53 protein-coding genes (2 of these 53 running past the window's edge) are annotated in these 55,489 nt (G+C 69.1%); 34 read left to right on the top strand and 19 right to left on the bottom strand.

Annotated elements, in window-relative coordinates:
* The 4 genes from AC1G9L_RS19125 to AC1G9L_RS19110 form a co-directional block, all read right to left on the bottom strand.
* On the bottom strand, window positions 1-39 hold the beginning of the coding sequence (locus AC1G9L_RS19125; RefSeq protein WP_481069727.1) for an AI-2E family transporter. The gene continues 1,074 nt to the left of window position 1, outside the view; the window shows 39 of its 1,113 coding nt (coding positions 1-39); the start codon lies at window positions 37-39; the stop codon falls past the left edge of the window.
* Window positions 40-289: 250 nt separating this feature from the next.
* Window positions 290-772: a hypothetical protein gene (locus AC1G9L_RS19120; protein WP_481069726.1), complete on the bottom strand. Its 483-nt coding sequence runs from the start codon at window positions 770-772 to the stop codon at window positions 290-292.
* Window positions 769-1,245, bottom strand: a complete 477-nt coding sequence (locus AC1G9L_RS19115; RefSeq protein ID WP_019801902.1) for a hypothetical protein — start codon at window positions 1,243-1,245, stop codon at window positions 769-771. The genes AC1G9L_RS19120 and AC1G9L_RS19115 overlap by 4 nt, the downstream gene beginning before the upstream one ends.
* A gap of 7 nt (window positions 1,246-1,252) precedes the next feature.
* Window positions 1,253-1,624, bottom strand: a complete 372-nt coding sequence (locus AC1G9L_RS19110; protein WP_019801903.1) for a hypothetical protein — start codon at window positions 1,622-1,624, stop codon at window positions 1,253-1,255.
* A gap of 174 nt (window positions 1,625-1,798) precedes the next feature.
* On the opposite strand from AC1G9L_RS19110, the gene AC1G9L_RS19105 reads away from it, so the two are divergent.
* Complete coding sequence (locus tag AC1G9L_RS19105; RefSeq protein ID WP_019801904.1) at window positions 1,799-2,026, top strand: hypothetical protein; 228 nt, start codon at window positions 1,799-1,801, stop codon at window positions 2,024-2,026.
* 10 nt (window positions 2,027-2,036) lie between these two features.
* Here the strand turns inward: AC1G9L_RS19105 and AC1G9L_RS19100 are convergent, their stop codons facing one another.
* Window positions 2,037-3,473, bottom strand: coding sequence for a Do family serine endopeptidase (locus AC1G9L_RS19100; protein WP_481069725.1), 1,437 nt, complete (start codon window positions 3,471-3,473; stop codon window positions 2,037-2,039).
* Window positions 3,474-3,966: 493 nt separating this feature from the next.
* Here AC1G9L_RS19100 and AC1G9L_RS19095 point away from each other — a divergent pair, with 493 nt between their 5' ends.
* The 3 genes from AC1G9L_RS19095 to AC1G9L_RS19085 all read left to right on the top strand — a co-directional run bounded on the left by AC1G9L_RS19095 (window position 3,967) and on the right by AC1G9L_RS19085 (window position 9,035).
* On the top strand, window positions 3,967-7,239 hold the full coding sequence (locus AC1G9L_RS19095) for an LAGLIDADG family homing endonuclease (protein ID WP_019800569.1): 3,273 nt from the start codon (window positions 3,967-3,969) through the stop codon (window positions 7,237-7,239).
* A gap of 191 nt (window positions 7,240-7,430) precedes the next feature.
* Window positions 7,431-8,108 carry a hypothetical protein gene (locus tag AC1G9L_RS19090; RefSeq protein ID WP_019800568.1) on the top strand — a complete coding sequence of 226 codons (678 nt, stop codon included), beginning with the start codon at window positions 7,431-7,433 and terminating at the stop codon, window positions 8,106-8,108.
* An 87-nt stretch (window positions 8,109-8,195) separates the two neighbouring features.
* Window positions 8,196-9,035, top strand: coding sequence for a TSCPD domain-containing protein (locus AC1G9L_RS19085; protein ID WP_019800567.1), 840 nt, complete (start codon window positions 8,196-8,198; stop codon window positions 9,033-9,035).
* A gap of 67 nt (window positions 9,036-9,102) precedes the next feature.
* Here AC1G9L_RS19085 and AC1G9L_RS19080 read toward each other — a convergent pair whose 3' ends face one another.
* Window positions 9,103-9,765 carry an SMI1/KNR4 family protein gene (locus AC1G9L_RS19080; RefSeq protein WP_481069724.1) on the bottom strand — a complete coding sequence of 221 codons (663 nt, stop codon included), beginning with the start codon at window positions 9,763-9,765 and terminating at the stop codon, window positions 9,103-9,105.
* A 111-nt stretch (window positions 9,766-9,876) separates the two neighbouring features.
* On the opposite strand from AC1G9L_RS19080, the gene AC1G9L_RS19075 reads away from it, so the two are divergent.
* From AC1G9L_RS19075 to AC1G9L_RS19065, 3 genes are all read left to right on the top strand, one after another.
* Window positions 9,877-11,208, top strand: coding sequence for a pyridoxamine 5'-phosphate oxidase family protein (locus AC1G9L_RS19075; protein ID WP_481069723.1), 1,332 nt, complete (start codon window positions 9,877-9,879; stop codon window positions 11,206-11,208).
* 223 nt (window positions 11,209-11,431) lie between these two features.
* Window positions 11,432-12,052, top strand: coding sequence for a CPBP family intramembrane glutamic endopeptidase (locus tag AC1G9L_RS19070; protein WP_481069722.1), 621 nt, complete (start codon window positions 11,432-11,434; stop codon window positions 12,050-12,052).
* A gap of 368 nt (window positions 12,053-12,420) precedes the next feature.
* Window positions 12,421-13,659, top strand: a complete 1,239-nt coding sequence (locus AC1G9L_RS19065) for a sensor domain-containing phosphodiesterase (protein WP_481069721.1) — start codon at window positions 12,421-12,423, stop codon at window positions 13,657-13,659.
* 41 nt (window positions 13,660-13,700) lie between these two features.
* Here the strand turns inward: AC1G9L_RS19065 and AC1G9L_RS19060 are convergent, their stop codons facing one another.
* Complete coding sequence (locus AC1G9L_RS19060) at window positions 13,701-14,405, bottom strand: SDR family NAD(P)-dependent oxidoreductase (RefSeq protein ID WP_019800562.1); 705 nt, start codon at window positions 14,403-14,405, stop codon at window positions 13,701-13,703.
* 156 nt (window positions 14,406-14,561) lie between these two features.
* Here AC1G9L_RS19060 and AC1G9L_RS19055 point away from each other — a divergent pair, with 156 nt between their 5' ends.
* The 3 genes from AC1G9L_RS19055 to AC1G9L_RS19045 all read left to right on the top strand — a co-directional run bounded on the left by AC1G9L_RS19055 (window position 14,562) and on the right by AC1G9L_RS19045 (window position 17,347).
* Window positions 14,562-15,482 carry a LysR family transcriptional regulator gene (locus AC1G9L_RS19055; protein WP_481069720.1) on the top strand — a complete coding sequence of 307 codons (921 nt, stop codon included), beginning with the start codon at window positions 14,562-14,564 and terminating at the stop codon, window positions 15,480-15,482.
* A 100-nt stretch (window positions 15,483-15,582) separates the two neighbouring features.
* Complete coding sequence (locus AC1G9L_RS19050; RefSeq protein WP_481069719.1) at window positions 15,583-16,317, top strand: hypothetical protein; 735 nt, start codon at window positions 15,583-15,585, stop codon at window positions 16,315-16,317.
* Between the two features lie 193 nt (window positions 16,318-16,510).
* Complete coding sequence (locus AC1G9L_RS19045; RefSeq protein ID WP_019800312.1) at window positions 16,511-17,347, top strand: DUF6348 family protein; 837 nt, start codon at window positions 16,511-16,513, stop codon at window positions 17,345-17,347.
* A gap of 45 nt (window positions 17,348-17,392) precedes the next feature.
* Here AC1G9L_RS19045 and AC1G9L_RS19040 read toward each other — a convergent pair whose 3' ends face one another.
* The 3 genes from AC1G9L_RS19040 to AC1G9L_RS19030 all read right to left on the bottom strand — a co-directional run bounded on the left by AC1G9L_RS19040 (window position 17,393) and on the right by AC1G9L_RS19030 (window position 19,359).
* Window positions 17,393-18,175, bottom strand: coding sequence for a 1-acyl-sn-glycerol-3-phosphate acyltransferase (locus AC1G9L_RS19040; RefSeq protein ID WP_019800313.1), 783 nt, complete (start codon window positions 18,173-18,175; stop codon window positions 17,393-17,395).
* 395 nt (window positions 18,176-18,570) lie between these two features.
* Window positions 18,571-18,999, bottom strand: a complete 429-nt coding sequence (locus tag AC1G9L_RS19035) for a hypothetical protein (protein WP_019800314.1) — start codon at window positions 18,997-18,999, stop codon at window positions 18,571-18,573.
* A gap of 153 nt (window positions 19,000-19,152) precedes the next feature.
* On the bottom strand, window positions 19,153-19,359 hold the full coding sequence (locus AC1G9L_RS19030) for a hypothetical protein (protein ID WP_019800315.1): 207 nt from the start codon (window positions 19,357-19,359) through the stop codon (window positions 19,153-19,155).
* A 74-nt stretch (window positions 19,360-19,433) separates the two neighbouring features.
* Between AC1G9L_RS19030 and AC1G9L_RS19025 the strand changes: the two genes are divergently transcribed.
* The gene (locus AC1G9L_RS19025; protein WP_019800316.1) at window positions 19,434-20,582 is read left to right on the top strand and encodes an exodeoxyribonuclease III; all 1,149 of its coding nucleotides are present in this window, start codon (window positions 19,434-19,436) and stop codon (window positions 20,580-20,582) included.
* Window positions 20,583-20,653: 71 nt separating this feature from the next.
* Here AC1G9L_RS19025 and AC1G9L_RS19020 read toward each other — a convergent pair whose 3' ends face one another.
* Entirely contained in the window at window positions 20,654-21,472 is an 819-nt protein-coding gene (locus AC1G9L_RS19020; protein WP_019800317.1) for an HDOD domain-containing protein, read from the bottom strand.
* Between the two features lie 157 nt (window positions 21,473-21,629).
* Complete coding sequence (locus AC1G9L_RS19015) at window positions 21,630-22,103, bottom strand: DUF1456 family protein (RefSeq protein WP_019800318.1); 474 nt, start codon at window positions 22,101-22,103, stop codon at window positions 21,630-21,632.
* 160 nt (window positions 22,104-22,263) lie between these two features.
* Here AC1G9L_RS19015 and AC1G9L_RS19010 point away from each other — a divergent pair, with 160 nt between their 5' ends.
* From AC1G9L_RS19010 to glpK, 4 genes are all read left to right on the top strand, one after another.
* Complete coding sequence (locus tag AC1G9L_RS19010; RefSeq protein WP_019800319.1) at window positions 22,264-23,106, top strand: DeoR family transcriptional regulator; 843 nt, start codon at window positions 22,264-22,266, stop codon at window positions 23,104-23,106.
* Between the two features lie 283 nt (window positions 23,107-23,389).
* Window positions 23,390-24,904 carry a glycerol-3-phosphate dehydrogenase gene (glpD, locus tag AC1G9L_RS19005; protein ID WP_481069718.1) on the top strand — a complete coding sequence of 505 codons (1,515 nt, stop codon included), beginning with the start codon at window positions 23,390-23,392 and terminating at the stop codon, window positions 24,902-24,904.
* Window positions 24,905-25,064: 160 nt separating this feature from the next.
* The gene (locus AC1G9L_RS19000) at window positions 25,065-25,886 is read left to right on the top strand and encodes an MIP/aquaporin family protein (protein WP_017916383.1); all 822 of its coding nucleotides are present in this window, start codon (window positions 25,065-25,067) and stop codon (window positions 25,884-25,886) included.
* Between the two features lie 103 nt (window positions 25,887-25,989).
* Complete coding sequence (gene glpK, locus AC1G9L_RS18995) at window positions 25,990-27,489, top strand: glycerol kinase GlpK (RefSeq protein WP_019800732.1); 1,500 nt, start codon at window positions 25,990-25,992, stop codon at window positions 27,487-27,489.
* A 112-nt stretch (window positions 27,490-27,601) separates the two neighbouring features.
* On the opposite strand, the gene AC1G9L_RS18990 is transcribed toward glpK, so the two are convergent.
* Entirely contained in the window at window positions 27,602-27,820 is a 219-nt protein-coding gene (locus AC1G9L_RS18990) for a hypothetical protein (RefSeq protein WP_010342416.1), read from the bottom strand.
* A gap of 165 nt (window positions 27,821-27,985) precedes the next feature.
* Between AC1G9L_RS18990 and AC1G9L_RS18985 the strand changes: the two genes are divergently transcribed.
* The 7 genes from AC1G9L_RS18985 to AC1G9L_RS18955 all read left to right on the top strand — a co-directional run bounded on the left by AC1G9L_RS18985 (window position 27,986) and on the right by AC1G9L_RS18955 (window position 34,715).
* The gene (locus tag AC1G9L_RS18985; protein ID WP_481069717.1) at window positions 27,986-28,693 is read left to right on the top strand and encodes an HAD hydrolase-like protein; all 708 of its coding nucleotides are present in this window, start codon (window positions 27,986-27,988) and stop codon (window positions 28,691-28,693) included.
* A complete protein-coding gene (locus AC1G9L_RS18980) occupies window positions 28,690-29,148 on the top strand; it encodes a hypothetical protein (RefSeq protein WP_019802001.1) in 459 nt (152 codons plus the stop codon). The genes AC1G9L_RS18985 and AC1G9L_RS18980 overlap by 4 nt, the downstream gene beginning before the upstream one ends.
* 412 nt (window positions 29,149-29,560) lie before the next feature.
* A complete protein-coding gene (locus AC1G9L_RS18975; protein ID WP_019802000.1) occupies window positions 29,561-30,595 on the top strand; it encodes an aldo/keto reductase in 1,035 nt (344 codons plus the stop codon).
* Window positions 30,592-31,473 (top strand): amidohydrolase family protein, encoded by an 882-nt coding sequence (locus AC1G9L_RS18970; RefSeq protein WP_481069716.1) that lies wholly within the window; start codon window positions 30,592-30,594, stop codon window positions 31,471-31,473. The genes AC1G9L_RS18975 and AC1G9L_RS18970 overlap by 4 nt, the downstream gene beginning before the upstream one ends.
* A gap of 31 nt (window positions 31,474-31,504) precedes the next feature.
* Window positions 31,505-32,251 carry an SDR family oxidoreductase gene (locus tag AC1G9L_RS18965; RefSeq protein ID WP_019801998.1) on the top strand — a complete coding sequence of 249 codons (747 nt, stop codon included), beginning with the start codon at window positions 31,505-31,507 and terminating at the stop codon, window positions 32,249-32,251.
* Between the two features lie 33 nt (window positions 32,252-32,284).
* A complete protein-coding gene (locus AC1G9L_RS18960) occupies window positions 32,285-33,142 on the top strand; it encodes a fumarylacetoacetate hydrolase family protein (protein WP_019801997.1) in 858 nt (285 codons plus the stop codon).
* Between the two features lie 253 nt (window positions 33,143-33,395).
* Entirely contained in the window at window positions 33,396-34,715 is a 1,320-nt protein-coding gene (locus AC1G9L_RS18955) for an enolase C-terminal domain-like protein (protein ID WP_019799573.1), read from the top strand.
* Window positions 34,716-34,909: 194 nt separating this feature from the next.
* Here AC1G9L_RS18955 and AC1G9L_RS18950 read toward each other — a convergent pair whose 3' ends face one another.
* Window positions 34,910-35,284, bottom strand: a complete 375-nt coding sequence (locus AC1G9L_RS18950; RefSeq protein WP_019799572.1) for an L-rhamnose mutarotase — start codon at window positions 35,282-35,284, stop codon at window positions 34,910-34,912.
* A gap of 3 nt (window positions 35,285-35,287) precedes the next feature.
* Window positions 35,288-36,595 carry an L-fucose:H+ symporter permease gene (fucP, locus tag AC1G9L_RS18945; RefSeq protein ID WP_481069715.1) on the bottom strand — a complete coding sequence of 436 codons (1,308 nt, stop codon included), beginning with the start codon at window positions 36,593-36,595 and terminating at the stop codon, window positions 35,288-35,290.
* A 211-nt stretch (window positions 36,596-36,806) separates the two neighbouring features.
* Between fucP and AC1G9L_RS18940 the strand changes: the two genes are divergently transcribed.
* The 6 genes from AC1G9L_RS18940 (at window position 36,807) to AC1G9L_RS18915 (ending at window position 41,092) form a co-directional block, all read left to right on the top strand.
* Window positions 36,807-37,559 (top strand): IclR family transcriptional regulator domain-containing protein, encoded by a 753-nt coding sequence (locus AC1G9L_RS18940; protein ID WP_019799570.1) that lies wholly within the window; start codon window positions 36,807-36,809, stop codon window positions 37,557-37,559.
* 157 nt (window positions 37,560-37,716) lie between these two features.
* Window positions 37,717-38,148, top strand: a complete 432-nt coding sequence (locus AC1G9L_RS18935) for a hypothetical protein (protein ID WP_019799569.1) — start codon at window positions 37,717-37,719, stop codon at window positions 38,146-38,148.
* 677 nt (window positions 38,149-38,825) lie between these two features.
* Window positions 38,826-39,038: a hypothetical protein gene (locus AC1G9L_RS18930; protein WP_481069714.1), complete on the top strand. Its 213-nt coding sequence runs from the start codon at window positions 38,826-38,828 to the stop codon at window positions 39,036-39,038.
* Between the two features lie 421 nt (window positions 39,039-39,459).
* Entirely contained in the window at window positions 39,460-40,020 is a 561-nt protein-coding gene (locus AC1G9L_RS18925; protein WP_019799568.1) for a redoxin family protein, read from the top strand.
* A 3-nt stretch (window positions 40,021-40,023) separates the two neighbouring features.
* Window positions 40,024-40,239, top strand: a complete 216-nt coding sequence (locus AC1G9L_RS18920) for a hypothetical protein (RefSeq protein ID WP_481069713.1) — start codon at window positions 40,024-40,026, stop codon at window positions 40,237-40,239.
* 250 nt (window positions 40,240-40,489) lie between these two features.
* Window positions 40,490-41,092, top strand: a complete 603-nt coding sequence (locus AC1G9L_RS18915; RefSeq protein WP_481069712.1) for a DUF305 domain-containing protein — start codon at window positions 40,490-40,492, stop codon at window positions 41,090-41,092.
* A gap of 196 nt (window positions 41,093-41,288) precedes the next feature.
* Here AC1G9L_RS18915 and AC1G9L_RS18910 read toward each other — a convergent pair whose 3' ends face one another.
* Entirely contained in the window at window positions 41,289-42,359 is a 1,071-nt protein-coding gene (locus AC1G9L_RS18910; RefSeq protein ID WP_481069711.1) for a pirin family protein, read from the bottom strand.
* A gap of 353 nt (window positions 42,360-42,712) precedes the next feature.
* Here AC1G9L_RS18910 and AC1G9L_RS18905 point away from each other — a divergent pair, with 353 nt between their 5' ends.
* From AC1G9L_RS18905 to AC1G9L_RS18890, 4 genes are all read left to right on the top strand, one after another.
* Entirely contained in the window at window positions 42,713-43,228 is a 516-nt protein-coding gene (locus AC1G9L_RS18905) for an RNA polymerase sigma factor (protein ID WP_010342400.1), read from the top strand.
* Window positions 43,221-44,303, top strand: a complete 1,083-nt coding sequence (locus tag AC1G9L_RS18900; protein ID WP_481069710.1) for a FecR family protein — start codon at window positions 43,221-43,223, stop codon at window positions 44,301-44,303. Before AC1G9L_RS18905 ends, AC1G9L_RS18900 begins: the two co-directional genes overlap by 8 nt.
* Before the next feature lie 114 nt (window positions 44,304-44,417).
* Window positions 44,418-46,919: a TonB-dependent receptor gene (locus tag AC1G9L_RS18895; RefSeq protein ID WP_481069709.1), complete on the top strand. Its 2,502-nt coding sequence runs from the start codon at window positions 44,418-44,420 to the stop codon at window positions 46,917-46,919.
* A gap of 8 nt (window positions 46,920-46,927) precedes the next feature.
* Complete coding sequence (locus AC1G9L_RS18890; protein WP_481069708.1) at window positions 46,928-48,238, top strand: histidine-type phosphatase; 1,311 nt, start codon at window positions 46,928-46,930, stop codon at window positions 48,236-48,238.
* Window positions 48,239-48,276: 38 nt separating this feature from the next.
* Here the strand turns inward: AC1G9L_RS18890 and AC1G9L_RS18885 are convergent, their stop codons facing one another.
* The gene (locus AC1G9L_RS18885; protein ID WP_481069707.1) at window positions 48,277-49,200 is read right to left on the bottom strand and encodes an IS110 family RNA-guided transposase; all 924 of its coding nucleotides are present in this window, start codon (window positions 49,198-49,200) and stop codon (window positions 48,277-48,279) included.
* Between the two features lie 401 nt (window positions 49,201-49,601).
* Here AC1G9L_RS18885 and AC1G9L_RS18880 point away from each other — a divergent pair, with 401 nt between their 5' ends.
* Both AC1G9L_RS18880 and AC1G9L_RS18875 read left to right on the top strand, forming a co-directional pair.
* Window positions 49,602-50,624 (top strand): NAD(P)H-quinone oxidoreductase, encoded by a 1,023-nt coding sequence (locus AC1G9L_RS18880; RefSeq protein WP_481069706.1) that lies wholly within the window; start codon window positions 49,602-49,604, stop codon window positions 50,622-50,624.
* A gap of 282 nt (window positions 50,625-50,906) precedes the next feature.
* The gene (locus AC1G9L_RS18875; protein WP_481069705.1) at window positions 50,907-53,321 is read left to right on the top strand and encodes a DUF3772 domain-containing protein; all 2,415 of its coding nucleotides are present in this window, start codon (window positions 50,907-50,909) and stop codon (window positions 53,319-53,321) included.
* 37 nt (window positions 53,322-53,358) lie between these two features.
* On the opposite strand, the gene AC1G9L_RS18870 is transcribed toward AC1G9L_RS18875, so the two are convergent.
* Both AC1G9L_RS18870 and AC1G9L_RS18865 read right to left on the bottom strand, forming a co-directional pair.
* Window positions 53,359-53,997, bottom strand: a complete 639-nt coding sequence (locus AC1G9L_RS18870) for a TIGR02466 family protein (RefSeq protein ID WP_481069704.1) — start codon at window positions 53,995-53,997, stop codon at window positions 53,359-53,361.
* Window positions 53,998-54,387: 390 nt separating this feature from the next.
* A protein-coding gene (locus tag AC1G9L_RS18865) for an ABC1 kinase family protein (RefSeq protein WP_010340957.1) crosses the window boundary here: on the bottom strand, window positions 54,388-55,489 show its 3' portion. 590 nt of this gene lie beyond the right edge of the window; only the last 1,102 of its 1,692 coding nucleotides appear in the window; its start codon lies beyond the right edge, outside the window — the gene reads right to left on this strand; the stop codon is at window positions 54,388-54,390.

Below are 55,489 nucleotides of genomic sequence, written 5' to 3'. Positions count from 1 at the left end.
GTCGTCGGCGACGGCCGCGGGATCGGGAACTGTGCTCATCGAACCTGCGATGCGGTGGCCGCGCCGCGCGCCGCAGTGCACGCGCCGAACGGCGTCGGAAAGGAAGCGAAGTGTAGGCCGATCGTGGCCGGCGCGGTATCAAGACCGCGTGGCCGTCGCGTGCGCGCGGCGTGGCGGCGCCGTCATCACAGCGGCTGCAGAGTCCGTCGTAGGAGCGGCTTCAGCCGCGACAGGCTTTACCGGGAACGCCCCGTCGCGGCTGAAGCCGCTCCTACACCGCGGGCTCGCCCTAGCGCTCGGACAGGTCGGTCGCCGCTTCCGCGGCGGCCGGGTGCCCGGGGCGCGAGGCCGTCGGCGGCCGCACCGGCTGCGGACGAGCAGGGGAGGGCGGAACCGGTGTGGCGGGCGGCGGCGTCTGGGTGGCGGCATCCACCGCCGCGTCCTGTGCCGTGTCCGCGGCCTCTTCCGCATCGTCGGAGGCGCGCTCGGCGTTATCGGACGCGCTCTTGGCGGTGGTGGCGTTGATCAGGCTCGACACCGCGCTGAGCATCTGCAGCCAGCGTGCACCGCCGAGCTTGCCGACCACCGCCGCCGGTTCGGCGCGCCCGACCAGGAAGCCGGTGCCGAGGCCGACGATCACGATCCGCCATGGCGTCCAACCTTCGCGCCAGACCTGCTGCAAGGTCGTCCAGTGCGTGCGCACCTGCTCCTGGCGTCCTTCCAGCACCGCTTCGGCGCGGGCGATACGGTGCTGCAATTGCCGCAGGCTCATGGCGTGGCCTCACCCTTGGCGACGTCTTTGTCGCCGTCCTCGTCGTCGCCGCCGATGCCCAGCTTGGCCAACTGGCGGCGGGTGGCGTCGAGCTTGCTCATGTCGAAATAGCGCAGCGCCTGCCAGGCACCGAGCGCAGTGACCACCAGGCTGAAGGCCGCGGTCGCCGAGATCGATGCCAGCCACGACCAGCCCATGCGCTGCAGCAAGGCGATCATCGCGCCCATCAGCAGCATCCAGGCCGAGGCGCCGAACGCCACCGCCACGGTCATCCACACGAAGGCCCGCGCCAGAGCGGCACGGGCCAGGGCGAAGTCCGCGGCCACCAGCTTGCGCAGGGCGCGGCCGGTGTCCAGGGTGGCGGTGAGTCCTTCGCGTCCGGCCGTGCCGAGCGCGCGGAAGGACTCCTCCAGCGACGGTGCGGCCGCGGCGTCTGCCGCGGCGCCGTCGGTGCGGGCCTGCTCCTCGCTCACGCGCGGCTTACTTGTCGCCGCCGCTGCGCGCCAGCTTGGCGATGATCCAGCCGGTGGCGAAGGCCACGCCGAACGAAGCCAGCGGGCGCTCGCGGATCAGTTCGGCAGCGCTGTCGATCAGGTCGCGGCCCTTGTCCAGCAGCACGTCCACCTGCTCCTTCGCTGCCGCGCCGCCGAACTCGGCCGCCGCCAACCCGGACAGGGCGCTGTCGGACAGCTCGGCCTTGACGTTGGCCTTGCCCAGCTTCAGTTCCTCGCCGGCGGCACCGGCAGCGCCCTTGATCGCTTCGCCGGCGTAGCTGGCCGCGGACTTCAGGTGCGCGCCGGCTTCGCTCAGGTTGTCCTTGAGGTTCTCGGTATTGGTCGGGCTGGCATTCATGGGCATGTCTCCTCTGGGGTTTGGGGGCCTGCCGTCCGCCGATGCGGACGCTGCGCAGAACGGGGCGACACCAATACCATCGGCGGGGTGTACGGGGTGTTAGCTCGTCGCCATAAGCGGTACGCCATAGTGTCGGCGCTCGCCGGCGAGCGGCCAAGTCCCGGAGGAACCGCAATGCATCGTTACGGCAACCGGAGCGGCCATGCCGGGGTGGTCGCCTACGACAGCGGCCCGGACTGGATCGTGCTGCGCTTCGCCGACGGCGCCAGCTATCGCTACGACCGCCAGCATCCCGGCCTGCTCCATGTCATGGAGATGCAACGCCTGGCCGCGGCCGGGCGCGGCCTCACCACCTACCTCAACCAGCACGTGCGCGACGACTACGCCGCGCGCCTGGACTGAGCGCGCCGGCTCACTGCATGACCAGGTCGGCCTGCGCGCCGCCGCGCACCACGCGCAGCACCAGTTGCGCCGGCTTGCGCGCGAAATTGGCGCGGTAGCTGGCCAGGTCGGCGAACTCGCCGACCGAGGCGGCCACCACGATGTCGCCGCTGGCCAGGCCGTTGCGCGCCGCACGGCTGCCGCGCGTCACGTTGCCGATCAGCACGCCGGAGATGCCGGACTGGCGCAGCGATTCGGGCAGGTCGGCGAAGGTGGCGCCGCTCAGCCGTGGATCCAGCGACTCGCCGCTGATCGCGCGCGGCTGTTCCTTGAGCGTGGCCTTGAGCTGCAGCGGCTTGCCGTCGCGGCGCACGTCCAGGGTCACGGTGCTGCCCACCGGCTGCAGGCCCTCGTAGTTGTGCAGCGCCTCGGCGCTGTCCAGGCGCTCGCCGTTGGCAGCGACCACCACGTCGCCCGGCTGCAGCCCGGCGGCCGCGGCCGACGAGCCGGCCAGCACCCGCGTCACCAGCGCCCCGCGCGGCGCCGACAGGCCCAGGCCCTGCGCCATCTGCGAGGTCAGGTTCTGCGTCTCGATGCCCAGAGTGCCGCGGATCATCACCCCGTTGTTCTTGATCAACTGGTCGACCACCGCGCGCGCCAGGTTCGACGGGATCGCCAGGCCCAGGCCGATGTTGCCGGCCATGCTGCCCTGCGGGTTGAAGCTGGCGGTGTTGATGCCGACCAGTTCGCCGCGCAGGTCCACCAGCGCGCCGCCGGAGTTGCCGGGGTTGATCGAGGCGTCGGTCTGGATGAAGTTCTGGTACCCCAGGCCGCGGATGCCGTTGCGGCCCATCGCCGAAACGATGCCGGAGGTGACGGTCTGGGTGAAGCCGAACGGGTTGCCGATGGCCGCGACGAAATCGCCCACGCGCAGCTTGTCGCTGTCGCCCAGGCGGATCTCGGTGAGGTTGTCGGCCGTGATCCGGATCAGCGCGATGTCGGTGTCCGCGTCCGAGCCCATGAACTCGGCCTTGAAGCTGCGCCCGTCGGCCAGGGTCACCTGCACGTCGTCGGCGTTCTCCACCACGTGGTGGTTGGTCAGCACGTAGCCGTTCTTCGCATCGATGATCACGCCCGAACCCAGCGACTCGTTGATGCGCTCCTGCGGGATGTCCGGGAACAGGCGGCGCAGGATCGGGTCGTTGAAGAACGGATTGCGCACCCGCACCACCTGCTTGGTGTTGATGCTCACCACCGCCGGCATCACCTTCTGCAGCATCGGCGCCAGCGACGGCAGCGGCTCGCCGGCCACCGAGGACGGCAGGCGCGCGGCCGCGGACAGGGGCGGCGGTGCCGCGGCGGGCGCGGCCTCGGCGCGGTTGTCCAGTTGCGCATTGATCGCGGTGGCGGCGAAACCGCCGAAGGCAGCGGCGGCGGTCAGGGTCAGCAGCGTAGGCAGCGGTCGCATGGGGTCGGTTTCCGGGGAACGCGGGAGACGTGGGGCAGATGGGCGCGCGTGCGCGTAAATCAAGATGAACGCGCCGCGTTTAACCGCCAGTGAAAGCGCTCCGGTGCCGCCTGCGCAAGGCCGAAATGGCGCCTTGCGTGCGCGGCGCAGCGACAGCGCCGGATCGCGTCGCGGCGACGTTGACAGTGGGCCTGCCCGGCGTTAGCGTTCACGCGTGTCGCAGCCACTACATGTAGCGGTATGGCTCCGGTGCGGCACTAGACATAGGGTTTTCTTCACCAGGACTTCACATCCAGGGGCGCGCTCGGCGGTGCATGACGGGACGGTGACAGGAAACGTCGCGGAATCAGGGAATTTTTGATCGGTCGAGGGCAGGCGCCGCGTGCGCTGCCGCGGCCGTCTCTGCCGTGCAGCGCAAGTGCGAGACACAAGACACATGGCGGGTGACCACCCATCCGCTTCATCGGGACAGGTTCGAGGAGAACACAGCAGAATGAGTACGGTGCGCCTGGAAGTCGTCCAGACCGGATCCAAGCACGACCCCATCCCGATGCAGCCGGCGTCGCAGGACATCTGGGACAAGAAGTATCGGCTCAAGACCAAGCAGGGCGAGCCGCTGGATGCCGACATCGACGGCACCTACCTGCGCGTGGCGCGGGCGCTGGCCGATGCCGAGTCCACCGACGAGTTGCGTGCCTACTGGTTCGAGCGCTTCACCTGGGCGCTGCGCCGCGGCGCGATCCCGGCCGGGCGCATCACCTCCAACGCCGGCGCGCAGGAACACAAGCCGGCCACCAGCACGATCAACTGCACCGTATCGGGCACCATCACCGACTCGATGGACGGCATCCTGGAGAAGGTTCACGAGGCCGGGCTGACCCTCAAGGCCGGCTGCGGCATCGGCTACGAGTTCAGCACGCTGCGCCCGCGCGGCGCGTTCGTGGCCGGCGCCGGCGCCTACACCTCCGGGCCGATGTCGTTCATGGATATCTTCGACAAGATGTGTTTCACCGTGTCCTCGGCCGGCGGCCGCCGCGGCGCGCAGATGGGCACCTTCGACGTGTCCCACCCGGACGTGAAGGATTTCATCCGCGCCAAGCGCGAGGACGGGCGCCTGCGCCAGTTCAACCTGTCGCTGCTGATCACCGACGGCTTCATGCAGGCGGTGGAGCAGGACGCCGACTGGCCGCTGGTGTTTCCGGTGAACCGCAAGGAAGAGGCCGACATCGATCTGGCCGACGCCAGCGCCGTGGTGTGGCGCGACTGGCCCACGCACCACGACTACATCGTGCGCGACGACGGCCTGGTCGCGTGCAAGGTGTACGGGCACATCCGCGCCCGCCACCTGTGGGACATGATCATGGTCTCCACCTACGACTACGCCGAGCCGGGTTTCATCCTGATCGACCGCGTCAACGAAATGAACAACAACTGGTGGTGCGAGAACATCCGCGCGACCAATCCGTGCGTGACCGCCGATACCTGGGTGCAGACTGCCGAGGGGCCGCGTCAGGTCGCCGATCTGCTGGGAACGCCGTTCCTGGCGCGGGTCGATGGTGGCGACCATGCCACCGGTGCGGAGGGTTTCTTCAAGACCGCGCACAAGCAGGTGGTCCGACTGCAGACGCAGGAAGGTTATGCGCTGCGCCTGACCGCGGACCACCGCGTGCGGCGCGTGGTGCGCCAGACCCGTTGGTCGCTGGACACCCAATGGTGCCAGGCGGACCAACTGGTCGCAGGCGACCGGGTGCTGCTCAACAATCACCGTGCCGGTGCGGAGTGGGGCGGCGCGCGCAGCTATGAGGAAGGTTTCCTCCTCGGCATGCTGGTGGGCGACGGCACGCTCAAGCAGGAAGCCGCCGTGTTGTCTGTCTGGCCTCAGGCCGCCGCCGTCAATGCGGCGCCGCTGGCACCGGTGGCGCTGATGGACGAAGCCCTGCGCTGCGCGCGCAGCCTGCCGCACCGTGCCGACTTCGCTGGCTGGAGCGAGGTGCGCGAGCGTGGCGAGTACCGCCTGAAGTCGGCCGCCTTACGCGATCTGGCGCTGGAGCTGGGCCTGCGTCCGGGCGACAAGGCGATCACCCCGGCCGTCGAGAAGACCTCCAGCGATTTCCATCGCGGCTTCCTGCGCGGCCTCTTCGACACCGACGGCTCGGTGCAGGGCAGCCAGGAGAAGGGCGTCAGCGTGCGCCTGGCACAGTCCGACCTGGTGCGGCTGGAGGCAGCGCAGCGCATGCTGTTGCGGCTGGGCATCGCCTCGCAGATCTACCGCGACCGGCGTCCCGCCGGCACCGCGTTGCTCCCCGACGGACACGGCGGCACGCGTGCCTACGCCACCAAGGCGCAGCACGAACTGGTCGTCAGCGGCGACAACCTCGATGCCTTCGCCCAGCGGGTGGGCTTTGCCGACACCGCCAAGGCCAACCGCCTCAAGGCGCTGCTGTCCGGCTACCGTCGCCAGTTGAACCGCGAGCGCTTCGTGGCGACCGTGCAGTCGGTGGCCGCCGATGGCGTCGAAGACGTCTACGACGTGCAGGTCCCCGGCATCAACACCTTCGACGGCAACGGCCTGCACGCCCACAATTGCGGCGAGCAGCCGCTGCCGCCCTACGGCGCCTGCCTGCTCGGCTCGATCAACCTCACCACCTTCGTGCGCGAGCCGTTCACCGAGCGTGCCCGCTTCGACTGGGAGGAATACAAGGAAGTGGTGCGGGTGTTCACCCGCATGCTCGACAACGTGGTCGAGGTCAACGGCCTGCCGCTGCAGCAGCAGCGCGACGAGATCATGCGCAAGCGCCGCCACGGCATGGGCTTCCTCGGCCTGGGCTCGACCATGACCATGCTGCGCATGAAGTACGGCAGCGCCGAGTCGTGCGAGTTCACCGAGTCCATCGCCCGCGAGATGGCCGTGGCCGGCTGGGAGACCGCGCTGTCGCTGGCCAAGGAGAAGGGCCCGGCGCCGATCATGCAGGAGACCTTCGAGGTCACCGCGGCGATGCTGCGGCAGCGCCCGGAGATGGCCCGCGACGGCTGGCGCGCCGGTGAGCGCATCGAAGGCCGGCTGCTGCACGCCAGGTACAGCCGCTACATGCAGCGCATCGCCGAAGTGGCGCCGGCGCTGGTCGAGGAGCTGGCCGAGGTGGGCGCGCGCTTCACCCACCACAGCTCCATCGCCCCCACCGGCACCATTTCGCTGAGCCTGGCCAACAATGCCTCCAACGGCATCGAACCGAGCTTCGCCCACCACTACAGCCGCAACGTGATCCGCGAGGGCAAGAAGAGCAAGGAGAAGGTGGACGTGTTCTCCTTCGAGCTGCTGGCCTACCGCCACCTGGTCAACGCCAAGGCGATGCCGTTCGCCGAGGACGCCGCCGCGCGCCTGCCGGAGTACTTCATCGCCGCCGACGACATCCACCCCAAGGAACACGTGGACGTGCAGGCCGCCGCGCAGAAGTGGGTGGACAGCTCCATCTCCAAGACCGCCAACGTCCCCACCGACTATCCCTACGAGCAGTTCAAGGACATCTACCGCTACGCCCACCAGCAGGGGCTGAAGGGCTGCACCACGTTCCGCTTCAACCCGGCCGCCTTCCAGGGCGTGCTGGTGAAGGAGGCGGACCTGGAGAACACCACCTACCGCTTCGAGCTGGAAGACGGCAGCGTGGTCGAGGTCAAGGGCAACGAACAGATCGAATACGACGGCGAGATGCACACCGCCGCCAACCTGTTCGATGCGCTGAAGGAAGGGTATTACGGCAAGTTCTGACGCTGTCCCTTCTCCTCTCCGCGCCGGCGGAGGGGAGGGCGGCGGTGGAAGCCCCGGAAGTGCGGTGCGCCGCGCTTCCCCAACGTTTCCCCACCGTCCGCCGAATGTCGCCGTTTCCGGCTCCCCGCTTCGCTGCAATCGGTATAGCATCGCCCGCGTGACATAAACACTGACACCCTGAGGAGGGTTTTATGAGCAATGGGAATGGCGTCACGGCGACGCTGACGCAGGTCGCCGAGAACGTGAAAGAAACCGCCACCAACGTCGGCGAGACCATCGCCGCCACCGCCAGCGAGGCCGTCGCCACGGTCAAGCAGACCGCCGAGACCGTGCAGAAGCGCGTGCAGGACCAGGTCGCCAAGACCCGCAAGGCGGTGAAGAAGGCCGAGAAGGCCGTCGCCAAGCGCGCCGAGAAGGCCGGCAAGGCCGTCAAGAAGACCGTCGCCAGCGCGCGCAAGAAGCTGGAAGCGGCCAAAGCCAGCGCCCAGGCCGAAGCGGCCGCACTGACCAAGGGCGGCAAGAAGACCGCCAAGAAGGCGGCTGCGAAGAAGGCACCGGCGAAGAAGGCCGCTGCCAAGAAGGCCGTCGCGAAGAAGGCTCCCGCCAAGAAAGTGACCGCCAAGAAGGCCGCGCCGAAGAAGGCGGTCAAGAAGGTCGCCGCCAAGAAGGCCGTTGCCAAGAAGGCAGTGAAGAAAGCGGCGAAGAAGGTTGCAGCGAAGAAGGCCGTCGCCAAGAAAGCGGTGAAGAAGGTCGCCAAGGCGGTCAAGAAGAGCACCGCCAAGGTCGCCAAGAAGAGCACCGCCGTGAAGAAGACCGCCGTGCGCAAGGCCGCCGGCAAGAAGGCCGCGGCCACCCGCGCCAAGAAGTAAGCCGTCCCGTCGCACCCTCTCTCCCGTGCGCGGGAGAGAGGCCGGGCCCACGCCCGTCCCGCTCCGCCTTCCAGGAACGCACGCCTCATGGCCATCAAGATCGACCAGAAAATCAAGGGCTACGCCGTCGTCACCCCCGAGGACAAGGCGCGCGACGCCGCCGCCGCGGTGCCCGCCTCGTCGATCGACCGTGCCACCGCCGAGGCCGAAGCGCCGGCCGACAACATCATCCACATGCACGAGCGCATCGAGCGCCCGGACGTGCTGATCGGCAGCACCTACAAGATCAAATCGCCGTTGGTGGAACACGCCATGTACGTGACCCTCAACGACATCGTGCTCAACGCCGGCACCGAGCACGAACTGCGCCGCCCGTTCGAGATCTTCGTCAACTCCAAGTCCATGGAGCATTTCCAGTGGATCGTGGCGCTGACCCGCATCATGTCCGCCGTGTTCCGCAAGGGCGGCGACGTCACCTTCCTGGTCGACGAGATGAAGGCCGTGTTCGACCCCAAGGGCGGCTACTTCAAGGCCGGCGGCGTGTACATGCCGTCGCTGGTCGCCGAACTGGGCAGCATTGTCGAAGAGCACATGAAGTCGATCGGCCTGCTGCACGACCCGGAAATGAGCGACCACCAGCGCGCGCTGATCGCCGAGAAGCGCAAGCAGTACGAAGAACGCTCAAAAAAAAACAGTGAAGTGAGCAAGGCGGTTCCTTCTCCTGCGGGAGAAGGTGCCCGCAGGGCGGATGAGGGTGCGGTGTCCGCCGACTCCACCGCCGACCACGAAGAGGACATCGCCGTCACCGGCGACGGCGCGAGTTTCCCGCCGTCGGCCACGATGTGCCACAAGTGCAATACCAAGGCGCTCGTTATTATGGACGGGTGTGCTACTTGTTTGAATTGTGGGTATTCGAAGTGCGGGTGATCGACTCGCATGGCCGCCAGGCTTGAGTGCCTGGCACGGCGATCTGCTGATGCTGCACGCTGCTGAACTATGTTCTGCGAATGTGGGGATGGTCGACATACGACCAAGTCGGCGAGTTGTACCAGTTGCCCACATCGATGTCTCTCGCCGCGCTTAGCCACTGGACGCCGTCATCCAGGGCATCTTGCGCCAGACTGTATTTTCCCATAGCCAGGTCCTGCTCGAATTTTCGAAGGAAGTCATTCATCGAGCGCGCTAGTAGAAGAGCTACTCCCCATTCTTGATCTATAAATATGACCTGGCCATAGGTCCCATCCTCTTCGGGAGACAGATCAACACAAAGGCGGCAATGGGAAAAGTCGCTTCCAATCACTAAGCGATCCTTTCCAAGTTTCAGCACGGGGCGGATTCCCTTGTCCGCAAATTGGGCAGAAGCTTCTGCATCGTTCTCGCAGGAGCTTCTTTCGACCTCGACAGTCACTGCTGCCACATTCATGAAAGAAAATCCTAGAGCGAAATTTGCCGTTGCATCCGGACTCAAGCCTGCGCTCTCGCGATAGACTGCCAAAAGATCCTCTGGCAATTGGCGTCCCAACGCTGATTGCAGTGCCTTGATCTCTAGTTCGTTGGCTGCCGGGAGTAGTGCCTTCTCCACTTCTGGTGCAATAACTCTCAATTGATCGCGGATTCGCTCAAGCATTTTATTGGCCAGGTTGAATTGATGATTCACATCTTAAATGTAGAAAGGTCTAATAGCGCAGTGCTTGGTCGGTACGCGAAAAATGGTGCGGTAATTCTGTAGCAGTCGACGTTTCACGTTCAACCTTACGAGATCGTTGTCATGGATGCCATCATGCCGCAGCTGACATTCGCGCTGTTGGAGCAGAAGATCGAGGCGATGCCAGAGGGGCCGGTATCTGCCTTGTCGGCGCCGCGCTGGATGCGGGTGCTCAATGTGGTGGGATGGTCGGGAATCGTCATCGGGTTGCTGCCGTCGCTGCTGTTGCTCTGGCTTGCGCCGCAAATATGGATGGTGACCATATCGCGCGTGGGGCTAGCGCTTACGGTCGCTTTTGCACCGTATTTTCTGCGCACGGTTTGGCTAGTCGTTTACGAATTCAGCAACGCCCGCCGGCAGTTGATCGTGCAACACGATCATGATGTCTGCGAACTGCGGAAGTTGTCGCAGTGGTTGCTGGGCTATCCACGCAATGTGTTGGAAGACCAGTTGCGTTATACGCGAATGGCGCAGGAACGCCTGGCTGCCAAACTCGGCCTGCTGGTCGGCAGCCTGGACAAGCTCGGATTGCTGCCGCTGTGTCTGTCATTGTTCGTCGTCCTACGCAACTGGCGCGATCTGCTGGCCTTGCCTGCATGGTTGGCGATGCTAGCGCTATTCGCTGCCATTCTGTGGATGATCAGTTGGCTGGGCGCCCGATTCCGCCTGCGTTTGCACCTGTACGAAAGCGTGCTTGCCGCTGCGATCGCCAATGTTGACACGGCCAAGGCGGACGCGCCGACCGGGATAGGATCGCCCACCTCTCCGCAGGACACACCCGCACTGAATCGACTCACCGGCCTCGATGCGCTCGAAGCCTTGTATGGCACCCCCGCCGAGCGCGCGGTGCGCAAGCAACTCGACCATTTGAACGCCGACTACCAAGCGTTCGTGCACGCATCGCCGTTCGTGGTGCTGGCCTCGGCTGGGGCCGAGGGTCTGGATTGCTCGCCGCGCGGCGATGTGCCGGGATTTGTGCAGGTGCTGGATGCGCGCACGCTGGCGCTGCCGGATCGGCCGGGCAACAACCGCGTCGATACCCTGCGCAACCTGCTGCAGGATCCGCGGCTTTCGCTGTTGTTCCTGATTCCCGGCATCGGCGAGACCTTGCGCGTGAACGGCCGTGCCGAGATCCGTGTCGATCCGGACCTGCTGGCGCGGTTCGCGGTCGGCGAGCGCTTGCCGCGCAGCGTGATCGTGGTGCATATCGAAGCGGCGTATTTCCACTGCGCCAAGGCGATCGTGCGCTCCCAACTGTGGGATTCGACGCGGCATTTGCCGCGCGATCGCCTGCCCAGCCCCGGCACCATGCACGCGCATCTGGCCGATGGCGCGTTCGACGCCGAGACCTACGACCGGGAGTTGCCGCAGCGCACCCGGGACGCGCTGTACTAGCTTGACTGGATTGGTGGTATGCGCGCCGTGCCGCGCGCATAACGCCGCGCCGGGTTGAACTGCACGCGCCGCATGACGCCGCCACCGATGTCCCCGGTCATGCCACCCTGCTACGGTACGCCCCTGGTGGGAAGCGGCGACGACGCCGTTCCAGCGCGTAGCGAACGACAGGGGAATGCGGATGCAGGGACGTGGGGAAACGTCAGGCAGTTGGGGTGAACTGTTGCTGGTCACGGCAGTCGCGTTCGGATTGCCGATCTACTGGAGTGCGCTGGCGGTGCTGGCGCCGATGGTGGAGCCGTCGTTTTCCGACGCGAACCTGTGGGGCATGGTGTTCTACGAGCTGCTGGTGTTGGCGTTGTTGCTGCCGACGCTGTGGTTCCGCGGCTGGACGCTGCAGGCACTGGGCCTGCAGTGGCAGGCGCGCGACATCGGCGTTGGCCTGGCGCTGTTGGCCGCCTGCGTGGTGGCGACCTATCCGTTGAATCTGTTGAACGACAGCGTGGCGGCGGAGGTGAATCCGTCGATGGACGCGATGGTGGCCGGGCCGCTGTCGGCCGGCGTGGTGGTGCTGGTCTCGCTGCTCAATCCGATCTTCGAGGAAGTGTTCGTCTGCGCCTACGTGATCCGCGCGCTGGAGCGGCGGCACAGCCCGGCGTTCGCGGTGAACGTGAGCGTGGCGATCCGCGCGTCGTATCACCTCTATCAGGGGCCTGTCGGCACCATCGCCATCGTGGTGATAGGGCTGATCCTGGGCTGGTGGGTGGCACGCACCGGGCGGCTGTGGCCGGCGATCGTGGCGCATGCCGCGCTGGATCTGATGGGGTTGATGGCCTACGCCTGACGGACGCGGCACACGCCGGCAGCCGGGCATGCGTCAGCGTGGCGTGGAGCGACTATCGCGCGGTGCCGCCTGCTCGAAGCCGAGGAAAGGCGGTCGACCACGCCTGCCAGCGGCAGTGCCATCCGGCCGGTCGCTGAATACGCGGCCGCGCCTTGCCGAAACGGTCGGTGGCGTAGACAGCTACATTCCTGAACAGACCTGTGCTTTCGCGGCTGTACGTCACGCTTTACAGTCGAACGACAAGGACGTGTCGCCCGCTGGACAACAGGGGAAGGTCCCGGTCCCGCTGCTCGATCACCTCGCCCACGGCGCCGCGCCGTGCGCGGCGCGCGCAGCGCGGGCCGCAACGCTTTCAGGGGAGAAGCGGGATGGCGTCGACCGAGGATCTACCAGCACCGCATCCGTTGTTCGAACTGCTGTCGGGCGAGATCAGCGACCGCGAACTGCGCCGCTGCCTGCGCGTGGTGCGTCGGCATCTGGGCATGGACGTGGCGTTCCTGTCGCGCTTCCGCAAGACCGACCGCGTGCTCGATCACGTGGACGGGCCGCCCGATGGGCCGATCCACGAGGGCCAGATCCTGCCGTTCGCCGATGGCTACTGCATGGGCGTGGCGCGGGGCGAGTTGCCGCAGCTCATCCCCGACACCTCGCTGCTGCCGGCGGCGCAATGCATTCCGGCGACGCAGGAGATTCCGATCGGTGCGCACATGAGCGTGCCGATCCAGGTGGGAGGGCGGATCTACGGCACGCTGTGCTGTTTCAGTTTCCTGCCCAGGCCCGATCTGGGCGAGCGCGACATCGGCATGTTGCGTGCGTTCGCCGAGATCTTCGCGCTGCGCCTGCACGAGGTGGAAGCGCACAAGCTGGAACGGCAGGCGATGATCGACGAGATCGACGGCGCGCTGGCCGCCGGCGCGCCGCGCATCGTGTTCCAGCCGGTGTTCGCGCTGCAGGGGCTGCGCCTGCATGGATTCGAGTGCCTGTCGCGTTTCGACGTAGCGCCGCAGCGTGGGCCGGCGCAATGGTTCCAGCAGGCCGAGCTGGCCGGGGTCGGCATCCGCCTGGAATTGCATGTGCTGGCCAAGGCGCTGGCGCATCTGCGGCGGTTCCCGCCGCAGTACCGGCTCAGCGTGAACCTGTCGCCGGAGCTGATGACGTCCGCGGCGCTGGCGGGCGTGCTGGGCGACGATGCCGAGGTGGCGCGGCTGACCCTGGAGATCACCGAGCACGCCATCGTGCGCAACTACCAGACGCTGGCGCAGGCGCTGGCACCGCTGCGCGAGCGGGGCGCGCAGGTGGCGGTGGACGATGCCGGCGCCGGCTACGCCAGCATGCGCCACATCCTGCAGTTGCAGCCGGACGTCATCAAGCTCGACATGAGCATCACCCAGTGCATCCATTCCGACCGCAGCCGCCGCGCGCTGGCCAAGGGGCTGACCAACTTCGCTCACGAGATCGGCACCCAGGTGGTGGCCGAAGGCGTGGAGACGGCGCAGGAACTGGAGGCCCTGCGCGAGCTGCAGGTGGATTTCGTCCAGGGCTATTTCCTGTCGCGGCCGCTGCACGAGGATGCGGCGCTGGCGCTCGCGTTGAAGGAGATCGGCTAGTGGGGCTTCGGCGTCGCGCGGGCCGCTGCAGCACGCGGCGCCTACCACGGCACCACGCGGCCCAGGTAATCCAGGTAATGCAAACCGCTGCGGCCGTGGGCGGTGTCGATGGTGTCGAGCAGAGGCGGGATGCTGTCGTCGATGGACAGATGCGCGTCCGGCCCGCCCATATCGGTGCGGACCCAGCCGGGGGCCATCAGCAGCAAGGTGTGCGCGCTGTCGCGGTGGCGGGCGGCGAAGCTGCGCATCAGCATGTTCAGCGCCGCCTTGCTGCTGCGGTAGATCTCGTACTGGCCATTCGTGTTGTTGGCGATGCTGCCTTGCCCGGACGACATCACGCCGATGGTGCCGGTGCCGCGGACCAGGTCGCGCAAGGTTTCGATGGCGCGCATCGGACTCAGTGCATTGGTGACCATGACCCGGACGAATTCGTCGGTGGCGACATCGGCGACGGTCTCGTGGTCGTCGTTTTTCACGCCGGCGTTGACGAACAGCAGGTCCAGGACTTCGCCTTCGAGGCGAGCGCGCAGCGCGGCCAACTGCGACGGTACGGTGATGTCGACGCACTCGATGCGCAGCGCCTGGGGATGCTCGGCGGTGAGATGGTGTAGCGCACTGGGCGCGCCGGCGCGCTCGGTGGCGATGACGCGCCAGCCGCGTCTCAGGTAGCCTGCGGCCATCGCCAGACCCAGGCCGCGCGAGGCGCCGATCAGCAAGACGGTTTTGGGTGCAGGGGTGTCGATCATGGTGGGTCTCCGCGTGGCCGGTGCGGCCTCGGCATGCGAGGCCCACCGGCGGTCTGCGCACTCTAGGCGCGCAGACCGCCCGGCGGAACGCGCGTCGCATGCATTGAGGCCTTGCAGGCGACGCCTGTGTCCATTCGCCATTGTCGGGAAGCGCGTATGCCGGAACCGGATCTGAATCTGTTGATCGCCCTCGACGCCTTGCTGGCCGAGTGCAGCGTCGCCGGCGCCGCGCGGCGGCTGGGGCTGAGCGCGTCGGCGATGAGCCGGACGCTGACCCGGCTGCGCGAGGCCACCGGCGATGCGCTGCTGGTCCGCGCCGGCGGCGCGATGGTGGCGACACCGCATGCGCTTGAACTGCGCACGCGTGCCCGCGACGCGGTGGAGGCCGCGCGCGCCGTGTTGCGCCCGGCGCCGGCCGAGCTGGATCCGGCGGGCCTGCAGCGCACCTTCACCGTGCGCGCCAACGATGCCTTCGTGGAGGCGTTCGCGGCGATGCTGGTGGCCGCAGTGGCGGCGTCGGCGCCGCAGGTGCGCCTGCAGTTCGTGGCCAAGGCGCAGAAGATCGCGGCGCCGCTGCGCGAGGGCCTGGCCGATCTGGAAATCGGGGTGCTGAGCGAGATGGGGCCGGAACTGCGCGTGCAGGGCCTGTTTCGCGATCGTTTCGTCGGCGCGGTGCGCAGCGGTCATCCGCTGGCGCGCGATGGGGAAGTGAGCGTGCAGCGCTATGTGGCGTTCGGCCACGTTGTGGCTTCGCGGCGCGGGCGGGCGCACGGGCCGGTGGACGCGGCGCTGCAGCAGCTGGGCCTGGTGCGTCATGTCGCGACCGTGGTGCCCAGTTTTTCCGCGGCGCTGGCGGTGGCGCGCGCGTCGGACCTGATCGCACTGGTGCCGGCCTCGTTCGTGGCGGCGCAGCCCGACACGCTGCGCGAGCCCGCGCATACGTTCGCGCTCCCCGTGGTCACCGAACCCATCACCGTATCGATGCTGTGGCATCCGCGTCTGGAGCACGACGCGGCGCATCGGTGGCTCCGCGGCCTGTTTCTGTCCGAGTTCCGCGCGCGCATGCCGTTGCGCTGAGTCGCGCAGGCCGTTGCTGTCGGGATGCGACATCGGCACTGGTCCGCCGCCGCGGCGATGGCGCACACTTGCCGGCTCTGATCGAAGGCAGGAACAGGCGATGGCACGGCGATACGGATGGAGCGCGATGCTGGTGGGGCTGGTGGCGTTCGCCGCGGCGGCGGCCGGCCCGACCCCCGGCGAATACAGCACCAAGGAAGGCTGGGGCAGCATGCGGGTCACCGACAAGGGTGGGGCGCGCCAGTTCGACCTGTTGTCTGTCGGCGCCAACGGCCACACCTGCTCGCTGTCGGGCACGCTGCAGGGCGACAAGGCGGAGGTGAACGACGCTGGCGACGTGCCGTGCAAGCTCGCCTTCAAGCCGGTGCCGGGCGGGTTCAACGTGGCCGCGCTGACCGAGGAAAGCTGCCGCGACTACTGCGGCATGCGTGCCAGCTTCGAGGGCGATTACCTGCAGCTGCCGGCCGGCTGTACTGCCGCGGCCAGCAGCCGGCGGCGCGAGGCGTATCTGCAGGACTATCGCGGCAAGCGCTATGACAAGGCGCTGGCCGGCATGCAGGCGTTCGCAGGCGAGTGCGGCGGCTTCCTCACCTGGCTCGATCGCGACCGCTTCGCCAACGACCGTGCCATCACCCTGCTGCGCCTGGGCCGGCCGCAGGAATGCCTGGCGACTCTGGACCGCACCATGGCCGGCCGCAGCCACGACGAGGCCTCGTTCCAGGCCGAACTGGAAAAGCAGAGCACCATGCTCCCTCCCAGCGACTGGGATGCCTACCTGCCCATCGCCAAGTCCACCTGGTTCAACCGCAAGCTGTGCGAGGCGGCCAGGCACTGACGCAGGCGCCGTGGGTGCGGCGCGCCGATGGCCGCTGTGCCCGTGCCGCCAGCCGCTGGCAGACGCGGTGCAGTGGCGCCGCCATGCGCTGCGCTGGTCGCCGTGACGCGCGTGGCGTCGGCGGTTGCCGTGGCCGCGGGCGACTGCGCATACTTCCTGCGACCGATGGCGGGTTGGACGCCCTGGAGCAAGGATGATCGATCGACTGCGACGCCTGTTGTCCCGCACCTCGCCACGCGGGGCCGATACCACCGGCGATGCCACCGGGTCGGAGCCGGCGCCCGACGCGCAACCGGGCCGCGCGCTGCAACAGCTGTTGCTGCAGGTGCTGCAGCGCGAGGGGCATGCGGCGAGCTTGCACGACGAGGTCGTCGTGCTCGGCAACGGCCTGCAACTGTTCACCGAACTGGTGGACCTGGCCGAACTGCGCAGCGGCGTGCGCACCGCCAGTTGCATCCGTGTGCATCACGCCAGCCTGTTCGCGGACGGGATCGTCGAGTTCCAGCATTCCATCGGCGAGGACACCGAAGCGAGTCTGGTCTCGGGCTTCACCACCTGGGCGCGCACCGATCTGGTGGCGCTGTCGGAGGCGGTGGCGGCGCCGGCCGAGGCCCGCTGCATGACCTTGCAGATGGAGTTCCCCGCCTCGGCCACGACCGAGGCCGCGGTGCGGCGCACGGTGGTGCTGGGGCCGGTGGCGCATATGAATGGCGACGCGGCCCGGGCCGCGGCGGGCGACGACACGGAACACGCGTTCTGCCCGTGCTGCCTGTTCACCAACAGCCTGGATGCCTTGATGCCGTTGCTGCAACGGGACCAGCGCATGCTCGGCATCCGCCTGTTCGCCTCGCGCGACGCCGACGGCGAGGTCGCGGCCGACTGCCGGGTCAACGGCGAGGACTTTCCCGACGGCGTGGCCTGTCTGCGCCGCTACGCCGAGACCTGGCCAGCGCTGGGCGCCATGGAATTCCGCAAGCAGTACGCGGTGGTGCGGCTGCCGGAGCCGTCGGCGCCGGATACCGCGCATTGACGCGCCGTCGGGCATCGCCCGCGCACGCCAGCAAGGCACGCCATCCTAGGGCGCGGCGGCATTCGTCGACGCAGCCGGCAGCGCCGAGGCCACGATGCCATGCAGTTGCGCGGCCAGCGCCTTGCGGTCGCTGCCCGGTGCCACCGCGATCGGCGCGTGGAAAGTCACCCTGACCACCGCACCGGACAGGCGCAGGAAGTGCGCGACGTGCGCACCGGCCTGCATCTCGCCGTAGAAGGCATAGGCATCGCGATCGCCACCCTGCGCCAGCGGCTGCCCATCGACGCTGCGCACCTCCAGCGTGAACGGCTGCAGCGTCCAGCGCCGCGCGTCGGGGTCGGCACTGAGGAACAGCGAGAACAGGCTGGACTTGAACGGTGCGACGCGCTCGCCGGAGGAGGTGGTGCCCTCGGCGAACAGCACCACGTCGTGATCCGGGCGCAGTTGTGCGGCCACGGCGGCCGCCACCGCCGCAGCATCCTGACGACGCCGGCTGATGAACACGGTCTGCGCCAGCGCGCCGATGTGGCGCATGCCCGGCCAGCGTTCCATGTCGTTCTTGGCGATGAAGCGCGCGCGCAGCAGGCTGCCCAGCACCACGATGTCGAAGTGGGAGATGTGGTTGCCGACGAACAGCGTGCCGCCCGCGTCGCGCGGCACACCCACCACCTCGACGCGAATCCCCAACGCGCGCCGCAGGCAGCCGAACCACAGCCGCGGCAGCACGAACGCGGCGCGGCCGCGGCTGAAGCGCATCAGCAGCCACTGTGGCGGGATCAGCAGCACGCTGGCCGCGACGCAGACGGCGAGCCGGGCGATGGCGCGCACGCGGCCAAGCGGGGCGTCTGCAACATGTCGGGGCGAAGCGGAAGGCATGAGGATCGCAGGTGAGGGCACGGTCGGCACGCGCGGTGGCGCGCCCGCGGCGATGGTAGCCGAGGCGTGTGTATTTCAGCATCCACGGGTGAGCTGCCGGCGGTCCGGCGCGCGCTGTCTGCTCCGCGCTTCGCGGCTGAAGCCGCTCCCACAGGGACCGGCGATGTGCTGGCTGGCGGTACTGTGGGAGGGACTTCAGTCCCGACTGCTTTCAGGAACGGATGGCTGGTGTGCTTCGTTCGTCGCGGCTGAAGCCTCTCCTACGAGTCAACCGCGCTCACCGAGCCATGGCAAGTGACTAGCGGTGCGCCGATGCCGCGCTTGCAGAGTCTGCTGGGGTCGCAGGCTCAGCGCGCTGTCGCCTGTGTGCAGTCCGCACGCTGTGAGATGGCGAACGATGTCAGCGTCCAGTCATGCATGGACGCTTCCTCAACGCCGTAGATCCACGATTGGCGCAGGCCGTCGATGCAGCTGGCGATGGCGATGCTGTCGCCGGGCGCGCCCTGGTTGGGCAGCGGCAGCGCTACCGGCGCCTGGGTCGGCACGCCGTGCAGCGCACGTGCGTAGGTCAGCATCAGCGGGCCGAGTCGCTCCAGGTTCTGAGCCTGTGCCGGGCCGGCGTCCGATGGCCGATGCTTCGCCAGCCAATCGCGCACCTGCCGCCATTCCGGCGTGCCTGCGGCGTAGGTCGTGGTGCTGGACACGCGCAGGCTGTCCGGCACGTCCGGCGCGGCGTGCGTCGCCAGGGGCAGCAGGGCGAGCAGCAGCGGGCCCATGACCCATCCGGTGCGCCGAGCGCGTCGTTGACTGGTCCCGACAGCACCACCGTTGCGCCTGTGCATCCGCCCGCTCCCTGCTGGTTGCCGAAGCCGCGACGATAGCACCATCGGCGGCCACGTCTTCCCGCGTGGCGCCGGCCGCGCTGACGCTCAGCGCTTGCCCGGACGATCGGCCAGCGAGGCCTGCAGCGCGGTGGCCAAGGCGGCGTGGCCGCTGACCAGCGCACTCCAGCGCAAGTCCAGGCCCTTGCGACGACCTTTTTCGGTGAGCTTCAGGCCTTCCGGGTCCACGGTCAGGGTGTAGTGCACGCCGTCGATCTCCAGTGCGCGGCGCAGGGGTTTGTCGAGCGGCGTCATGCGGCGGCTCCCGTTTTCACGATGCAACGAGGGTAGCGGGGCCAAGGTGACGGCAGGTTCTGCAGGCGCGCCGGATGAAGACGCTCAAGATCGCCACCTACAACGTCAACGGTATCCGCAGCCGCTTGCCGCAGCTGCTGCAGTGGTTGCAGCGCGAGGCGCCGGACATCGTCGGGCTGCAGGAGCTCAAGAGCGTGGACGCCGGCTTCCCGCTGGCCGAGTTGCATGCCGCCGGCTACGGTGCGGTGTGGATGGGGCAGTCGGGCTGGAACGGCGTGGCGCTGCTGGCCAGGGGCTGCGACCCGGTCGAGAGCCGGCGCGGCCTGCCCGGTGATCCGCGCGACACCCAGAGCCGCTACATCGAGGCGATGGCGCACGGCGTGCTGGTCGGCTGCCTGTACCTGCCCAACGGCAATCCACGCCCAGGGCCGAAGTTCGACTACAAACTGGACTGGTTCGCGCGGCTGCAGCGGCATGCGCAGCACCTGGTGGCGTTGCCGCATCCGGTGGCGCTGATCGGCGACTTCAACGTGGTGCCCACCGATGCGGACATCTACAACCCGGCCTCGTGGCGGCGCGACGCATTGCTGCAGCCGGAAAGCCGCCAGGCCTATGCCGAGCTGCTGGCGCAGGGGTGGACCGACAGTCTGCGCGAAGTGCACGGCGAGCGCCGCGTGTACACGTTCTGGGATTATTTCCGCCAGCACTGGCAGCGCGATGCCGGGCTGCGCATCGACCACCTGCTGTTGAATCCACCGCTGGCCGCGCGCCTGCGCGACGCCGGCGTGGACCGCTGGGTGCGCGACCTGCCGCATGCCAGCGACCATGCGCCGACCTGGGTCACGCTAGGCCCGGCGCCGGCCCGTGATGCAGCCAAATCGTCGGCCAAGCCGAGGCGCAGTGTCGAAGGCGCTGGAAGCAAGACCACGCGCGGCGCTGCGAAGAAGACCGCACGCGCATCCGCGTCTGGCGCCGTGCCTTTGGCGGCGAAGACGACAGCGCGGCCCAAGCGCAAGACGACGACCAAGGCCGCGGCGACATCGGCGCAGCCGGCGCCGGCAACAAAGAAGGCAAGCGCAAAGGCGACAAAGACGAAGACGACAAAAGCGAAGACACCGAAAGCGCGCAAGCCGCGCGCCGCGGCCGCTGTACCGCCGGCGCCCGCGCGCGGCGGCAAACGCCGCAAACCATCCCTTCTCCCATCGGGAGAAGGTGGCGCGTAGCGCCGGATGAGGGTGCGGCGAAGCGGGGAAGCTACCGGCCCCGCACTACCGCCGCGTCCCGGCGGCGTTTCTTACTTCAACATCTCGGTAAACGCGCGATCGGCCTCGATCACGTCCGGCAGCGCGGCGAACAGCGCGTCCAGATCTACGTCGTCGAGCAGCGGGCCGGTCACCGCCTGCCGCGCCTGGTCGTTGGCGCCGCCGTGGCGCTGCAGCGCGTCGGCGACCAGCGCGGCCTGGGCGACGACCTTCGGCATCGGCTCGCCTTCCGGCGCCTGCAGCGGCCGCGCCTGGAAGGCGATGGCGGTCTGGATCACCTGCGGCAGATGCCAGCGCCGCGCCAGCTCGGCGCCCACTTCCGGGTAGCCGAAGCCCAGTTGCACGGTCTCGTCGGCGGCGCGGCCGCTGGAGGAGGCGTCCGGGTGCAGTTGCGCGGCGTAGTCGGGCGCGCCGGTCTGGATCAGCAGTTCGCCGATGTTGTGCATCATGCCGCAGGTGAACGCGGTCTCCGCGTCCAGGCCCTTCTGCCGCGCCAGCAGCCGGCACACGCCGGCCACTTCGAAGCTGTGCAGCCAGAACGCGCGCAGGTCGAAATGCGCCGGCGCATGGAACGCGCCGGTCACCGAGGAGGCCAGCACCAGGGTGCGCAAGGTATTGAAGCCCAGGCGCAGCGCCGCGTCTTCCACCGTGGTGGAGTCGCGCGCGCCGCGGAAGCGCGCCGAATTGGCCAGCCGCAGCACCTTGGCCGCGATCACCGGGTCCCGCTCGATGTTGCGCGCCACCGCGTCCAGGCTGGTGCCCGGTGCATCGAACTGCAGGATCAGGTCCTGCGCCACCTGGGGAATGGTCGGCAGGGTGTGCAACTGGTCGAACAGCGCCTCTAGCTTCATGGGGACCCTCGGAACGGAACGGGAGGCGGGCAGGGCCGGCAGCCGGCCGCGCCGCCACGGTGGCGGAATGCGCGCATCCTACCGATTCGCGATGGCCGGCGTGTGGAAACCCGGTCCCGCGGCGACGGCCGCGCCCTGCTGCAGCGGAGGACGCGGCTCAGCCGGCGCCGCGCACGCGCAGGGTCAGGCCCTTGAGGAAGTTGCGCAGCAACTGGTCGCCGCACAGGCGGAAATTCTTGTGTTCCGGCTGCCGGAACAGCGCCGACAGTTCCGGCTTGGACACCGGGAAACCGGCGGCGTCGAAGATCTGGTGCATGTCCACGTCCTTGAGCTGGAACGCCACGCGCAGCTTCTTCAGCACCACGTTGTTGGTGATGCGCGCCTCCACCGGGCGCGGCGGCAGGCTCTCGTCGCGGCCGCGGTAGTGGAACACCAGCCCGTCCAGCACATGCGCCAGCACCGCGTCGCTGCATTCGACGAAGCCGTCTTCGTCCTCCTTCTTCAGCCAGGCCGGGATCTGCGCCTTGTCGATCGCGAACGCGGGGTCGGCGAGGTGCGCCAGATCGACGATCTTCTGGTCGCTCAGGTCGAGCATGTAGCGGATGGAGCGCAGGATGTCGTTGTTGAGCATGATCGGTGCAGGAGTGCCGGCAGGCCCGGCGAGGGGCGCTAGTCTAGGCGCTGGCCCGCATCGGCGCGTAGACCGCGCAGGCCCAGCCCATGGCTGCGGTTCACCGAGGGTATGCACGCGCTGCGGTTGCATCCATCGGCGCATGCGCCATCATCGGGGCATGGACCATCCGATTCCCAAGCCGAACGCAGTCTCTGCGCTCAATCCGCGCCAGGAGCAACTGGTGGCGCTGGTGCGCCAGCAGGGCTATGCCGAAGTGGAAGGGCTGGCGGCACGTTTCGAGGTAACGCCGCAGACCATCCGTCGCGACCTGACCCTGCTGTGCGAGGCCGGCGTGCTGCGCCGCTACCACGGCGGGGTGAGCCTGCCGTCGAGCGTGGAGAACCTGGCCTACGCAGCGCGCAAGTCGCTGCAGGCGCAGGAGAAGCGGCGCATCGCCACGCTGCTGGCGCAGCACATTCCCGACGACGCCTCGTTGTTCATCAACATCGGCACCACCAACGAGGACGTGGCGCGCGCGCTGATGGGCCACAGCGGCCTGCGCGTGATCACCAACAACCTCAACGTCGCGGTGATGATGAGCGCCAACCCCAGCTTCGAGGTGATGGTGGCCGGCGGGCGCGTGCGCGGCCGCGACCAAGGTGTCACCGGCGAGGCCACCATCGAGCTAATCCGCCAGTTCAAGGTGGATTTCGGCGTGATCGGCATCTCCGGCATCGATCCGGACGGCACCCTGCTGGATTTCGACTTCCACGAGGTGCGGGTGGCGCAGGCGATCATCGAGCACTCGCGGCAGGTGTTCCTGGCCGCCGACCACAGCAAGCTCGGCCGCAACGCCATGGTCCGGCTGGGGCCGATCGGGCGGGTGCACGCCTGGTTCACCGACCGCGCGCCGCCGGCCGAGCTGGCCGCGGTGCTGGAGGCGGCCGGCACCCGCGTGTTCGTCGCCGAGGGCGATGCGGCCGACCAGGGCGCGCCGCCGCTGGACGTGGCCGCAGACTGAGCGAGGCCCGTCCTGCCATCGGGGTGGCACAGGGCGCGTGTTCGGATTGTTTCGTTAATGTTGCGTGATGTGGCGCGATCATCGCGCCGCAGCGGCCCGGCGCGCCCGCTAGGCTGTCTCTGAGCTAAGCCACTGGCTGGTTACGGCCGGTTTACAGGATGCCGTCGACGCCACGCTGCAGTGCAGCGTGATATGTTCGGAAATGTTCGTTTACGATCTTTTCGTCCTCAGTCCTGACCCCGGCCGGTTGCCGGGCCCGGACACGACACTTCCGGAGTCGGCTATGCGTGAGACCTACGATGTGCTGGTGGTCGGTGGCGGCATCAACGGCGTGGGCATCGCCCGCGACGCGGTGGGCCGCGGATTGTCGGTGTGCCTGTGCGAGCGCGACGACCTGGCCGCGCATACCTCCAGCGCCAGCACCAAGCTGATCCACGGCGGCCTGCGCTACCTGGAGCAGTACGAGTTCGCCCTGGTCGGCAAGGCCCTGGCCGAGCGCGAGGTGCTGCTGCGGCTGGCCCCGCACATCATCTGGCCGCTGCGCTTCCTGCTGCCGCACCAGCCGCACCTGCGCCCGGCGTGGATGATCCGCACCGGCCTGTTCCTGTACGACCACCTCGGCCGCGGCCGCCGCACCCTGCCGGGGTCGCGGCGCCTGGCACTGCGCACGCACCCGGTGGGCGCGCCGTTGCGCGAGGAGTTCCGCACCGGTTTCGTCTATTCCGACGCCTGGGTGCAGGACGCGCGGCTGGTGGTGCTCAATGCGATGGACGCCGCGCAGCGCGGCGCGCGCATCCTCACCCGCACCCGCTGCGTCGGCGCGCGCCGGGTCGACGGCCTGTGGCAGGTGCAGCTGCAGCACGCCGACGGCCGCCGCGAGGAACTGCGCGCGCGGTCCTTGGTCAATGCCGCCGGACCGTGGGCGGTGCAGTTCCTGGACGAGGTGGCGCACGTCGGCCACGACCACGCGCTGCGCCTGGTCAAGGGCAGCCACATCGTGGTGCCGCGGCTGTTCGAGCACGACCACGCCTACATCTTCCAGCAGCCGGACCGGCGCATCGTCTTCGCCATTCCTTACGAGCAGGACTACACCCTGATCGGCACCACCGACGTCGACTACCGCGCCGACCCGGCCGCGCCGCGCATCGACGGCGAGGAGACGCGCTATCTGTGCGAGGCGGCCAACCGCTACTTCCGCAAGCAGATCGCCCCGGACGACGTGGTGTGGAGCTACAGCGGCGTGCGCCCGCTGCTCGACGACGAGGAGGACAACGCCGCCGAGGTCACCCGCGACTACCTGCTGGAACTGGACACGCGCGACGGTGCGGCCCTGCTCAACGTGTTCGGCGGCAAGCTCACCACCTACCGCAAGCTCGCCGAGGAGGCGGTGGACCGGCTGACCGCGCATGCCGGGCGCAAGGCGCCGGCCTGGACCGCGCACGGTGCGCCGCTGCCGGGCGGCGAGCGCAACGACATCGCCACGCTGGCGCGCGAGTTGCGCGCGGCACGGCCGTGGCTGCCCGAGGCCACCGCGCAGCGGCTGGCGCGCAACTACGGCACCCGCGCAGAAACGCTGCTGGGCGATGCCGCCTCGCTGCAGGACCTGGGCCAGCACTTCGGCGCCGACCTGTACCAGGCCGAGGTCGACTACCTGCGCCAGCACGAATGGGTGGTGGAGGCCGAGGATCTGCTGTGGCGCCGCAGCAAGCTCGGCCTGCGCGTGGACGCGGCCGGCCGCCAGCGCCTGGTCGCCTACCTGCAACAGGCGCCGGCCACGCTGGCCGCGGCACCGGCTTGATCGAAACGCTGCCGTCGGCCCGGTTCGGGCTACGGCGGCGCGTGCACAATCGCGCTGCGCCCGGCCCCCGCCGCGGCGCACGAACCTGGACGCAACCGTGGAGGGTGGCAGGCATGGGTGGATCGACAGCGGCAACGACGGCAGGCCGGGAGGCATGGGCATGAGCCGGCAACTGGTGGGCGAACTGATTTCCGAGGCGATCGCGATGCTGATCATCATCGCCTTCGGCTGCTCGGTGGCGTGCATGTACGTGCTCTACGACCCCAGCCCCTACCAGCACGCCTACTGGGGCGTGTGCATCGCCTGGGGCCTGGCGGTGACCATCGCCATCTACGTCACCGGCTCGGTGTCCGGCACCCACGCCAATCCGGCGGTGACCCTGGCGCTGGCGCTTTACCGCGGTTTTCCCTGGCCCAAGGTGCTGCCGTACTGGGTGGCGCAGGTGATCGGCGCGTTCCTCGGTGCATGGATCGTCTACCTGCTGTTCGCGCCGGTGATCGACCACTACAACCAGGCCCAGCATCTCACCCGCGCCGGCGGCGGTGCGGCCGGGGTGTTCTTCACTGCGCCCGGCCTGGCGATCACGCCGATGCACGCGCTGCGCGACCAGGTGATCCTGACCGCGTTCCTGATCTTCGGCATCTTCGCCATCACCGAGCGCTACAACGAGGCCGCGCCCACCGCCAATTCCGGTGCGCTGATCATCGGCCTGCTGGTGGCCACCATCGGCGCCTCGATGGGTTATCTGGAAGCCTGGGCGATCAATCCGGCCCGCGATTTCGGCCCGCGCCTGTTCGCCTACGTCGCCGGCTGGGGCTCCTCGGCGCTGCCGTCGGCCGACAATTACTGGTGGATCCCGATCGTCGGCCCGCTGATCGGCGGCGTGATCGGCGGTGCCGCCTACCAGTGGCTGATCTATCCGTTCCTGCCGGCGCGGGTGAAGGCGCTGGAGGAAGAACAGGCCGCCGCGCGCCGCGGCTAGCGCGCCGGCAGCGCGGTCGTTTCCGCGCGCGGCGTGCGCGCCTCCCTAATTCCCCGTTGGCGCCGCGCCTGTGCGCGCGGCGTGCATCCCGCAGGAGTCTCCGATGGAAAAGCAGTTCATCCTGGCCATCGACCAGGGCACCACCAGTTCGCGCGCGATCCTGTTCGACCGCCAGGGCCGCATCGTCGGCATGGCGCAGCGCGAGTTCTCGCAGATCTTCCCGCAGCCGGGCTGGGTCGAGCACAACCCGCGCGAGATCATGACCAGCGTCTACACCACGATCACCGAGCTGCTCAACAACCACCAGGTGGACGCCAGCGCGATCGCCGGCATTGGCATCACCAACCAGCGTGAGACCGCGGTGGTGTGGGACCGGGCCACCGGCCAGCCGATCTACAACGCCATCGTCTGGCAGTCGCGGCAGACCAAGGACATCTGCGACCAGCTCAAGGCCGACGGCCACGAGGACATGGTGCGGGCCAAGACCGGCCTGCTGATCGATGCTTACTTTTCCGGCACCAAGGTCAAATGGATCCTCGACCACGTGGAGGGCGCGCGCGAACGCGCGCAGCGCGGCGAACTGGCTTTCGGCACCATCGATAGCTGGCTGATCTGGAACCTCACCGGCGGCAAGGTCCACGTCACCGACTACACCAACGCCTCGCGCACGCTGCTGTACAACATCCACGAACTGCGCTGGGACGAGGAACTGCTGCAGCTGCTCGACATCCCCGCCTCGATGCTGCCGGAGGTACGCTCGTCCAGCGAGATCTACGGCAACACCCAGGGCCAGTATTTCTACGGGCATGCGGTGCCGATCGCGGGCATCGCCGGCGACCAGCAGGCGGCGCTGTTCGGCCAGGCCTGTTTCGAGCCGGGCATGGCCAAGAACACTTACGGCACCGGCTGTTTCATGCTGATGAACACCGGCGAGAAGGCGGTGGCGTCGAAGAACGGCCTGCTCACCACCATCGCCTGGGGCGTGGACGGCAAGGTCGAGTATGCGCTGGAAGGCGCGATCTTCGTCGCCGGTTCGGTGGTGCAGTGGTTGCGCGACGGCCTGCGCATGCTCGGCAAGGCCAGCGACTCGCAGGCCTATGCCGAGCGTGCCGGCGACAACGACGGCGTGTACTTCGTGCCGGCCTTCGTCGGCCTGGGCGCGCCGTACTGGCGCAGCGACATCCGCGGCGCGGTGTTCGGCCTGACCCGCGGCACCACCAAGGAACATTTCATCCGCGCGGCGATCGAATCGATGGCGTACCAGACGCGCGACGTGCTGACCGCGATGCAGGTCGATTCGGGCATCGAACTCAAGGAACTGCGCGCCGACGGTGGCGCCATTGCCAACGACTTCATGGCGCAGTTCCAGAGCGACATCCTGGACGTGCCGGTGCTGCGCCCGGAGGTGGCCGAGACCACCGCGCTCGGTGCGGCCTACCTGGCCGGCCTGGCCACCGGCTTCTGGAAGGACCGTGCGGAAATCGCGCAACAGTGGGCGGTGGACCGCCGCTTCGAGCCGGACATGCCGGCCGAGCGTCGTGAGGCGCTGTACGCCGGTTGGCAGCAGGCGGTGGAGGCGACGATGGGGTTCCGGATTCGTTGAGGCGAGCAAGACACGTAGGAGCGGTTTCGACCGCGACCGGGCGTTCCTGGGAAAGCCTGGTCGCGGCTGAAGCCGCTCCTACGACGGTGGATTCTCTCCGCTCGGCAATGGTTCAGACGTATTGCGTCGGCCCATGCGGACCCGGCACCGGGGCGTCGACGTCGCCGACCGGGTCCTGGATCGGCGGGATGGTCGGGTCGATCGGTTGGTCGGGAGTCGGATCGATCGGGCGATCCGGGGTCGGGTCGACACCCGGGTTCGGCACCTGGCCCGGCACCTCGTTCGGTGGCTGCTGCGGATCCTGGCCGGGGTTGGGGGATTGCATGTGCATGGGCGTCTCCGTGCGATGAGGGTCCAGCGTGCGCGCTGGCCGGTGGTTGCGGGTGAAGCGCACGGCAACAGTGGATGAAAGACGGGCCAATCCGCGCACCTCGCCGTCGCGATCGGCAGGCTTGTCGCTGGCGCCGACTCCAACGCTCCGGCATGCTGGCGCCGCATGCGCCACTACGACCTGGTCATCTTCGATTTCGACGGCACCCTGGCCGATTCGTTTCCCTGGTTCCTGGCGACCATCAACGGCGTCGCCGACGAATTCGGCTTCCGCCGCTTCGACGTGGCGCGGCTGGACGAGATCCGCAGCCTGAGTGCCCGCGAGCTGATGGCGCGCAGCGGCCTGCGCTGGTGGCGGGTGCCGGCGGTGGCGCAACGCATGCGCACGCTGATGAGTGCGCAGATCGAGCGCATCGCGCTGTTCGACGGCGTCGCCGAGTTGCTCGCGCAGCTGGCGCAGGCCGGCGTGCAGCTGGCCCTGGTCACGTCCAACAGCCACGCCAACGTCGCGCGCGTGCTCGGCCCGGCGCTGCTCGCGCAGTTCCGCGACGTGCGCTGCGGCGCGGCGGTGCTGGGCAAGCGCCGCAAGCTGCGCGCCAGCTTGCGTGCCTGCGGCGTTCCCGCCGCGCGGGCGCTGTGCGTGGGCGACGAAATCCGCGATGCCGAAGCCGCGCGCCAGGCTGGCATCGCGTTTGCTGGCGTGGCCTGGGGCTACACCTTGCCGTCGGCCTTGCAGCCGCACACGCCGCTGCCGTTGCTGCAGCGCCCGGACGCCCTGCGGGCGCTGATGCTGGGTGCCGGTGACTGCGCGGAGCCGCATCTGGCGCAGGCAGGCGAGCGCGGTACCTGCGCAGCCATGGGCAGCGGCGCATGACGTGGCTGCCCTATGTGGTCGCAGGCGTGATCGCGACCGTCTTCCTCGGCAGCGCCGTCCTGTCGATCGGCGCGCTGCATCGCATGGGGCGTAGCCAGGTGACGGACCTGCTGGAGGCTGCGTTCCGCGAGCAGGTGTTTCCGGGTGAGCACGGGCCGTTGCGTGGCAGCGACCTGACCGTGGTCAAGCGATCCAAGCAGACCATCGACGGCAGCTACGGCCATGTGTATTCGATCGCGCCGGGTGCCGCGCTGCAGACCGTCGATGCGTTCTGGTACTGCGTCGGGCCGGGGCCGAGCTGGTTCCTGGCCATTCCGGTGGTGACGTCCGGCTTCGGCGAGGCGCAGGTGCGCTGGATCGTGCGGCCGATGACCGGGGGGCGCATGCGCGTGGCGCTGCAGTTCGACCGCAAGGCGACCCGCCTGGCCTTCGACACGCGGCCGGCTGCGCGCTGAGTCCGCTGACCCGAGCGGAGCAGCCAGACGCGCACGGCGCGAAGGAACCTGTCGATCACGTCCTCGCGCCATCCCACTGTCCTCGGGGTGCCCGGTGGCATGCGCCACCACCGACGCTGGGGAATCCAGCGGCGCACCGAGTGCCATCGGGCGAACGTCGGCCACGCCATGCGCCGGCTGGCTCGGCTGGCGCCGAGCGGATTTGCTGCGCTGCAGGTTGATTGTTCACTTGTGATTGCTATATTCATATGCGAACAGTCGCCGTGCCATCGCCATCCCGGGCGTGCATGCTGCGGCCTTCCTTCATCGCGCCCGATCCCGGGCAGAGGCGTGCCATGCGTGACCCCAGCAACTTCCGTCCCTCGCGCGTCCGTGGGCGATCCGCTGTGGCCGTCGTTTCCGGCGTGCGCGCATGGCGCTGAGCGCTGTCGCCGCCGACGCCGCCCTGGCGCCGCGCGCGCTGGGCCGCAGTGGCGTGCAGTTGTCCACCCTGGGCTTTGGCGCTGCGCCGATCGGCAATCTGTACGCCGAGGTGGACGATGCGGTGGCGCTGGCCGCGGTGGCCGATGCCTATGCCGCCGGCATCCGCCATTTCGACACCGCGCCGTACTACGGCTACGGGCTGAGCGAGCAACGCCTGGGGCAGGGCCTGCGCGGGCTGCCGCGCGCCAGCTACACGCTTTCGACCAAGGTCGGGCGCTGCGTCTACGACGATGCCTCGGCCGCGCCGGGGCGTGATGGCTTCGCCGTGGCCGGGCGCCGCGCCGAGTTCGACTACAGCCGCGACGGCGTGCTGCGTGCCTTCGAGAGCAGCCTGCAGCGGCTCGGCACCGATCACATCGATGTGCTGCTGCTGCACGACATCGGCCGCCTCACCCACGGCGAGCGCCATGCGGCGATGCTGCGGCAGGCGCTGGACGAAGCGCTGCCGACGATGGCCGCGCTGAAGGCGCAGGGCGCGTGCCGGGCGATCGGCATCGGCGTCAACGAGGAAGACGTGGCGGTGGAACTGATGCCGCTGTTCCCGCTCGACTGCGTGATGCTGGCCGGCCGCTACACCCTGCTCGAACAGCACGCCGCGCAGCGGATCATGGCGCAGGCGCTGCAGCGGCAGGTCGGCATCCTGGTGGCCGGGCCGTACAGTTCCGGCCTGCTGAGCGACGCGCGCGGGCCGGGCGAGACCTACAACTACGCACCGGTGGATGCGGCCACGCTGCAGCACGCGCAGCGCCTGTTCGCCGCCTGTGCGGCGCACGGCGTGGACGTGGGCGCGGCGGCGCTGCAGTTCCCGCTTGCGCATCCGGCGGTGAGCGCGGTGGTCGCGGGCATGCGCACGCCGGCGGAAGTGGCCAGCGCCGCCACGCGCCTGCGCGCGGCGATTCCCGCGGCGCTGTGGCAACAACTGCGCGACGACGACCTGCTGCGCGCGCCGGTGCCGACGCCGTGAACATCGTCGACGCCCATGTGCATTTCTGGCGCCTGGCGCGTGGCGACTATGCCTGGCTGACCCCGGAGCTGGGCGTGCTGTACCGCGATTACCTGCCCGAGGACCTGGCCGCGACGCTCGACGCGCAGGGCGTGACCGCGCTGGTGGCGGTGCAGGCGGCGCAGAGCGAGGCGGAAACCCGGTATCTGCTGCAACTGGCGCGGACCGAACCGCGCATCGTCGGCGTGGTCGGCTGGGTGGATTTCGACGCCGCCGATGCCGCCGCGCGCATTGCCGCGCTGTGCGCCGACGGCGCCGGCCTGCTCAAGGGGCTGCGGCCGATGGTGCAGGATCTGGCCGATCCGCAGTGGCTGGCACGGCCGCAGCTGGATGCGGCGTTCGACGCGCTGCTGCAGCACGACCTGGCGTTCGATGCGCTGGTGCGTCCGCTGCACCTGCCGGCGCTGCTGGCACGGCTGCAGCGTCACCCGCAATTGCGCGTGGTGCTGGATCACGCCGCCAAGCCCGCCATCGGCGGTGCCGACTTCCGGGCCTGGGCCGATGGCGTGGCGCACCTGGCGCAGCACCCCAACGTGGTGTGCAAGCTGTCCGGCCTGCTCACCGAACTGCCGGCCGATGCCGCTATCGACGATCCCGCGCTTGCTCCCTATGTGGTGCACCTGTTCGCCTGCTTCGGCGCGCAGCGGCTGCTGTGGGGCAGCGACTGGCCGGTGCTGACCCAGCGCGCCGACTACGCCGCGTGGATGGCGCTGGCGCAGGCCTGGGTCGCGCAGCATGCCGCCGGCGCTGCCGAGGCGGTGTTCGCCGGCACTGCGCGGCGCGCCTATCGCCTGTCCGATCCGATTGCTTCCTCCCCCACCTGGAGTCCCGCCCCATGACCACGTTCGTGTCCGTTTACGGGAGCCGCGCATGAGCGGCCGTCTGCAAGGCAAGCGCTGCCTGATCACCGCCGCCGGCGCCGGCATCGGCCGCGAGAGCGCGCTGGCCTGCGCGCGCGAAGGCGCGCAGGTGCTGGCCACCGACATCGATGCCGCCGCGCTGCAGGCGCTTGCCGCCGAGTCCGACGGCATCGTCACGCAGACGCTGGACGTCACCGATCCCGCCGCGATCCAGGCGCTGGTGGCGGCGCAGCCGAACTTCGACGTGCTGTTCAACTGCGCCGGCTACGTGCACCAGGGCAGCATCCTCGACTGCGACGCGTCGGCGTGGAAGCGCTCGTTCGCGATCAACGTCGACGCGATGTACTACCTGTGCCAGGCGGTGCTGCCGGGCATGCTCGCGCAGGGTCGCGGCAGCATCGTCAACATGTCCTCGGTGGCGTCCAGCATCAAGGGCGTGCCCAATCGCTTCGCCTATGGCGTGACCAAGGCGGCGGTGATCGGCCTGAGCAAGGCTATCGCCGCCGACTACGTGGCCAAGGGCATCCGCTGCAACGCGATCTGCCCCGGCACGATCAAGACGCCGTCGCTGGGCGAGCGGGTCAAGGCGCTGGGCGGCGACGAGCAGGCGGTGTGGAAGAGCTTCACCGACCGCCAGCCGATGGGCCGCCTGGGCGACCCGCGCGAGATCGCGCAACTGGTGGTGTACCTGGCCTCGGACGACTCCTCGTTCACCACCGGCCAGACCCACATCATCGACGGCGGCTGGTCGAACTGACCGCGCCTTCCCCTTCCCGATAGAGGACTTCCCATGAAACTGCTGCGTTACGGCGAACCCGGCCACGAACGCCCGGCCCTGCTCGATGCCGACGGCCACCTGCGCGACCTCTCGGCGGTGATCGACGACGTCGCCGGCGAGCATCTCACCGCCGCCGGCCTGGCCCGGCTGCGCGCGCTCGACCCGGCCACGCTGCCACAGGTGGACGGCGAGGTGCGCTACGGCGCCGCCGTGGGCCGCGTCGGCAAGTTCATCTGCGTCGGGCTGAACTACGCCGACCACGCCGCCGAGTCGGGCATGGCGGTGCCGGAGATGCCGGTGCTTTTCATGAAGGCCACCAGCGCGATCAGCGGCCCCAACGACACCGTGACCATCCCGCGCGGTTCGCTCAAGACCGACTGGGAAGTGGAGCTGGGCGTGGTGATCGGCGATACCGCGCGCGACGTGTCGGTGGACGAGGCGCTGTCGCATGTCGCCGGCTATGCGGTGATCAACGACCTGTCCGAGCGCGCGTTCCAGCTCGAGCACGGCGGGCAGTGGGTGAAGGGCAAGAGTTGCGACGGCTTCGGCCCGATCGGCCCGTGGCTGGTCACCGCCGACGAGGTGCCGGACCCGCAGAACCTGTCGATGTGGCTGGAGGTCAACGGCCACCGCTACCAGAACGGCAGCACCCGCACGATGGTGTTCGGCGTGGCCGAGCTGGTCAGCCACATCAGCCGCTACATGACCCTGTTGCCGGGCGACGTGATCAGCACCGGCACGCCGCCGGGCGTGGGCCTGGGGCAGAAGCCGCAGGTGTACCTGAAGCCGGGCGACGTGATGCGGCTGGGCATCGAAGGCCTGGGCGAGCAACGCCAGGCCGTGGTCGCGCATCCGCGCGACGCGGCCTAAAGCCCCTCTCCCTCCGGGAGAGGGGTTGGGGTGAGGGTCCGGGGCGAAGCCACCTCGCCATGCATCCCGGTGTGGCTTGCGCTCGCGCGTTGAGCGATACCGCGACGTGCTCTGACTTCGTTCTTGTTTTGCAGGGTCGGTGACATCACTGCACTCCCGCACCCTCACCCCAACCCCTCTCCCGGGGGGAGAGGGGCTGCTCCATCGTTGTTTTTCGACCGTTTCTCTTTCCGCCTCACCCACCAGGATCCCCATGAGCAAAATCGTCGCGCTCGAGACCTTCGACGTCCGTTTCCCCACCTCGCGCGAACTGGACGGTTCCGATGCGATGAATCCGGATCCGGATTATTCGGCCGCCTATCTGCGCCTGCGCACCGACGCCGACGACGGCCTGGCCGGCTACGGCCTGGCGTTCACCATCGGCCGCGGCAACGACGTGCAGAGCGCGGCGGTGGCGGCGCTGGCGCATCACGTGGTCGGCCGCGACGTGGAGACGGTGATCGGCGACCTGGGCGGCTTCGCGCGCAGCCTCACCGACGACTCGCAGCTGCGCTGGCTGGGCCCGGAGAAGGGCGTGATGCACATGGCCATCGGCGCCGTGGTCAACGCCGCCTGGGACATGGCCGCGCGTCGCGCCGGCAAGCCGCTGTGGCGCTTCATCGCCGAGCTGTCGCCGGAGCAACTGGTGGCCGCGATCGACTTCCGCTACCTCAGCGACGCGCTGACCCCCGACGAGGCGCTGGCCATGTTGCGCGCTGCCGAACCGCTGCGCGCCGAACGCATCCAGACGCTGCTGGAACAGGGCTATCCGGCCTACACCACCTCGCCGGGCTGGCTCGGCTATTCCGACGAGAAGCTGGTGCGCCTGGCCAAGGAAGCGGTGGCCGATGGCTTCCGCACCATCAAGCTCAAGGTCGGCGCCAACGTGGAGGACGACATCCGCCGCTGCCGCCTGGCGCGCGCCGCGATCGGCCCGGACGTCGCCATGGCGGTGGACGCCAACCAGCGCTGGGACGTGGGCCCGGCGATCGCCTGGATGCGCCAGCTTGCCGAATTCGACATCGCCTGGATCGAGGAGCCGACCAGTCCCGACGATGTGCTCGGCCACGCCGCGATCCGCCGCGGTATTGCGCCGGTGCCGGTGTCCACCGGCGAGCACACCCAGAACCGGGTGGTGTTCAAGCAGTTGCTGCAGGCCGGCGCGGTGGACCTGATCCAGATCGATGCCGCGCGCGTGGGTGGCGTCAACGAGAACCTGGCGATCCTGCTGCTGGCGGCCAAGTTCGGCGTGCGCGTGTTCCCGCATGCGGGCGGCGTGGGCCTGTGCGAACTGGTGCAACACCTGGCGATGGCCGATTTCGTCGCCATCACCGGCAAGATGGAAGATCGCGCGATCGAGTTCGTCGATCACCTGCACCAGCACTTCGTCGATCCGGTGCGGATCGTGCACGGCCGCTATCTGGCGCCGATCACGCCGGGCTTCTCGGCCGAGATGCACACCGCCTCGGTCACCCAGTTCCTGTACCCGGACGGCCCGTTCTGGAGCGCGGATCTGGCGGCGCAGGGCGGCTGAGGTTTGCCGCGTAGGTGCGCTTCCGCTGACGGCGCACCTACGGCGTTGAAACGGTCGCGGCTGAAGCCGCTCCTACGACCAGCGCCAGTGGCCCCGGATCGCTTTTCGTAGGAGCGGCTTCAGCCGCGACAAACGAAGCGGCACTGCAACCGCCTGCACCAGCGGTCAAGACCGACATCCCGCTCGCAATCGCCTCAGCCCGCGCCCTTGCGCTCCTGTTCCGCCAGCGCCGCCTGCAACGAAAAGATCTGCAGCGCCTCGCGCCATTTCTCGCCGGGCGCCGAGCCGGGCAGCGGCTTCTGGAAGCGCCACATCAACTCCTCCCATGCCTGCACGCGCGGGTTGGCGGCGTCGGCGGCGGCTTTCGCCGCGGGCGAATAGTCCTCGTCCACCTCCATCAGCATCACCAGGCGGTCGCCGCAGCGGTGGATGTCCAGCTCGCGGATGCCGGCGGCGCGCAGCGAGGCGACGATCTCCGGCCAGACGGTGTCGGGACGGTGCCAGCGTTCGTATTCGGCGATCAGCGCCGGGTCGTCGTGCAGGTCCAGCAGGTAGCAATGACGTGGCATGGCTCAGGCTCCACGGGCAGAGGGCAGGGACGCCGCGTCGCGGCGCGCCGCGTGCAGCGCGAAGCCGAGGATCACCGCGAAGCCGACGGCGGGTACCGCCAGCGCCCAATGGATGCCGGCATGATCGGACACCGCGCCCATCACCGCGGTCAACGCGGCGCCGCCGATGATCGCCATGACGATCAGCGAGGCGCCGAGCTTGCGCGCGTCGTCGTCCAGTCCGTCCAGGCCGAGGGCGAAGATGGTCGGGAACATCACCGACATGAACAGGCTGCTGGCGACCAGCGCATACAGGCCGATCCAGCCCGGCAGCGCCACCGCCACCGCACACAGCAGCAGGTTGAGCAGGGCGAACACGCCCAGCAGCAGCGACGGCGTCAGGAACCGCAGCAGCGCGGTGCCGATGAAGCGGCCGGCCATGAACAGCACCAGCGACAGGGTGAGGAAATCGGCGGCGGTCTTCTCCGGGGTGCCGGGCACGCCATCCTGCAGGTAGCGGATCAGGTAGCTCCAGATGCCGACCTGCGCGCCGACGTAGAAGAACTGCGCGATCACCGCGAACACGAAGCGGCCATTGCGCCGCAGCTGGCCGAAGCCGCCGGCGCGCGCGCCCTCGCCATCGGCGCGAGTGGCCGGGAAGCGGGTCAGCCCGATCAGCAGTGCCCACAGCAGCACCACCGCGCCGATGATCAGATACGGCGTCTGCACCGCCAGTGACTCGGTGGCGAAGAAGGCCTCGCGCGCGGCCGGCGCCATCGCCGCCAGCTCCTGCGGCGTGTGCTCCACGCCGGAGAGGATGAAGTGCTGGCCGACCAGGATGCCGGTGATCGAACCCAGCGGATTGAACGCCTGCGCCAGGTTCAGCCGCCGTGCCGCGCCCTCGGCGGGGCCGAGCACGGTGACCAGCGGGTTGGCGGTGGTTTCCAGAAAGGCCAGGCCGCTGGCGATGACGAACAGCGCCAGCAGGAACAGCCAGTAGGTGTGCACCTGCGCGGCGGGGTAGAACAGGAACGCACCGACCGCGTACAGCAGCAGGCCCAGCACCACCGCGGCCTTGTAGCTGTAGCGGCGCATGAACATCGCCGCCGGAATCGCGAACACGAAGTAGCCCAGGTAGAACGCGCTCTGCACCAGCCCGGCTTGCAGGTCGGTCAGCTCGAAGGCCTTCTTGAACTGCTTGATCAGGATGTCGTTGAGGTTGTTCGCCATGCCCCAGAGGAAGAACAGGCTGACGATCAGGACCAATGGCGCAAGCGCGGTCCGGGTGAGACTGGCGGACGCCGGTGTGGCGGATTCGCTGCTGTAGTGCATTGCCGCCTACCCCTCCCAAGGTGTGCCGCGTCGCGTTCGGATTGTCGGCGGAGCGTACTGCGCCGGCGAGTGCCATGCAAATATAAAATTTGAGTTCATATGTGCATGAGGCGATCGGCGCCGATCCATGCAGCGCAGGCCGCCATGGTGCGGCCCGGCGCGGCGTCCCTGTACCCTAGTCCTCTTCACCTGCTGCCGGGCCCTCGACGGAATGACCACCCCCTTGCCCAAGTACCGTGCGCCCGCCCTGGACAAGGGGCTGGACATCCTGGAGCTGCTGGCGCGCGACGGGCGGCCGATGAGCATGGGCGAGATCTCGCAGGGCATTGGCCGCTCGCGCGGCGAGATCTTCCGCATGCTGCAGGTGCTGGAAGAGCGCGGCTACCTGACCCGCACTGCGGGCGAGGGTGGCTATACACTGACCAACCGCCTGTTCATGCTCGGCATGCAGCAACCGCGGGTGCAGAACGTCACCGAAGTGGCGCTGCCGGTGATGCGCGCGCTGGCCGATGCGATCCGCCAGCCCTGCCACCTGGTGGCGCCGTCGGACGACCAGATCGTGGTCATCGCGCAGATGGACGTGCCCAGCGACCTCGGCCTGGTGGTGCGCCCCGGCCACCGCCGGCCGTTCGCGCATTCCACCTCCGGCCTGGTGCTGTTCGCGTTCCAGCCGGCCGACGCGCAGGCACAGTTGCTGCAGCGCCTGGATGCCAGCGAGGTGGCGTACGACCGCGCCGCGTTCCTGGCCGCGGCGCGGGAAGTGCACACGCTGGGCTACAGCATCCATCCCAGCGAGGCGGTGGTCGGGGTGATCGACCTCACCGCGCCGATCCTGCAGCACGGCATCGCCCGCTACACCCTCACCGTGCCCTTCATCGAACGCCGCCCGCAACCGATCGACGCGCAGGCGGCGATGCGCGCGGTGTGCGATGCCGCGGCGCAGATCAGTGCGGCGCTGGCGTAGGCGCGGTGACCACCCTCTGCCGGTGTGCCGTGGCGCGTCTCTTCCCGCAGTGCATGCGTTCGCGCCCCGTGTCGCGTGCGGACGACGGTCCGCGCGCCCGGCGGATGCAGGTCTCGCTGCGCAGCGGTCGTGATGGTCGGCTGACCGAGGGCGAGTGATGGCGAACGCGCTCTTCTATTTGTTCGCTGCGACAGTGGCGCTGGTGATGGTCGGCCTTTACCGGTACAACAGGCGCCGCATGGACCTCCTGCTGACGGAGTCCTTCCGCCAGTTGTCCTTCAGCAGCGATGGCGTCGTCCTGCGCGGCGCGGACCTGCAGGTGGTGAAGAAGGCGCAGCAGTTCATCCGCACGAACGAGAATTTTTTGCTCTTGCCGGATAGTCCCGTCGTCAATCAAGGTGATGCGTTCTGGTACTGCTGCGGCCCCGGCGCAAGCTGGTTCCTGGCGATTCCCACAGTGATGTCGCGTGGTGGCGAACTGGAGGTGAGTTGGGTCGTGCGTCCGCTCACCGAGCAGCGCATGCGTGCCGCCCTGCAGTTCGATCGCAAGGCCTGCCGGCGTGCGTTCGGCGAGCCGGACGCATCCTGAGCGTCGTGGCAAGCCGCTGCGGGGCGAAGACCGATGCGATGCCGCGGTGCAGATCAGCGCGGCGGTGGCTTAGACATCGCGCGCTTGGCGATTCCGACGCTGGGGATGCCCTGATGGCGTGTACGAGAAACGAGCGGGATAGTCCGCGCGATCGCGATCCGTGGCATGCTCAACGCTCGGTGACGGTGGTGGGGGCACGGTCCATTCAGTGCCACCTCCTGGCATTGATGTAGCGGAGCACTGGGGCAGGCAATGACGTGGTTTTGCCTGACAATTCATTCAAGCCGAAGCCGCTTCGCGGCTCGGCGCAATTCTGGTGTCAGGCATCAGTGACAGTTCTTGCGCCAATGTGGTTTCCAGTCGCCTATGCCGCGATTGCTGGCTATGTGATGTGGGAGCGCCGCCGAGACTTCGCTCGTAGCCCGAAGAAGGCGCATCGCTACAGCCTACTGCCTTGGCCCTACAAGGCAGGCTGTTGGTTAGGGATCATTCCGCTCTGCGTCTCCGGAGTATGCGTGCATCCTGCGCTCTTTCTGCTTGTGTTTGTTGGCATGTTTCTCTTGGAGGTCGCGTGCGTGCGCTGGTATCGGCGAAATGGGCTTTGGTAGCGTGAAGCTCGATAATTCGTCCAGGTCAAAGCCGCTTCGTGGCTCTGCTCAATTCAAACGGTAGGGCGCATGTTCAAGTTCAACCCAATTCCGAAGTTCGGTTTGCTGGGTCTGGTCCTGCCGGTTGCCTATCTCCTCGCCATTTCCTGGCAAGATCGCGAAGGATTTTTACCTTACGGGCGAGGAACTGTACTGGCCCGAGAAGCTCTTCGTGCTGATGTGTGTTGCACCAGTGATCGCTACCTGGATTCTTGGCATTTATCGAGCATATCTTGCTGGTAGCTGGCGTTGATTCGTAGGCTGCTTCATCTGCTGGCCGCTCTCTTTTGTCTACACATTGTTGGTAAATCGCGGCGAATCCCCCTGATCAGGCAATCAAGTCGACGTGTCTCCGGCACGCGGCTCATGTCCGGCATTCGACCGCCTGGCCAATCTGCCGACATGCAGCGCTGGGGAGAAGTCCTGACCGGCGTACCGCCACCGGTGCGTCGACCACGCGAAGCATCCGCCTGCGCTGCATGCCCACATATGCGCCACACCGCTGGAATGCGCGCCCACGGTGCACGTGACTCGATCCCCAGCCTGATCACGCAGTCGCTGCGCATGCGCGCAAAGCGTTGACCATCGCCCCAAGGCTGCGCAGCCTGCGCAGAACACGGCAACACAGGTACACGGCATGGCACGGCGGTTTCCCTGGAGTTGGTTGGCGTTGCTGGCGGCGTGCGCGCTGGTGCTGGTGCTGGCCTGGCAGAACCGCGGTCTGCGCGAAGAACGGCGCTGGTTCGTCACCCGCACCACCGAGCCGTATCCGGGCATGTACGTGCCGCGCATCGATGTCGCTGCGGTCGATGGCACGCCATTGACGCTCGGTGTGCCGGCCGCCGAGCGCCAGGTGCTGTTCTTCTTCACCACCACCTGTCCGTACTGCAAGCGCTCGGCGCCGCAGATCGTGCAGGCGGCGCAGCGGCTGGCCGCGCAGCAGCCGCGCGTGCAGATGCTGGGCGTGTGCCAGTGCAGTCCCGCGCAGGCGCAGCGCTACGCCGCCGAGCACGGTTTTACGTTTCCGGTGACCACGTTGACCGACCGCCGCGCGGTGATGCTGTTCCGCGCGCGCAACGTGCCGACGCTGCTTGCGCTGGACCGCGAGGGACGCGTGCGCTATGCGCGCGTCGGCGTTTTCGACACCACGGAGCGGATGCAGGACCTGATGGCCGCAGTGCGCAGCACGGAGGCGCCACCGGCCTTGGCAACCATCGAGGAGTAAGCCATGAAACAGCGTTGGACAGCGTTACGCAACGGGATGCTTGCGGCCGTGTTCCTGGCCAGCATGGGCTTCGGCGCCGTACAGGCGAGCGCCGGCGACGGCATCGAGAAGGAGGCGGCCTGCAGCGCCTGGGCCTGCCAGCAGGAGTGCGCGCCGTTCGGCGGCGAGTTGGGGCCGGGCGGACCAGGAAAGCCGTTGGTCTGCTACTGCTGCGGCTGAGCAGCGCCGGAGCCGGCCGCGCCAGGCCGGCTCCGGGAACGGGGATACGATGGCGGCGATCATCGATCACTGATCACCGATCACCGATCGCTGGAGCGTGCGCGCACTGCGATTCCGGCATCAGCGCGGCCAATCTGCACGGCACGTCTGGTACGCGATCGCGCCCCACAGAACCGCCAGCCGCCGACGATTCACGCGGGTTTGCGCGGGTACTGGGCATGGTGGAGCGCAGACCAACCAGGAGCGCTTCATGACCTCATCTCTTCATCCCGTCCGTCTGTCCCTGCTTGCCGCGCTGATCGCCGTGGCATTGAGCGGCTGCGGCAAGCCCGGCGACCAGGCTTCGCGCACCGCGCCGGCCACCTCGCCTGAGCCCACCGCCGCACCGGTGGGTGGCGAAAGCGGGCGCGCACCGATCGGCGGTGACGCCTCGGCCAAGGCGATGCTGCAGGTGCTGGAGGGCAACGTGGTGGCGCTGTCGAAGCAGGCGCTGTCGCGCAACGTCAGCAAGACCGTGGCCGACTTCGCCCGCGAGACCATCGCCGTGCACCACGACGCCGACCCGGCCAAGGCCGGCAAGGGCGGCCCAGGCGATGCGGAGAAGATCGAAGCGCAGGTGGCCAAGGGCCGCGCGCAGCTGCAGGCGCTGGGCGAGGAGAAGGACGACTCCGCCTACATGAACGCCTACGCGGCGGCGGTGGTGCGGCAGTACTCCGATGCGCTGTCGGTGATCGATGCCGAACTGGTGCCGGCGGCCAAGGAAGACGCCACCCGCCAGGAACTGCAGCAGGCGCGCAAGCGCATCGCCGAGCAACTGGAGCGCGCGCAGGCGCTGGCCTCGGCGCGCTACTGAGCACCCAGCCCCTCTCCCGTCGGGGCGACAGGGTGCGGCATGCGCGCCACTGGCGCGCGCACCCTGGAGCGCCCGCGGCGCAAGCGCGGGCCGGGGCGCGGAACAGGGGTTGGGGTGAGGGTACGGCGCGAAGCGACTCGCAGAATCGTGTCTACGAGGCTGGGAACGCGGCAACCTCTCGCATCGGCGACACGCCCTAGACGTCGGCGGCGACCGCGCGCGACGCCGGCCGCTCCTCACGCCCATCCGGATGGCGCGCGAAGCGGGTCGGGTCGCTGCAGTGCACCGGCGCCTCGTCCCGCCATGGCCAGCCGCCGAACTGGGTGCGGCGATAGTCGGCCATGGCCTGGGCGATCTCGGCCTGAGTGTTCATCACGAACGGACCGTGTTGGGCCACCGGTTCGGCGATTGGTCGGCCTTGCAGCACCAGGAACTCGCTCGCCTCGCCGTCGCCATTGATCAACTCGACCGCCTGATCGGCGCGCAACTCGATCGCCGCGTGGCGGGTCACCGGGCGCCCGCCCACCGTCACCGCTGCGCCCTTGAAGAAGTACAGGCTGCGGCGCGTGCCGCGGCCTTGTGCGGCGGGCAGGGTCCAGCGTGCGCCGGGTGCCATGCGGATCGTCCAGATGGCCACATCGGCATCGTCCTGCGCGGCCCACGAATCCGGTGGCGGCGCGAGCGGGCCGCCGGCGCTGCCGGGCGCGGCGTCGACCGGGCCGATGCGGCCGGCCACGCAGGCCACCTCGGTGGTGCGGCCGGCGTCGTCGGTGGCCGTGAAGCGCGGCAGGTCTTCCGACCAGAACATGGTGAAGTGCGGCGCAGCCAGCTTGTTGCGCGCCGGCAGGTTGAGCCAGATCTGGAACAGCTCCAGCGGGTTGGGCGCCGCCGTGTCCAGCAACGGAAACATCTCCGAATGGACGATGCCCGCGCCGGCCGTCACCCACTGCACGTCGCCGGCGCCGAAGCGCGCCGCCGCACCGAGCGAGTCGGCATGGTCGATCAGGCCCTTGCGCACGATGGTCACGGTCTCGAAGCCGCGGTGCGGATGACCGGGAAAGCCGGGAATCTCCTCGCCGTGATACATGCTCCAGCCGTCCTTGCGGCTGAAGTCCTGGCCGATGGCGCGGCCATGCAGGGACGCCGCCGGGCCCATCGCGCCGTTGCCGGCGGGGTAGGCATCGTCGTGGTAGACGCAGAACAGGAACGGGTCGATCGTGTCCCAAGGGAAGCCAAGCGGCTTGATCTGGACGATGGGGTCGGTCATGGCGAGATCCTTCATGCGAACGCCGCCCAAGAATTGGACGCGGCAACCTTCACCATATGGGGCGACGCCGATGGAACGGAAGGCCGCTCCGAAGGACATCCTGTCCTGCACGGGAAACGCTGGGATGCGCGGCCGCCGCTCGCATGGCGCGGGCGCAGCCGCGGTGACCGGCCGCGTTGCATGCCCCGATCGCGCGAACCCGGCAGGCAGCGGTGAACTGAATGCTTGCCGGGGCGCAACCGCCCCGCTGCGCCCGCAGGACCCGTGCGTCATCGGACTGTCATCGCCGAGGACCAGCATCGCAGCCTTTCCGAATCGCCGGCCGCCGATGGCGCCGGCACTGCGAGTGGCTGGTGCGTTCCGAACCCCTGCCGGCGTTGTCGCGGCTGTTCCTGCAATGGCGGCCGTCGCTGAGCCGCTATTTCCGCAAGCGCCGCGCCGCGGCCTGGGATACCGACGACCTGCTGCAGGAAGTGTGGCTGCGGCTGCAGCGCAGCGAGGCGCACGCGCCGGAGATCGCCAACCCCGAAGCCTACCTGTTCACCATCGCCGCCAACCTGATGCGCGAGCACGCGCTGCTGCACCAGCGCAACAGCCAGCGCGACACCTGCCTGGACGATGTATTGGAGCGGCTGGCGGTGCCCTGCGAAGCCGATGCGCAGGTGCATCGCGCGCAACGCCGGCAGCGCCTGGCCGAACTGATGGCGCGGCTGCCGCCGAAGTGCCGCGCGGCGATGACGCTGCGCTACCGCGACGAACTCGGCTACCAGGAGATCGCCGAGCAACTGCAGATCTCCAGCCACATGGTCAAGAAATACATCATCAAGGGCCTGGCGGTGTGCCGGCAGGGCATGGCGCGCTATGCGTGAGGATGCGCAGCGCGTCGCCGAGGCGGCCGCGGACTGGTACCTGGCGCAGCGCGAGACCGTGCTGCCGCCGGCCCGGCAGGCCGAGTTCCTGGCCTGGCTGCGGCACTCGCCGGCGCACGTGGCCGCCTATTTCGACATCGCGCGGATGCACGGCGACCTGCCGTCCGCGGCGCTGGCGCAGCAGGCCAGCAGTGCGCAGCTGCGCGCGCATGCCTTGCGCAGCGGGGCAGTGGTGGTGCCGTTGCGGCCGGATGTGGATACGCCGATGTCGGTGCCCCACCCGCGGCGTGTCCTGCCACGGCGCAGGCGCTGGCCGCTGGCGGCCGCCGCCGTGCTCGCGCTGGCCGCCGCGGGCGTGGCGCTGCGCCTGAGCGCGCCGGAGGCGGTGCCGGCGACGGTGTATGCAGCGCCGGCGGACGCGCCGCGCAGTGTCGCGCTGGACGACGGCAGCGTGGTGCAACTGGAGCGCGGCGGTGCGATCGCGGTGCGCTACGGCACGCAGCGCCGCGACATCGCCCTGCTGCGCGGCAAGGCGGTGTTCGATCTCGGCCATGATCCGGCGCGGCCGCTGCGGGTCAGTGTCGGTGCGCTGGTGCTGCGCGACGTCGGCACGGTGTTCGGGGTCGACCCGCAGGCCGGCGGCGCCCGCGTCACCGTGCTGCAGGGGCGGGTGCAGGTGTCGCGCGATACCCCGGCGTGGTGGCACCGCGGCGACCTGCCGTCGGAGGGGACGACGCTGGCCGACCTGGGCGGCGGCCAGCAGGCGCGGGTGGATGCGCAGGGCCGCGTGCTGGCGCGGCGCGACCATGCCGACATCGCCGATGCCACTGCCTGGCTGCCGGCGCAGGTCGGCGTGCACGATCGCAGCCTGGGCGAGGTGGCGCGCCTGTTCAATGCCTACACCACGCAGCCGCTGCGCATCGCCGACCCGGCGCTGGCGGCGCGGCGGGTCAGCGGCGTGTTCCACCTGCGCGATCCGGAGGCCTTCGTCGCCTATCTCGGCAGCCTGCCGGACGTGCAGGTGCAGCGCGATGCGCACGCGGTGACCATCCGCCACGCACCGGCGCCGCTGTAAGAAAAAATTCACGCAATCGACGGTAGCCGCACGGCGCACCGGGGCACTCCTAGGAAACATGGCCGTCGCGCAGCACGCGCGGGGCCGCCCTTCCTCCCGTCCGGTGTGATCGTCATGCGCAAGCCTCTCGTCGTCTCCATCGCCCTGCTGTTGGGCAGTCTGTCCTCGCTGCCGGCCTGGTCGGCGCCCGCCGCCACGGCCCAAGCCATCGCGCCCATGCCGCTGGCGCAGGCGCTGGACCAGTTCGCGCGCAGCAGCGGGCTGCAACTGATGTACGACCCGGCGCTGGCCGAAGGCCTGCGCAGTAGCGGCGCGCCGGCCGGCCTGGCGCCGCCGCAGCAACTGCATGCCTTGCTCGCCGGCACCGGCCTGGACTACCGCATGCTGACGCCCGGCTCGGTCGCCATCGTGCGCAGCAGCGTCGCCGCCGCGCCGGCCGCCGCGCCGCGCGCGCCACGCAGCGCCGCCCCGGCGCGCGCCGAGGCCGATGGGGAACACGACGGTCCGCGCGAACTGGCGCCGATCAACGTCACCGCCAACAGCGTCGACACGCTGGCGCCCAGCGCCGCGCCGCTGGAGGCGAGCCAGCCGACCTCGGTGATCGACGAGCGCTTCATCCGCGACGGCCTGCGCCTCAATTCCAACTACGACGACATCATCAAGTACGCGCCCAGCGTGGTGACCACCTCGCCGGAAGGCCCGGGCCTGGGCAAGAACGAAGGCATCAGCATCCGCGGCTTCCAGGACGGCCAGTTCAACATCACCTTCGACGGCATCCCCTTCGGCGATGCCAGCGACCTGCACCACACCACCTCGGCCTACTTCAACAACCACGTGCTCGGCCAGGCCGAGATCGACCGCGGCCCCGGCGGTGGCGCCACCATCGGCAACGCCACCTTCGGCGGCACCCTGGCGCTGCGCACGCGCAATCCCAGCGAGGTCGACGGGGTCACCGTCTACGGCACCGGCGGCAGCTGGAACACCTGGGCCGGCGGCGTCAGCGCCGACGAACACATCGGCAACACGCGCCTGTTCGCGGACCTGTCCAAGGAAGCCAGCGATACCTACCTCAAGGGCACCGACGACCGCCGCGAGCACGCCTTCCTCAAGACCGTCACCGATCTGGGCGAGGCGACCACGCTGACCTTCGTCAGCAGCTACAACCAGGAGCACCAGAACACCGTGCAGGGCGCCACCCGCGCGCAGATCGCGCAGCATGGGTGGCGCTACGGCCTGGGCAACGATCCGACCCTGCAGAACTACACCGGCTACAACGCCGCCGCCTACTATTCCAGCTTCACCTACCTGGGCCTGAGCACGCGCCTGGGCGAGTGGGACCTGGACAACAAGGTCTACTACAACAGCTTCGACCACACCGCTTCCAAGACCAGCATCCCCACCAGCGAGAGCGCTGCCGACAACGGTGTGACCTTCTACGGTGCGACCGGCAAGAAGCTGTCCAAGGCCGCCAAGGACGTGCCGGGCAAGCTCTCGGACAACGACTTCCGCGCCTTCGGCGATGTACTGCGGCTGGCCCGCGACCTGGGACCGGGCCAGTTGCAGACCGGCGTGTGGGTGGAGCGCAACCTGGACGAGCGCCAGCAGTTGCCGGTGGACATGACGACCGGCGCGGCCAGCGGCACCAAGTACGGCCCGCTGTACAACTACAACCTGCACGACCGTACCGACACCCTGCAGCCGTATCTGCAGTACGACTGGAAGCTCAGCGACAGCCTGACCCTCAGCCCGGGCCTGCGCTACGCGCGGGTGCAGCGCCAGCTCGATGCCGAACTCAACAAGAGCACGCCGCCGGCGCCGGCGCACAGCGAGGCCAGCTACGACGCCACGCTGCCGTCGCTGAGTCTGCACCAGAGCTTCAACGAGCACTGGAGCGGCTACGTGCAGGCCGCGCGCGGCTTCCTGGCGCCGCCGATCGACGTGATCGAACTCAACGGCACCCGCGGCCTGCGCCCGGAGCTGACCAGCAACTACCAGCTCGGCACCAGCTATGCCGCGCGCGGCCTGACCTTCGGTGCCGACGTCTACTACATCGATTTCAGCAACTACATCAGCCAGACCCTGATCAATACCGACAGCGGCACCGAGAGCGCCTTCGTCAACGGCGGCGGTGCGGTGTACCGCGGCGCCGAGGCCGAGGCCACCTACGCGCTGACGCCGATCCTGAGCCTGTACGCCAACGCCAGCTACAACGACGCCACCTACAAGCACAGCAGCACCCAGGTCGCCGGCACGCCGCGGGTGACCGCCGCCCTAGGCCTGCTGTACAACAGCGGCACCGGCTATTTCGGTTCGCTGATGGAGAAGGTGGTGGGCGCGCAGTACGGCGTGGACAACACCACCGCGGCCAACGGCGCCACCGTGTTCGGCAACGACCAGCGCCTGGGCGGCTACGCCAGCCTGGATGCGGCGCTGGGCTACCGCAGCACGCACGGGCCGTACGGCCTGAAGGGCTATTCGATCAGCATGGACGTCAACAACCTGCTGAACCGGCATGCGCTGATCGGTTACGCCGGCACCCGCTCTTCCGACAACCAGCCGCTGTACTTCGGCCTGGCCGGGCGCGGCGTGTTCCTCGACCTGTCGCTGAAGTTCTGAGGCCGGCCATGTTCGCTTCCCGATTCGCACGACTGCGCAACGGATGGTGCCTGGCCGCGTTGCTGTGCGTCGCCAGCGCCGCCTGGCCGGTGGCGGCATCGCCCAAGGCGCCTACCGCACCGGATGCGGCGCAGGTGCGCCTGACGATCGTGGTGATGCGCCATGGCGTGCGCGCACCGACGCAATCGCCAGAAGACCTGGCCAGGTACGCCACGCAACCCTGGCCGCAATGGCCGGTGGCGCCCGGCCAGCTCACGGCGCACGGTGCCGCCGGCATGCAGGCGCTCGGCGCGCGCTACCGACAGCGCTGGCTGGCCACGGCGGCGCTGGCGCCGGATTGCGCCGGGTCCGGCGCGGTGGTGATCGGCGACAGCACGCCGCGCAACCACGACAGCGCGGCGGCCTTCACCGAGGGACTGTTGCCGGGATGCCAGGCGCATTACCTCGCATTGCCGACGTCGCAGAACAACCCGCTGTTCCATTTCGGCAAGGACGAGGACAAGGACGACGATACGCCCGCACCGCCGCCACACCTGGACGCGGCCACACGCGCGCGGCTGCGCGCGCTGCAGCGCGTGCTGTCCGGCTGTGCGGGGTCGGCCTGCGCTGCGCAGGACGCGCCGCGCCTGGACGATCCGCAGCGGCTGCAGGATCCGGGGCAGGCGGCCAAGGCCTTGAAGACCGCCGGCAGCCTGGCCGAGAACCTGATGCTGGAGTACGCGCAGGGCCTGCCGTTGCCGCAGGTGGCCTGGGGGCGCGCCGATGCCGCGGCGCTGCAGCGGCTGATCGGCCTGCACAACGCCTCCTTCGCCTACAGCAAGCGGGCGCTGCCGGCGGCGCGTGCCGGTGGCTCCAACCTGCTCGCGCACCTGCTGGCGACGTTGCAGGCGGCGGCCGGGCAGGCGCCGGCGGTGGCGCCGCTGGCGCCGGCGGACGCGCGCGCGCTGGTGCTGCTGGGCCACGACACCAACCTGGCGCATCTGGCCGGCCTGTTCGGCATCGATCCCATCGTGCGCGGCCAGCCGGACGCGTATCCGCCGGGTGGTGCGCTGCTGCTGGAACTGGTGCGGCAGGACGGCCACGACTTCCTGCAACTGCGCAGCGTGGTGCCGACCCTGCCGGCGCTGCGCGGCAACCGCTTCGACGGCCGCGGCCTGCGCGAACGGCGCTGGCCGTTGCCCGGCTGCGGTGGCCGCCTGCGCTGCCCGCTGGCGATCGCGCTGCCGGCGTTGCAGGCACGGCTGGATCCGCAGCGGGTCAAGGCTGCCGTGCCACCGATGACCGAGTGGCCGGCGCAGGCGGCGCCGGTGGGCGATTAGCTGGCGCCTGCGCTTGGCGGCACCGTAGGAGTCAACTGTCATGCACCTGCGATGACAGGAGGAGCATATGGCGCGTGATCGCGCACGATGGCGTTGAGCCAGCGCAGGAACTTGTGCATGCAGGCGACGATGGCGACCTTGGCCGGTTTGCCGGCTGCGCGCAGACGCGCGTAGGTGTTGGCCAAGGGGGATTTGGCGCGGATGCTGGCCCAGGTGGCCATGTACAGCACGCGCCGCACGTCGGCACGTCCACCTTTGATGCGGCGCTGGCCTTTCCAGCAACCGCTGTCGTGATTGAACGGGGCCAGCCCGACCAGGGCAGCGAGCTTGCGTGGCGGCAGCGTGCCCAGCTCTGGCAGCCGCGCGGCCAGAACCGCGCGCAGGATCGTCCCGAGCCCAGGCACCTTGGGTAGGCTCGAGCAGGTCTTGCCCTGCTGCTCGATCTCCTGCGTCAACGTCTGGATCTGCTGGTTCAGCAGGGCGATCACCTCTCGGCAGCGGTGTTGCGCCTTGGCGCTGGTAATGTGTTCCAAGCGCCGCCGATGGGCATCGCGCTGGTCCACCAGGGTGGCACGCAGGTCCAGCAGTTCGCGAAGAGACTGCTGGTGCTCAGGTACCACGGGCGTGGGCATGGTCGGGATGTGCTGGGCGGCGATGGCCAGCAGGCGCGCGTCCAGGGCATCGGTCTTGGCATGCAGGCCCAAGGCCTGGGCGAGCTTGCGCGGACGATCGGCGGCCATCCGCACTGCCGGCAGGTTCGCCTCTCGGAGCACCTGCAGCACGGCATGTTCGTAGCCGCCACTGGCTTCCAGCACGATCCGCTCGCAGCCCAACTCGGCCAGGCGTTGGGCCAGCGCACGCTGCCCCTGTGGCGTATTGGGTTGGGTCCAGGTCTGCTCGTCCGGCAGGACATGAATGACCAGTTCGGCCTTGGATACATCGATCCCGATATAGCGTCGCATAGACGTTCTCCGCAGTAGACTCAGGCACGAGAGCACTCCTGCCGACGCCCATGCTTGTGGAGTTCGAGCTCGCGACTCGGGCAACTGTTCGGGCTGATGAGGCAGGAGACACGGGGTGCGGCGGCGCTGACTCCTACTCGTGCTTGCTGGCACTACGGCTAAACGGCCTGCCGCACTCCGCTCTCACCTGCAACGATAGACCCTCATTTGACACAAGCGGCTTCAGCCGCGACCGGGCGTTCCCGGGAATGCCTGTCGCGGCTGAAGCCGCTCCTACGGGTGCCACGGGGCCGGGGTAAAGGCCGCCCGCCGTCACGGACCACTCAGCGCGAAGGGTCGATCATCGCGGTTCCCCCACGCGCCCGCGCCTGCGTGCGCCGCGCTCTTGCCAGGACCCCGCCATGTCCCCGACCCACGCCGCCGCGCTGCCCGACACCATGACCGCGATCGAGATCCGCCAGCCCGGTGCGCCCGAGGTGCTGGTCCCGGTGCGGGTGCCGCTGCCGCACCCCGGGCGCGGCGAACTGCTGGTGCGGGTGGCCGCGGCCGGCGTCAATCGTCCCGACGTGATGCAGCGCCAGGGCAGCTATCCGCCGCCGCCGGGCGCGTCGCCGCTGCCGGGGCTGGAGTTCGCCGGCGAGGTGGTCGGCCTGGGCGAGGGCGTGGAGCGCTACCGCCTGGGCGATCAGGTCTGCGCGCTCGTTGCCGGCGGCGGCTACGCCGAGTACGCGGTGGTGCACGAGCGCAACGCCCTGCCGGTGCCGGCGGCGCTGAGCCTGACCGAGGCCGCGGCGGTGCCGGAAACCTTCTTCACCGTGTGGACCAACGTGTTCCAGCGCGGCCGCCTGCAGTCCGGCGAGACCCTGCTGGTGCACGGCGGCACCTCCGGCATCGGCAGCGTCGCCACGCTGCTCGGGCGGGCCTTCGGCGCGCGGGTGATCAGCACCGTGGGCTCGGCCGACAAGCGCGCCGCCAGCCTGGCGCTGGGCGCGGAAGCGGCGATCCTGTATCGCGAGGAGGACTTCGTCGCCGAGACCATGCGCCTGACCGAGGGCCGCGGCGCGGACGTGATCGTGGACCTGATCGGCGGCGACTACCTGGCGCGCAACTACCAGGCCGCGGCGCTGGACGGGCGGATCGTGCAGATCGGCATCCAGCAGGGCAAGGTGCGCGAACTGGACCTGATGCCGCTGCTGGCCAAGCGGCTGACCCACACCGGCTCGACCCTGCGTCCGCGTTCGGTGATGGAAAAGGCAGCGATCGCGCGCGAACTGGAGGAGCGGGTGTGGCCGTTGCTGGCCGAGGGTCGCATCAAGCCGCAGGTGGACCGCTGCTTCCCGCTGCAGGAGGCGGCGCAGGCGCATGCGCTGATGGAGTCGAGCGCGCATATCGGCAAGATCGTGCTGGTGACGTACGCGCGGTGAACCCGGGCGTCGGTCGCGGCGACCCGCCTGCTGTCGTAGGAGCGGCTTCAGCCGCGACGGGCGGTCCCGGTCAAGGTTGCCGGTAAAGCCTCTCGCGGCTGAAGCCGCTCCTACGTGCGATCCCGGTTTTGATGGGAGGGCCACCCTTGTGGCCACCGCGCGCGCAGGTGTTCCGCGCCCCCTCGCAACATACCCGCGCCAACACGCTGGCCCGGTTCAAGCGCCGCGCCGTATAGTGCGCCGCACGCGCGGTGGTCCGCGCTTGCCCGTGCCGGTCCCTGCGTGCGCCTGCTGCCCCGTTCCGCATCCCCGTCTTCCCTGTTGCGTTACGTCCTGCTGCTGCTGTGGCTGTGCGCGGCGGTGGCCTCTGCGCAGCCGCAGGACGCCGCCGACGCGCCGCCGGACCCGCAGACCCTGCTCGACAACGCCGCCAAGTCGCTGAAGGACGCGCGCGGCAAGGAAGTGGATGCCGGCAACCAGGCCGCCTTCCAGGACCTGGTCACGCAGGTCTCCGACGCCTCCAACGATGCGCAGACGGCCGCCGATGCGCTCTCGCAGCAGTTGGCCCAGGTCAATGCGCGTCTGCAACAGCTCGGTCCGGCCGCCACCGGCGACTCCCCCGACATCGCTGCGCAGCGCAAGGCGCTGACCAAGCAGCGCGACGCCCTGGACTCGGGCGTCAAGCGCGGCAAGCTGATGGTGGTGGAGGCACGGCAGCTGGCCGACGACATCGAACGCGCGCGCGCCGAGCATTTCAGCCAGGAGCTGTCGCTGCGCTCGCCCTCGCCGTTGTCGCCGACGCTGTGGAAGCAGATCGCCGACGACTTTCCCGACGACCAGGCCAAGTTGCTGGCGCTGTATGCGCTCGGCCAGCAGTCGCTGCAGGGCGCGCTCGCCGAACACGGCAACGGTGCGCTCGGCATCGGCATCGCCATCGCGCTGATCCTGCTGTTCCCGCTGCGCTATCTGCTGCGCTGGCTGGGCAAGCGTTACGCGGTGTCGCGCGCGCCGGGCAGCCGCCTGCGCCGCTCCGGCCTGGCGATCTGGTTCCTGCTGCTGGGGACCTTGACCCCGGGCCTGGCCGCGCTGGCCCTGGCCGAGGCCCTGCGCAGCATCGATGCGGTGCCCGAGCGCCTGGATGCGGTGCTCAATGGGTTCGTGTGGGTCAGCTTCGCCGCCGCCTTCATGGGCTCGCTCGGCGCCAGCGTGCTGCTGCCGAACCAGCCGAGCTGGCGGCTGTTCCCGATCGACGACGCCACCGCGCGGCGCCTGCGCAAGTACACCTGGGCCACCGCGGCGCTGGCCTGGCTCAGCAGCATGCTGCTGGTGATCAACCAGGCCGCGCGCACCAGCGACTCGGCCACCGTCGCCGCCGACGGGGTGATCGCGCTGGTCTACGGCGTGCTGATCCTGGCGACGTTGACCAGCCTGACGCGGCTGCGCCGGCGCCAGTACGCCGAGGCGGCGGCGCAGGCGCTGGCCAACGACCAGCCGCCGCCGCCCGGCCAGCACGGCGGGGTGCTCGCGCTGATCGGCGTGCTGGTCAAGGTCGCGGTGGTGGTGGCGCTGCTGGCGGCGCTGCTGGGCTACCTGCATCTGGGCCTGTTCATCACCCGGCAGATCATCTGGATCACCATGATCGTCGGCGCGGTGCGGCTGCTGATGACCTTCGCCGACGACTTCGCGCTGTGGCTGTTCGCCAGCGAAGGCCGCATCGGCCGCGCCGCCAACGGCGCGCTAGGGGTACGCTCGAGCAGCCTGGAGCAGGCCGGGGTGCTGACCTCGGCGCTGCTGCGGGTGGTGCTGCTGCTGATCGGCATCGGCGCCCTGCTGATGCCGTTCGGCACCAATGTCTCGATCATCTCGGACTGGTTCTCGCTGCTGTCCGACGGCATCCGTGTCAGCGACAAGGTAGTGCTGTACCCGGGCGCGATCGCGCGCTCCGTGCTGGTGCTGCTTCTCGGCCTGGGCGTCATGCAGTACCTGCATCGCTGGCTGACCCAGACCTATCTGCCCAAGACTGAACTGGACGACGGCTCGCGCAACTCGATCAGCACCGTCGCGCGCTACGTCGGCATCATCCTGGCGGCGTTGTGGGCGCTGGCCGCGCTGGGCATCGGCCTGGAGCGGATCGCGCTGGTGGTCAGCGCGCTGTCGGTCGGTATCGGCTTCGGCCTGCAGTCGATCACCCAGAACTTCGTGTCCGGCCTGATCCTGCTCGCCGAGCGTCCGGTCAAGATCGGCGACTGGATCAAGATCGGCGACCAGGAAGGCGACGTGCGCCGGATCAGCGTGCGCGCCACCGAGATCCAGGTCGGCGACCGCTCCACCCTGATCGTGCCGAACTCCGAACTGATCACCAAGACCCTGCGCAACATGACCCTGGCCGGGCCGCTGGGGCGGGTGCAGATCCAGTTCGCGGTGTCGCTGGGCACCGACGTGGTCAAGCTGCGCGCCATCCTGCTGGAACTGTACGCGGCGCATCAGGGCGTGCTGGACGACCCGGCGCCGTCGGTATTCATCGACTCCATCGCCAATGGCCACGTGACCCTCAACAGCTTCGCCTACGTCGCCTCGCCGCGCCTGACCTACGGCACCCGCAGCGAACTGTTCTTCGCTCTGCTGCAGCGCCTGGCCGAGGAGGGCATCGCGCTGGAGTCGCCGCAGGAAGTGCGGCTGCTGCGCAAGGAGCCGTAGGCGCGGTCGGCGATGGAAGAATCGCGGCTGCGTTCGCTCAGGCGCTGAAATTGAATGCGACGGAGATGCGCGGCCGCGAACCGGTAAACGCGGTGACCGAGTGCAGCAGCCAGGAGGGGAACATGACCAGCGTGCCGCTCTCGGCAGCGATGGAGGTGGTCAACCCCGCGCTCAGGCAGCCTGCGACGCGAATCTTGAGTTCCGGGTTGTACAACGAGGGCATGACCCCTCTCGGGTCGAGAAACTGCAGGTCTCCGCCCGCTTCCTGGCCGTCGTCGCGACCATCGTCCACCCAGTAGACGCCCGACCAGAACGCGCCGGGATGCGCGTGTTGCGCGTTGGAATCGCCGGCGTTGTTGATGTTCGCCCACGCGTTGATCTTCCACTCGAACTCGGGCACCACCAGGCCGTACTCGGGGTGGTAGACGGCAGTCAACGCGTAGGCCAGTTCCGTGGCGTACGCGGTCAGTGCCATGGCGCCTTCGCCGTCCCAGGTGTTGAAGTCCGGACTGGACTGCCATCCCCCGGAATTGCTGTGGCGCACGCCGGTCGGGTCTTCGGCCCTGTGCCGCGCGATTTCCTCCTTCAGCACGTCATTGAGCCGGTTCGCCGCCGGATACGCGATCTGCGCCAGCGGCGTGGCGAACAACCGATGTATCGCGATCTGCTCGGGCACGATCCGCTGAGGAGCGACGCGGTTCGGAGGGAGTGACATGCGCGGCGTTTCTGCTCTCTACGGGACGGTTTCGATGCGTGGCCACTGCGGTCTCGCTGGCGCGCATGGCGCGGGAAATGGCGTTCGGCAGGTGGCCGGCATCACTCTAGCGGCGCGGTTGCCGGGGCGTATGTCACGCGGTGTCATACAGGGCGTCCCCGGTTACCCTGCGGGTGCGGCAACAAGAACGGGAGCGCATGGCATGCCCAGGCCCGTGCCACCGCGTTAGCGGCGTGCATGCGCAGGGGCGGCGCGCAGCGTGGCAGCACCCGATCGCGGTCTGTAGCGGCACGTCGTGCCGACCGGCATGTCCCAACCCGGCGCGCCGCTACCGGGCATCGCCGAGACGGCCTAGCGCCGTCCGCGCTCTTCGCGCGCGTGCGCGCGCCGGTCGAACAGCACCGCGCTGACCACGATGCCCAGCCCCAGCACCACGCCCAGCAGGAACAGCACCATCGCGATCGCCGGGTAGCCGAACAGCTTGCTGCCGGTGTCGATGCGCATCATCTGCGTGGAGGCCAGGATCAGCGCGGCGGTGACGATGCCGGCGGCGACGCGGTTGGCGATCTTCTGCAGGCTCTCCATCAGCCGCGATTCCTCCAGCCCGGCCACGCGCACCTGCAGGCGGTTCTCCGCGGCCAGGGTGAGGATGTCGGAGATGCGGCGCGGGCCCTCGCGCAGCAGCGCCTGCAGTTCCATCGCCTCGCTGGCCAGGTTGGCCGCCGACAGCGACTTCTTCAGCCGCGCGCGCATCACGTGCTGCAACTGGTCCTCGACCACCACGCGGGTGTCCAGGTGCGGCGACAGCGCGCGGCACACCGCTTCCAGGTTGAGCAGGGTCTTGCCGAGCAGGCTCAGCTCCGGCGGCGTGCGCAGCCCGTAGGCGGTGGCGATGCGCACCAGGTCCAGCACCACCCGGCCTTCGGACATGGCGTCGTGCGCGGCGTAGCGGGCGATCATCTGCCCGGTCTCGCGCTGGTAGCGCTCCTCGTCGAAATCCTCCAGGCGCGTGCTCAGCGCGATGGTTTCCTCGGCCACTTCCTCGCCGCGGCCGTCGACCGCGGCGAACAGCAGCTTGAGCAGGCGCTCGCGCAGCTTCGGCGGCACGTGCGCGACCATGCCCAGGTCGAAGATCGCCAGGCGCCCGTCGGCGAGCACGCGCAGGTTGCCCGGATGCGGATCAGCATGGATCTCGCCGTGCACGAACATCTGGTCCAGGTAGCCGCGCACCAGCGCCGCGGCCAGGTCGTCCATCGGCTGCTCGGTGCGGCGCAGCCCGGAGATCTTGTCCACGCGCACGCCTTCGGCCAGCTGCATGGTCAGCACGCGGCGGCTGCACAGGTCCCACACCGGCTGCGGCACCCACAGCTGCGGGAACGGCCGCAGGTGCTCGCCGAAGCGCGCCAGGTTCTCGGCCTCGGCCTCGTAGTTCAGTTCGGCCAGCAGTGCCTTG

The sequence above is a fragment of the Xanthomonas sp. NCPPB 1132 genome (assembly GCF_056629235.1).
This window is presented reverse-complemented; position numbering and strand designations above follow the sequence as displayed.

What these genes read in the sequence shown, in the direction of transcription:
- AC1G9L_RS19120 (WP_481069726.1), bottom strand. Translation starts at nt 772, where the DNA reads ATGAGCCTGCGGCAATTGCAGCACCGTATCGCCCGCGCCGAAGCGGTG.
- AC1G9L_RS19110 (WP_019801903.1), bottom strand. Translation starts at nt 1,624, where the DNA reads ATGAATGCCAGCCCGACCAATACCGAGAACCTCAAGGACAACCTGAGC.
- AC1G9L_RS19105 (WP_019801904.1), top strand. Translation starts at nt 1,799, where the DNA reads ATGCATCGTTACGGCAACCGGAGCGGCCATGCCGGGGTGGTCGCCTAC.
- AC1G9L_RS19100 (WP_481069725.1), bottom strand. Translation starts at nt 3,473, where the DNA reads ATGCGACCGCTGCCTACGCTGCTGACCCTGACCGCCGCCGCTGCCTTC.
- AC1G9L_RS19095 (WP_019800569.1), top strand. Translation starts at nt 3,967, where the DNA reads ATGAGTACGGTGCGCCTGGAAGTCGTCCAGACCGGATCCAAGCACGAC.
- AC1G9L_RS19090 (WP_019800568.1), top strand. Translation starts at nt 7,431, where the DNA reads ATGAGCAATGGGAATGGCGTCACGGCGACGCTGACGCAGGTCGCCGAG.
- AC1G9L_RS19085 (WP_019800567.1), top strand. Translation starts at nt 8,196, where the DNA reads ATGGCCATCAAGATCGACCAGAAAATCAAGGGCTACGCCGTCGTCACC.
- AC1G9L_RS19075 (WP_481069723.1), top strand. Translation starts at nt 9,877, where the DNA reads ATGGATGCCATCATGCCGCAGCTGACATTCGCGCTGTTGGAGCAGAAG.
- AC1G9L_RS19065 (WP_481069721.1), top strand. Translation starts at nt 12,421, where the DNA reads ATGGCGTCGACCGAGGATCTACCAGCACCGCATCCGTTGTTCGAACTG.
- AC1G9L_RS19060 (WP_019800562.1), bottom strand. Translation starts at nt 14,405, where the DNA reads ATGATCGACACCCCTGCACCCAAAACCGTCTTGCTGATCGGCGCCTCG.
- AC1G9L_RS19055 (WP_481069720.1), top strand. Translation starts at nt 14,562, where the DNA reads ATGCCGGAACCGGATCTGAATCTGTTGATCGCCCTCGACGCCTTGCTG.
- AC1G9L_RS19050 (WP_481069719.1), top strand. Translation starts at nt 15,583, where the DNA reads ATGGCACGGCGATACGGATGGAGCGCGATGCTGGTGGGGCTGGTGGCG.
- AC1G9L_RS19045 (WP_019800312.1), top strand. Translation starts at nt 16,511, where the DNA reads ATGATCGATCGACTGCGACGCCTGTTGTCCCGCACCTCGCCACGCGGG.
- AC1G9L_RS19035 (WP_019800314.1), bottom strand. Translation starts at nt 18,999, where the DNA reads ATGGGCCCGCTGCTGCTCGCCCTGCTGCCCCTGGCGACGCACGCCGCG.
- AC1G9L_RS19030 (WP_019800315.1), bottom strand. Translation starts at nt 19,359, where the DNA reads ATGACGCCGCTCGACAAACCCCTGCGCCGCGCACTGGAGATCGACGGC.
- AC1G9L_RS19025 (WP_019800316.1), top strand. Translation starts at nt 19,434, where the DNA reads ATGAAGACGCTCAAGATCGCCACCTACAACGTCAACGGTATCCGCAGC.
- AC1G9L_RS19020 (WP_019800317.1), bottom strand. Translation starts at nt 21,472, where the DNA reads ATGAAGCTAGAGGCGCTGTTCGACCAGTTGCACACCCTGCCGACCATT.
- AC1G9L_RS19015 (WP_019800318.1), bottom strand. Translation starts at nt 22,103, where the DNA reads ATGCTCAACAACGACATCCTGCGCTCCATCCGCTACATGCTCGACCTG.
- AC1G9L_RS19010 (WP_019800319.1), top strand. Translation starts at nt 22,264, where the DNA reads ATGGACCATCCGATTCCCAAGCCGAACGCAGTCTCTGCGCTCAATCCG.
- glpD (WP_481069718.1), top strand. Translation starts at nt 23,390, where the DNA reads ATGCGTGAGACCTACGATGTGCTGGTGGTCGGTGGCGGCATCAACGGC.
- AC1G9L_RS19000 (WP_017916383.1), top strand. Translation starts at nt 25,065, where the DNA reads ATGAGCCGGCAACTGGTGGGCGAACTGATTTCCGAGGCGATCGCGATG.
- glpK (WP_019800732.1), top strand. Translation starts at nt 25,990, where the DNA reads ATGGAAAAGCAGTTCATCCTGGCCATCGACCAGGGCACCACCAGTTCG.
- AC1G9L_RS18990 (WP_010342416.1), bottom strand. Translation starts at nt 27,820, where the DNA reads ATGCACATGCAATCCCCCAACCCCGGCCAGGATCCGCAGCAGCCACCG.
- AC1G9L_RS18985 (WP_481069717.1), top strand. Translation starts at nt 27,986, where the DNA reads ATGCGCCACTACGACCTGGTCATCTTCGATTTCGACGGCACCCTGGCC.
- AC1G9L_RS18980 (WP_019802001.1), top strand. Translation starts at nt 28,690, where the DNA reads ATGACGTGGCTGCCCTATGTGGTCGCAGGCGTGATCGCGACCGTCTTC.
- AC1G9L_RS18975 (WP_019802000.1), top strand. Translation starts at nt 29,561, where the DNA reads ATGGCGCTGAGCGCTGTCGCCGCCGACGCCGCCCTGGCGCCGCGCGCG.
- AC1G9L_RS18965 (WP_019801998.1), top strand. Translation starts at nt 31,505, where the DNA reads ATGAGCGGCCGTCTGCAAGGCAAGCGCTGCCTGATCACCGCCGCCGGC.
- AC1G9L_RS18960 (WP_019801997.1), top strand. Translation starts at nt 32,285, where the DNA reads ATGAAACTGCTGCGTTACGGCGAACCCGGCCACGAACGCCCGGCCCTG.
- AC1G9L_RS18955 (WP_019799573.1), top strand. Translation starts at nt 33,396, where the DNA reads ATGAGCAAAATCGTCGCGCTCGAGACCTTCGACGTCCGTTTCCCCACC.
- AC1G9L_RS18950 (WP_019799572.1), bottom strand. Translation starts at nt 35,284, where the DNA reads ATGCCACGTCATTGCTACCTGCTGGACCTGCACGACGACCCGGCGCTG.
- fucP (WP_481069715.1), bottom strand. Translation starts at nt 36,595, where the DNA reads ATGCACTACAGCAGCGAATCCGCCACACCGGCGTCCGCCAGTCTCACC.
- AC1G9L_RS18940 (WP_019799570.1), top strand. Translation starts at nt 36,807, where the DNA reads ATGACCACCCCCTTGCCCAAGTACCGTGCGCCCGCCCTGGACAAGGGG.
- AC1G9L_RS18935 (WP_019799569.1), top strand. Translation starts at nt 37,717, where the DNA reads ATGGCGAACGCGCTCTTCTATTTGTTCGCTGCGACAGTGGCGCTGGTG.
- AC1G9L_RS18930 (WP_481069714.1), top strand. Translation starts at nt 38,826, where the DNA reads ATGTTCAAGTTCAACCCAATTCCGAAGTTCGGTTTGCTGGGTCTGGTC.
- AC1G9L_RS18920 (WP_481069713.1), top strand. Translation starts at nt 40,024, where the DNA reads ATGAAACAGCGTTGGACAGCGTTACGCAACGGGATGCTTGCGGCCGTG.
- AC1G9L_RS18915 (WP_481069712.1), top strand. Translation starts at nt 40,490, where the DNA reads ATGACCTCATCTCTTCATCCCGTCCGTCTGTCCCTGCTTGCCGCGCTG.
- AC1G9L_RS18910 (WP_481069711.1), bottom strand. Translation starts at nt 42,359, where the DNA reads ATGACCGACCCCATCGTCCAGATCAAGCCGCTTGGCTTCCCTTGGGAC.
- AC1G9L_RS18900 (WP_481069710.1), top strand. Translation starts at nt 43,221, where the DNA reads ATGCGTGAGGATGCGCAGCGCGTCGCCGAGGCGGCCGCGGACTGGTAC.
- AC1G9L_RS18895 (WP_481069709.1), top strand. Translation starts at nt 44,418, where the DNA reads ATGCGCAAGCCTCTCGTCGTCTCCATCGCCCTGCTGTTGGGCAGTCTG.
- AC1G9L_RS18890 (WP_481069708.1), top strand. Translation starts at nt 46,928, where the DNA reads ATGTTCGCTTCCCGATTCGCACGACTGCGCAACGGATGGTGCCTGGCC.
- AC1G9L_RS18885 (WP_481069707.1), bottom strand. Translation starts at nt 49,200, where the DNA reads ATGCGACGCTATATCGGGATCGATGTATCCAAGGCCGAACTGGTCATT.
- AC1G9L_RS18880 (WP_481069706.1), top strand. Translation starts at nt 49,602, where the DNA reads ATGTCCCCGACCCACGCCGCCGCGCTGCCCGACACCATGACCGCGATC.